The organism is Pedobacter psychroterrae (genome assembly GCF_004331695.1).
In the GTDB taxonomy this organism is placed as follows: Bacteria; Bacteroidota; Bacteroidia; order Sphingobacteriales; family Sphingobacteriaceae; genus Pedobacter; species Pedobacter psychroterrae.
In genome coordinates this window covers 1,209,492-1,267,162 of sequence record NZ_SJSL01000001.1, presented here as the reverse complement: position 1 = coordinate 1,267,162, position 57,671 = coordinate 1,209,492, and the positions used below count along the sequence as shown (strand labels likewise).

The 57,671-nt window shown below is 42.4% G+C and carries 50 protein-coding genes (1 of these 50 only partly in view); 15 read left to right on the top strand and 35 right to left on the bottom strand.

What is annotated here, in order from left to right; all coding sequences use genetic code 11:
* Positions 1 to 214: 214 nt before the first annotated feature.
* Complete coding sequence (locus EZ437_RS05570; protein ID WP_131594060.1) at positions 215 to 1,195, bottom strand: deoxyhypusine synthase family protein; 981 nt, start codon at positions 1,193 to 1,195, stop codon at positions 215 to 217.
* Positions 1,196 to 1,654: 459 nt separating this feature from the next.
* Here EZ437_RS05570 and EZ437_RS05565 point away from each other — a divergent pair, with 459 nt between their 5' ends.
* Positions 1,655 to 2,785, top strand: a complete 1,131-nt coding sequence (locus EZ437_RS05565; RefSeq protein ID WP_131594058.1) for a BamA/TamA family outer membrane protein — start codon at positions 1,655 to 1,657, stop codon at positions 2,783 to 2,785.
* 39 nt (positions 2,786 to 2,824) lie between these two features.
* Here EZ437_RS05565 and EZ437_RS05560 read toward each other — a convergent pair whose 3' ends face one another.
* From EZ437_RS05560 to EZ437_RS05545, 4 genes are all read right to left on the bottom strand, one after another.
* Positions 2,825 to 4,690: a M56 family metallopeptidase gene (locus EZ437_RS05560; RefSeq protein ID WP_131594056.1), complete on the bottom strand. Its 1,866-nt coding sequence runs from the start codon at positions 4,688 to 4,690 to the stop codon at positions 2,825 to 2,827.
* A 157-nt stretch (positions 4,691 to 4,847) separates the two neighbouring features.
* A complete protein-coding gene (locus EZ437_RS05555; RefSeq protein WP_131594054.1) occupies positions 4,848 to 6,758 on the bottom strand; it encodes a M56 family metallopeptidase in 1,911 nt (636 codons plus the stop codon).
* A 1-nt stretch (position 6,759) separates the two neighbouring features.
* Positions 6,760 to 7,125 carry a BlaI/MecI/CopY family transcriptional regulator gene (locus tag EZ437_RS05550; RefSeq protein ID WP_131594052.1) on the bottom strand — a complete coding sequence of 122 codons (366 nt, stop codon included), beginning with the start codon at positions 7,123 to 7,125 and terminating at the stop codon, positions 6,760 to 6,762.
* Between the two features lie 108 nt (positions 7,126 to 7,233).
* Positions 7,234 to 8,034: an O-methyltransferase gene (locus EZ437_RS05545; RefSeq protein ID WP_225869501.1), complete on the bottom strand. Its 801-nt coding sequence runs from the start codon at positions 8,032 to 8,034 to the stop codon at positions 7,234 to 7,236.
* A 17-nt stretch (positions 8,035 to 8,051) separates the two neighbouring features.
* Here EZ437_RS05545 and EZ437_RS05540 point away from each other — a divergent pair, with 17 nt between their 5' ends.
* Entirely contained in the window at positions 8,052 to 8,921 is an 870-nt protein-coding gene (locus EZ437_RS05540) for a transglutaminase-like domain-containing protein (protein ID WP_131594050.1), read from the top strand.
* On the opposite strand, the gene EZ437_RS05535 is transcribed toward EZ437_RS05540, so the two are convergent.
* The 5 genes from EZ437_RS05535 to EZ437_RS21820 form a co-directional block, all read right to left on the bottom strand.
* On the bottom strand, positions 8,916 to 9,830 hold the full coding sequence (locus tag EZ437_RS05535; protein WP_131594048.1) for an alpha/beta hydrolase: 915 nt from the start codon (positions 9,828 to 9,830) through the stop codon (positions 8,916 to 8,918). The two genes, EZ437_RS05540 and EZ437_RS05535, sit on opposite strands and share 6 nt — an antisense overlap.
* Positions 9,830 to 10,904 (bottom strand): peptide chain release factor 2 gene (prfB, locus tag EZ437_RS05530; RefSeq protein ID WP_131594046.1). Its coding sequence is split into 2 segments (ribosomal slippage): positions 9,830 to 10,843 and positions 10,845 to 10,904, totalling 1,074 coding nucleotides; the frame shifts between segments, so codons are not numbered across the junction. Before prfB ends, EZ437_RS05535 begins: the two co-directional genes overlap by 1 nt.
* A 70-nt stretch (positions 10,905 to 10,974) precedes the next feature.
* Positions 10,975 to 12,180 (bottom strand): NHL repeat-containing protein, encoded by a 1,206-nt coding sequence (locus EZ437_RS05525; RefSeq protein WP_131594044.1) that lies wholly within the window; start codon positions 12,178 to 12,180, stop codon positions 10,975 to 10,977.
* Between the two features lie 77 nt (positions 12,181 to 12,257).
* The gene (locus EZ437_RS21825; RefSeq protein ID WP_225869500.1) at positions 12,258 to 12,809 is read right to left on the bottom strand and encodes a M20/M25/M40 family metallo-hydrolase; all 552 of its coding nucleotides are present in this window, start codon (positions 12,807 to 12,809) and stop codon (positions 12,258 to 12,260) included.
* A complete protein-coding gene (locus EZ437_RS21820) occupies positions 12,806 to 13,561 on the bottom strand; it encodes an amidohydrolase (protein WP_225869499.1) in 756 nt (251 codons plus the stop codon). Before EZ437_RS21820 ends, EZ437_RS21825 begins: the two co-directional genes overlap by 4 nt.
* A gap of 124 nt (positions 13,562 to 13,685) precedes the next feature.
* Between EZ437_RS21820 and pgi the strand changes: the two genes are divergently transcribed.
* Complete coding sequence (gene pgi, locus EZ437_RS05515; protein ID WP_131594042.1) at positions 13,686 to 15,332, top strand: glucose-6-phosphate isomerase; 1,647 nt, start codon at positions 13,686 to 13,688, stop codon at positions 15,330 to 15,332.
* Between the two features lie 129 nt (positions 15,333 to 15,461).
* On the top strand, positions 15,462 to 15,992 hold the full coding sequence (locus tag EZ437_RS05510) for a DUF4251 domain-containing protein (RefSeq protein WP_131594040.1): 531 nt from the start codon (positions 15,462 to 15,464) through the stop codon (positions 15,990 to 15,992).
* A gap of 25 nt (positions 15,993 to 16,017) precedes the next feature.
* On the opposite strand, the gene EZ437_RS05505 is transcribed toward EZ437_RS05510, so the two are convergent.
* The 9 genes from EZ437_RS05505 to EZ437_RS05465 form a co-directional block, all read right to left on the bottom strand.
* A complete protein-coding gene (locus tag EZ437_RS05505) occupies positions 16,018 to 17,034 on the bottom strand; it encodes a glutaminyl-peptide cyclotransferase (protein ID WP_225869498.1) in 1,017 nt (338 codons plus the stop codon).
* A gap of 52 nt (positions 17,035 to 17,086) precedes the next feature.
* Positions 17,087 to 17,449 carry a YraN family protein gene (locus EZ437_RS05500; RefSeq protein ID WP_131594036.1) on the bottom strand — a complete coding sequence of 121 codons (363 nt, stop codon included), beginning with the start codon at positions 17,447 to 17,449 and terminating at the stop codon, positions 17,087 to 17,089.
* Positions 17,450 to 19,414, bottom strand: coding sequence for a DNA primase (gene dnaG / locus EZ437_RS05495; RefSeq protein ID WP_131594034.1), 1,965 nt, complete (start codon positions 19,412 to 19,414; stop codon positions 17,450 to 17,452). It abuts the gene before it with no gap.
* A 3-nt stretch (positions 19,415 to 19,417) separates the two neighbouring features.
* Positions 19,418 to 20,092, bottom strand: a complete 675-nt coding sequence (locus EZ437_RS05490) for an SGNH/GDSL hydrolase family protein (RefSeq protein WP_131594032.1) — start codon at positions 20,090 to 20,092, stop codon at positions 19,418 to 19,420.
* Between the two features lie 82 nt (positions 20,093 to 20,174).
* Positions 20,175 to 21,125: a hypothetical protein gene (locus tag EZ437_RS05485; protein ID WP_131594030.1), complete on the bottom strand. Its 951-nt coding sequence runs from the start codon at positions 21,123 to 21,125 to the stop codon at positions 20,175 to 20,177.
* Between the two features lie 162 nt (positions 21,126 to 21,287).
* Positions 21,288 to 22,475 carry a M20 metallopeptidase family protein gene (locus tag EZ437_RS05480; RefSeq protein ID WP_131594028.1) on the bottom strand — a complete coding sequence of 396 codons (1,188 nt, stop codon included), beginning with the start codon at positions 22,473 to 22,475 and terminating at the stop codon, positions 21,288 to 21,290.
* A complete protein-coding gene (locus tag EZ437_RS05475; protein WP_225869497.1) occupies positions 22,459 to 22,911 on the bottom strand; it encodes an SPOR domain-containing protein in 453 nt (150 codons plus the stop codon). Before EZ437_RS05475 ends, EZ437_RS05480 begins: the two co-directional genes overlap by 17 nt.
* A gap of 70 nt (positions 22,912 to 22,981) precedes the next feature.
* The gene (gene secA / locus EZ437_RS05470; RefSeq protein ID WP_131594024.1) at positions 22,982 to 26,293 is read right to left on the bottom strand and encodes a preprotein translocase subunit SecA; all 3,312 of its coding nucleotides are present in this window, start codon (positions 26,291 to 26,293) and stop codon (positions 22,982 to 22,984) included.
* Positions 26,294 to 26,510: 217 nt separating this feature from the next.
* Positions 26,511 to 26,813 (bottom strand): hypothetical protein, encoded by a 303-nt coding sequence (locus EZ437_RS05465; RefSeq protein WP_131594022.1) that lies wholly within the window; start codon positions 26,811 to 26,813, stop codon positions 26,511 to 26,513.
* 116 nt (positions 26,814 to 26,929) lie between these two features.
* Here EZ437_RS05465 and EZ437_RS05460 point away from each other — a divergent pair, with 116 nt between their 5' ends.
* Entirely contained in the window at positions 26,930 to 28,513 is a 1,584-nt protein-coding gene (locus tag EZ437_RS05460; protein ID WP_131594021.1) for a beta-galactosidase, read from the top strand.
* 15 nt (positions 28,514 to 28,528) lie between these two features.
* Here EZ437_RS05460 and EZ437_RS05455 read toward each other — a convergent pair whose 3' ends face one another.
* Genes EZ437_RS05455 through EZ437_RS05445 form a run of 3 tightly spaced genes read right to left on the bottom strand, consistent with a single transcriptional unit; the run spans position 28,529 to position 31,729 of the window.
* Positions 28,529 to 29,311 carry an NIPSNAP family protein gene (locus tag EZ437_RS05455; protein ID WP_131594019.1) on the bottom strand — a complete coding sequence of 261 codons (783 nt, stop codon included), beginning with the start codon at positions 29,309 to 29,311 and terminating at the stop codon, positions 28,529 to 28,531.
* 21 nt (positions 29,312 to 29,332) lie between these two features.
* Complete coding sequence (gene purD / locus EZ437_RS05450) at positions 29,333 to 30,604, bottom strand: phosphoribosylamine--glycine ligase (protein ID WP_131594016.1); 1,272 nt, start codon at positions 30,602 to 30,604, stop codon at positions 29,333 to 29,335.
* A 51-nt stretch (positions 30,605 to 30,655) separates the two neighbouring features.
* A complete protein-coding gene (locus EZ437_RS05445; RefSeq protein WP_131594014.1) occupies positions 30,656 to 31,729 on the bottom strand; it encodes a carboxypeptidase-like regulatory domain-containing protein in 1,074 nt (357 codons plus the stop codon).
* Positions 31,730 to 31,840: 111 nt separating this feature from the next.
* On the opposite strand from EZ437_RS05445, the gene rpiA reads away from it, so the two are divergent.
* On the top strand, positions 31,841 to 32,542 hold the full coding sequence (gene rpiA, locus EZ437_RS05440; protein WP_131594012.1) for a ribose 5-phosphate isomerase A: 702 nt from the start codon (positions 31,841 to 31,843) through the stop codon (positions 32,540 to 32,542).
* On the opposite strand, the gene EZ437_RS05435 is transcribed toward rpiA, so the two are convergent.
* A complete protein-coding gene (locus tag EZ437_RS05435; RefSeq protein ID WP_131594010.1) occupies positions 32,539 to 32,982 on the bottom strand; it encodes an SRPBCC family protein in 444 nt (147 codons plus the stop codon). The genes rpiA and EZ437_RS05435 overlap by 4 nt on opposite strands.
* 220 nt (positions 32,983 to 33,202) lie before the next feature.
* Here EZ437_RS05435 and EZ437_RS05430 point away from each other — a divergent pair, with 220 nt between their 5' ends.
* A complete protein-coding gene (locus EZ437_RS05430) occupies positions 33,203 to 35,056 on the top strand; it encodes a sensor histidine kinase (protein ID WP_131594008.1) in 1,854 nt (617 codons plus the stop codon).
* An 11-nt stretch (positions 35,057 to 35,067) separates the two neighbouring features.
* Entirely contained in the window at positions 35,068 to 35,763 is a 696-nt protein-coding gene (locus EZ437_RS05425; RefSeq protein WP_131594006.1) for a response regulator transcription factor, read from the top strand.
* On the opposite strand, the gene EZ437_RS05420 is transcribed toward EZ437_RS05425, so the two are convergent.
* Positions 35,760 to 36,536: a GLPGLI family protein gene (locus EZ437_RS05420; protein ID WP_131594004.1), complete on the bottom strand. Its 777-nt coding sequence runs from the start codon at positions 36,534 to 36,536 to the stop codon at positions 35,760 to 35,762. The two genes, EZ437_RS05425 and EZ437_RS05420, sit on opposite strands and share 4 nt — an antisense overlap.
* A gap of 4 nt (positions 36,537 to 36,540) precedes the next feature.
* Positions 36,541 to 39,351, bottom strand: a complete 2,811-nt coding sequence (locus tag EZ437_RS05415) for an outer membrane beta-barrel family protein (protein WP_131594002.1) — start codon at positions 39,349 to 39,351, stop codon at positions 36,541 to 36,543.
* Positions 39,352 to 39,444: 93 nt separating this feature from the next.
* Here EZ437_RS05415 and EZ437_RS05410 point away from each other — a divergent pair, with 93 nt between their 5' ends.
* Complete coding sequence (locus EZ437_RS05410; protein WP_131594000.1) at positions 39,445 to 41,736, top strand: helix-turn-helix domain-containing protein; 2,292 nt, start codon at positions 39,445 to 39,447, stop codon at positions 41,734 to 41,736.
* 3 nt (positions 41,737 to 41,739) lie between these two features.
* Here EZ437_RS05410 and dapF read toward each other — a convergent pair whose 3' ends face one another.
* The gene (dapF, locus tag EZ437_RS05405; protein ID WP_131593997.1) at positions 41,740 to 42,525 is read right to left on the bottom strand and encodes a diaminopimelate epimerase; all 786 of its coding nucleotides are present in this window, start codon (positions 42,523 to 42,525) and stop codon (positions 41,740 to 41,742) included.
* Positions 42,526 to 42,698: 173 nt separating this feature from the next.
* On the opposite strand from dapF, the gene EZ437_RS05400 reads away from it, so the two are divergent.
* Positions 42,699 to 44,222, top strand: a complete 1,524-nt coding sequence (locus tag EZ437_RS05400) for a S1C family serine protease (RefSeq protein WP_131593995.1) — start codon at positions 42,699 to 42,701, stop codon at positions 44,220 to 44,222.
* 74 nt (positions 44,223 to 44,296) lie between these two features.
* Here EZ437_RS05400 and EZ437_RS05395 read toward each other — a convergent pair whose 3' ends face one another.
* Both EZ437_RS05395 and EZ437_RS05390 read right to left on the bottom strand, forming a co-directional pair.
* Entirely contained in the window at positions 44,297 to 44,713 is a 417-nt protein-coding gene (locus EZ437_RS05395) for a VOC family protein (protein ID WP_131593993.1), read from the bottom strand.
* Between the two features lie 73 nt (positions 44,714 to 44,786).
* Positions 44,787 to 45,008, bottom strand: a complete 222-nt coding sequence (locus tag EZ437_RS05390; RefSeq protein ID WP_131593991.1) for a hypothetical protein — start codon at positions 45,006 to 45,008, stop codon at positions 44,787 to 44,789.
* A 163-nt stretch (positions 45,009 to 45,171) separates the two neighbouring features.
* Here EZ437_RS05390 and EZ437_RS05385 point away from each other — a divergent pair, with 163 nt between their 5' ends.
* From EZ437_RS05385 to EZ437_RS05375, 3 genes are read left to right on the top strand one after another with little or no spacing between them, the layout of a single operon-like run.
* Entirely contained in the window at positions 45,172 to 45,852 is a 681-nt protein-coding gene (locus EZ437_RS05385; protein ID WP_131593989.1) for a succinate dehydrogenase cytochrome b subunit, read from the top strand.
* A 24-nt stretch (positions 45,853 to 45,876) separates the two neighbouring features.
* Positions 45,877 to 47,856: a fumarate reductase/succinate dehydrogenase flavoprotein subunit gene (locus EZ437_RS05380; RefSeq protein ID WP_131593987.1), complete on the top strand. Its 1,980-nt coding sequence runs from the start codon at positions 45,877 to 45,879 to the stop codon at positions 47,854 to 47,856.
* Positions 47,857 to 47,882: 26 nt separating this feature from the next.
* Positions 47,883 to 48,653 (top strand): succinate dehydrogenase/fumarate reductase iron-sulfur subunit, encoded by a 771-nt coding sequence (locus EZ437_RS05375; protein ID WP_131593985.1) that lies wholly within the window; start codon positions 47,883 to 47,885, stop codon positions 48,651 to 48,653.
* A 75-nt stretch (positions 48,654 to 48,728) separates the two neighbouring features.
* Here EZ437_RS05375 and EZ437_RS05370 read toward each other — a convergent pair whose 3' ends face one another.
* The 3 genes from EZ437_RS05370 to EZ437_RS21520 all read right to left on the bottom strand — a co-directional run bounded on the left by EZ437_RS05370 (position 48,729) and on the right by EZ437_RS21520 (position 51,670).
* On the bottom strand, positions 48,729 to 50,864 hold the full coding sequence (locus EZ437_RS05370) for a M56 family metallopeptidase (protein WP_131593983.1): 2,136 nt from the start codon (positions 50,862 to 50,864) through the stop codon (positions 48,729 to 48,731).
* On the bottom strand, positions 50,861 to 51,238 hold the full coding sequence (locus tag EZ437_RS05365; RefSeq protein WP_131593981.1) for a BlaI/MecI/CopY family transcriptional regulator: 378 nt from the start codon (positions 51,236 to 51,238) through the stop codon (positions 50,861 to 50,863). Before EZ437_RS05365 ends, EZ437_RS05370 begins: the two co-directional genes overlap by 4 nt.
* A 258-nt stretch (positions 51,239 to 51,496) precedes the next feature.
* Positions 51,497 to 51,670 carry a hypothetical protein gene (locus EZ437_RS21520; protein WP_165500346.1) on the bottom strand — a complete coding sequence of 58 codons (174 nt, stop codon included), beginning with the start codon at positions 51,668 to 51,670 and terminating at the stop codon, positions 51,497 to 51,499.
* Positions 51,671 to 51,953: 283 nt separating this feature from the next.
* On the opposite strand from EZ437_RS21520, the gene EZ437_RS05360 reads away from it, so the two are divergent.
* Both EZ437_RS05360 and EZ437_RS05355 read left to right on the top strand, forming a co-directional pair.
* Positions 51,954 to 52,985 (top strand): sensor histidine kinase, encoded by a 1,032-nt coding sequence (locus EZ437_RS05360; protein WP_131593979.1) that lies wholly within the window; start codon positions 51,954 to 51,956, stop codon positions 52,983 to 52,985.
* On the top strand, positions 52,982 to 53,731 hold the full coding sequence (locus tag EZ437_RS05355; RefSeq protein ID WP_131593977.1) for a LytR/AlgR family response regulator transcription factor: 750 nt from the start codon (positions 52,982 to 52,984) through the stop codon (positions 53,729 to 53,731). Before EZ437_RS05360 ends, EZ437_RS05355 begins: the two co-directional genes overlap by 4 nt.
* Here the strand turns inward: EZ437_RS05355 and EZ437_RS05350 are convergent.
* The 4 genes in view from EZ437_RS05350 to EZ437_RS05335 are tightly spaced (at most 36 nt apart) and all read right to left on the bottom strand, a layout consistent with a single transcriptional unit that may run on beyond the window.
* On the bottom strand, positions 53,728 to 54,471 hold the full coding sequence (locus EZ437_RS05350; protein WP_131593975.1) for a lysophospholipid acyltransferase family protein: 744 nt from the start codon (positions 54,469 to 54,471) through the stop codon (positions 53,728 to 53,730). The genes EZ437_RS05355 and EZ437_RS05350 overlap by 4 nt on opposite strands.
* Before the next feature lie 28 nt (positions 54,472 to 54,499).
* A complete protein-coding gene (locus tag EZ437_RS05345) occupies positions 54,500 to 55,057 on the bottom strand; it encodes an NUDIX domain-containing protein (RefSeq protein WP_131593973.1) in 558 nt (185 codons plus the stop codon).
* Between the two features lie 36 nt (positions 55,058 to 55,093).
* Positions 55,094 to 57,499 (bottom strand): outer membrane beta-barrel protein, encoded by a 2,406-nt coding sequence (locus EZ437_RS05340; protein ID WP_131593971.1) that lies wholly within the window; start codon positions 57,497 to 57,499, stop codon positions 55,094 to 55,096.
* 13 nt (positions 57,500 to 57,512) lie between these two features.
* Positions 57,513 to 57,671 carry the 3' portion of an outer membrane beta-barrel family protein gene (locus tag EZ437_RS05335; protein ID WP_225869496.1) on the bottom strand. The gene runs 2,358 nt beyond the window's last position, so the window shows 159 of its 2,517 coding nt (coding positions 2,359-2,517); its start codon lies beyond the right edge, outside the window; its stop codon occupies positions 57,513 to 57,515.

Here is a 57,671-nt window from a genome sequence, read left to right as displayed (position 1 = left end):
CGCAATGGATGTTGAAAACTTAATCCTCTCCCAAAACGTCCACAAAAGTAAAATTTATTAACTTACCAATGACAAATAAATGACAGGAAATACAATTTATAATCAATCTAAATAGTTTGTTTTTGATGCTTTAAACAAGGAAAATCAGCAATTTTCAGAAAGCTGCTGATTCTCATTTGTCATTCACTTTACCGGTAAGATTTGGTATTTCAATTTACATTTTTAAGATCCATGCAAACATAAGCGGTGCTACAATTGTTGCATCAGATTCCACGATAAATTTTGGGGTATGGATGTCCAGCTTACCCCAGGTGATCTTTTCATTGGGTACTGCTCCGGAGTAAGACCCATAAGAAGTAGTTGAATCTGAGATTTGGCAGAAATAACTCCAGAACGGTATGTTCTCCATTTCCATATCCTGATAAAGCATCGGGACTACACAGATCGGAAAGTCGCCGGCTATACCGCCACCGATCTGGAAAAAGCCTATGCCTTTGCCATCGCTATTCGCAATGTACCAATTTGCCAGCCAGCCCATATACTCGATGCCGCTTTTCATCGTTGTAGCTTTTATCTCCGACTTCATCACATAAGATGCAAAAATGTTTCCCATCGTCGAATCTTCCCATCCCGGTACTACAATCGGTAGGTTCTTTTCTGCTGCTGCCAGCATCCAGGAGTTTTTAGGATCTATTTCATAGTACTGTTCAAGATCGCCGCTCAACAACATTTTGTACATATATTCATGCGGAAAGTACCGCTCACCGGCATCATCTGCATCTTTCCAGATTTTATGGATATGCTTTTGCAGTCTTCTGAACGCCTCTTCTTCCGGAATACAGGTGTCAGTAACGCGGTTGTAGTGGTTTTCCAACAGGTCCCACTCGTCCTGCGGACTCAAATCGCGGTAGTTAGGCACCCTTTTATAGTGAGAATGTGCAACAAGATTCATGATATCCTCTTCCAGGTTGGCGCCTGTGCAGGAAATGATGGCCACTTTATCCTGACGGATCATCTCGGCCAATGATATACCCAGTTCAGCTGTACTCATCGCACCAGCCAGGGTAATCATCATTTTACCTCCTTCATCCAAATGTGTTTCATATCCCTTTGCCGCATCCATCATCGCTGCTGCGTTAAAATGGAGATAATTGCGCTCCATGAACTGAGAAATTGGTCCTCTTGTTGTACTCATTTTGATCTGATTTTGTTATAGCTGCAAAAATAGGCAAATATTCGTAAGTCTGAAATCATTAGCTCAGCGCCTGCATCCCGACATCTATTTAGCATCAAACAAGCTTATAACTTTTGTCTCTTTCCTGAATCACCTTGTTCTAATTCTTATGTTAAGATATGGTCGATATATGGTTGGTATATCCTTGCCATATCATTTATCTATTAAATGTGATATAGAAACGATATACCAATGATACATTAACCATATATCAATTATATTTTAATTTAAAATTCATAACGAAATAAAACCGAGATCATACACTTGTTATTAGCTTCTCTGGACAGTACCAGTACTACCTTTCGCAAATCAGCATGTGAGCACATACCCTGCAGGCCAGCAAGTTTGTTCTCTAATAAAATGGCCTCAAAATTGTACACGTGCAATAAAATTCTTAAAACTTTATACTATTTTAGGCCAATGAAGAAATTTCCCTTATGCACCCTGCTCGTTCTGATCGTCACGAACGTACTGGGGCAGAAGAAATTTATAGAGCGTTATCTTTCCGATAAAACAGATTCTTCCAGAAAGGCTAGTTTTATGCCTGTTCCTGTATTCAGGTACACTCAGGAAATTGGGATTGAATTTGGTTTAGGCGCATTATATTCCACTTATTTGGACAAAAAAGACCTTACTAACCGCAGTTCCAATTTCTCTGGCGTGGTTTCAGTATCTACCAAGGGGCAATACAATATTTCCTTAAAAAGCGATATCTGGACTAAGGGAAACAGTCACCATTGCATTACCGAAGTACGCTTTAAACGAATGCCTTTTGATTTTTACGGGGTTGGGAATAATACTTTAGAGACCGACAAGGACAGATTGGTGCAGGGTTCGGTAAAGGTTGTTTTGGAGCCTGAAAAGATGCTCGCCCCAAACCTGTATACCGGAATTTCTCTGGGCTTTGAGACCTATCATTTTACTGATAAGGAAGCTGGTGGGATATTTTCTACTGATAAAAGCCTGGTTCATAAAATTGGCGGTTCGGTGATGTATGCGGGCTTTTCGCAGAGTTATGATACCAGAAATTCTAACAATTATACCACCAAAGGGTTTATGGGCAGGGTCACCTACCAGTATGCGCCCGACTTTTGGGGAGGAGAGAACTTTACCGGCAGCCTGATCAAGGCCAATGTACGCAACTTCTGGTCGCTCTCGCCTAAGCTTGTTTTGGGAGTACATGGTCTTTTCCACAGCATACAGGGCAAAAAAACACCCTTTTACTTGCTTCCCCAGATGGGCAATGATGAGATCATGAGGGGCTATTATACTGGGAGGTACAGAGAAAACAATCTTTTGGCGGCGCAGGCAGAGTTGCGGTACAGGTACAATAACCGCTTTGGTGTGGTGATATTTGGGGGCGGCGGACAGGTATTCGGAAACGGCGATTTTGCTGTTCAGAACTTCAAGCCTTCTTTTGGTGCAGGCGGGAGGTATTTCTTTGATCCTGAGAAAGGGCTGAGTATGCGCCTGGACTATGGGATTGGCGAGAAACGTGCCAACGAAAAACGCCAGACTGGTTTTTACGTCAGCCTGGCTGAGGCGTTTTAATTTAGTTGAATGTTAAGTTTTAGACTGACATCTACATCATTATAAATCGGGTATATGCTTTATAATTTGATACGTGCCGTCTTTTAGGTTAAATTTCATGAAGGAAGCGGTGACGGGATTATGATGAAGCTCGCTAGTAAAACTGACATTCTTCGCATAGACGATCTGTCCGGCATCTTCAGTTTTAGCCTTATCAGCAGTAATATTGAGCTTTCCGTGTGTGATCTTAACTCCTCCAAAAAGTGTTGAATTCTTTTTATCATCACTAAGCCAGATAGAGTCCTTTACCTGATAAGAGAGCTTACTACCCGCGTCAGCATTATTTAAATCTCTAAATGGCTGGGGTTCATATCCGACTATATCCCTAACCGAGAATACTTCTATCATTGAGCCGTATCCCTTACCATATTTAATTGCTATTTCTTCATCTGTACTTCTGAAAGTCATGGCTCTTTTCCTGAACTGATCAGCGGTTAGCGCTTTAAATTTCCGTTCGGAATATTGCCTGCCTTCGTATACCAGCAACAGCTTTTTGCCTTTATCAATGCTTACTCCACCGCCACCACTACCCGGCACTTTAATCTCCGCGTAGTCATAGCGGCTACCATCCTGGCTTTTTTTGCGATAGCGGGCATAAAACTTGCCTGCCATAGCTTTGTTGCGGGTTCTTACGTTCTCTTTGTCAATTTCTGTCGCGTACTCAAGTTTGTCGCCCCAAGTGGTGATCTCCAGCCTGCCGGAATCGCTGCCTTTTATTGATTTTATACCCCCCGGACTCATTTTAGTCAGGATGTTTGGGCCGTAAGATTTTCCATTGATGACCACTTCAGAATATTTGCCTAGTGAAGGATAATCGATCATCCATAAGGTGTCAGCGGGAGCATCGCTGACTTCAGGCTTTTCTGTTTTTATTACTTCCTGAGAGGTAGTAGTTTGTAAAGGAGCGGCTTCATTATCGGAAGGTGCAACAAGTGTTTGCTGTATTGCTTCATCGGGAAGGCTTGCATAGACTACCTGAACGGTAAAGGCCCAGGTTAGTGCCAGCCCTACAGGCAGTACTGCGAGATACGTTAACTTTTTCATATTTTTTGATTGATTTGTGAAAAGCATTTTGATTCTTCCTTTTAGCGGGTTACGGACAAAACTGAGCACCAAAGAAGGATTATTTTTCTTCACTGCCATGGCCAGCAGCAGATTGGCATAAGGGGTATCGCCCATGGTCAAAGAAGTTTCTTTGTCGGCTTCATATTCATGTGTTTGTTCCAAGGCACTATCGTAAAGGTAGATGATAGGACTGAACCATAACAGTGCCTTGCAGGCAGAGATGAGGAGTTTATCTACCGAGTGGTATCTGGCAACATGCACTTGCTCATGTTGCAAGATCACGTTCATCTCTTCTTCAGTTAATTCCTGCTGGTTTACAAATACGTAGTTTAAGAAAGAGCAGTTGGTAAAGCCATCTGGTTTAAAAATAACCTTTAACCGGCCGATTTTCAGATTCACCTTTCTGGCATGTTTGAGTAATTTCAATCCCTGGAAGGCAGATACGCAAAGTATAACTGCCGCAATGAGCCAATAACAGCTGAAAAGTATCAGCTGCCAATTTAACTCATTTGTGACTTCCGTTGCTTGAGGATGGTTCTTTGAATCGGGCAACGTCTGATCACGGACATCCGCAAAAGTACGTAAAGGAAACAGGACATCTTCTTTTACCTGTGCAAGGTTTATGGCTGCTCGTTCTACCTCAAACTGAACTGCGGGGATAGCAAAACTTATCAGCAAGGTAGCTACTAAGTAGATTCTGTTGGCGGCAAAAAATGTAAGGTTTCGCAAACAGAAATGATAGAACGCATAGAACAAGGCCGTGCAGGCAGTTACTTTGAGCAGGTAGGTGAGCCATTCCATATATTTGTTTTGTTAATTTAACTTTCACCCGTTATTGGGGTCACTTATTATTTATACCATTGCCGTTCTTTACTCCCGCTGCAAAGCAGTTTACAAAGGGAGAAAAATGCCAGACTAGCCAACAAACCAGTCTGGCTGAGAGAGCGATTGAAATATGCTATTCCGGTGAAATACCGGGGATATCTCCTAATATTTCAAAAGTGCCTTTATAGAGGTCAAAGCGGGCATAGGGAGCTTTACCGGTCTTCCCGTTGACTTTGTAACTTACGTTTTCTGCCAGAGCGATGCGCGACGGCTTATCTAAGCTGATCTTTTCGGCAGTCAGATCTACCTTCGAATTCTGTATTTTGGCTTCTCCGTAAAGTGTCAAAACGCCTTGGTTGTGGTTTACTATGGTTGAATCTTTTGCTGAATAGAAAAATCTGCCTACGGCATCTTCCCCAAAAGAGGATGCCTGATTTCTGGTAACTACAATCTCCTTGTCAGGAGCTACCTTAATTCTTGAAATGTCGAAGAGCACATCACATTTATCTCCATATTTCGCCTTAACTTCCGGATCATCATCCGCGTAGCGGCATTTTAAACCCGTTATGTTAAATGCGGTAATGCCAGGCAAATTTTTGGCCTCCTCCTCAGTATAAACTTTGCCTTCAATGCACAGCATTACCCTATAGTCTTTTGGATAATTAACCTGGAGTGAAGAGGCGTCCGTCCTGATCAATATTTCATCGTAAGTCTTTCCACCCATCGTAACCTTGTACCGGTTGTAAAATTTACCGTTGGCCTTCATCTTCAACCTGATTTTCGCAGTAGCGATGTCTGCTTTGGTGGCAAATTCAATACGGCCGTCTTTGGTGGTGATTTCCGCTTTGTCCCGAGAAAATCTAGAAGATTTCACACATGCAGGGCTGATCCTTGTCAGGATCTCTGCGGTATATTTCTTTCCGTCTATGATCACGAGCGGGTCCTCGCCAAGTACAGCGTAGTCAACGAGTCGCAATGGTGGTTCCTTGTCCGTTACTTGAACGGGCGCTGTGGCCGATGGTTTCGCTGCCTGCGGCTTGGTGTCCGACAGCGCTGCAGATATCAGCAAGGGAGCATTTTTTGAATCCCCCTTTATAGTAATTACTTGGGCTTTAGAAAGGGTACCGCCCTGGGCATACACCTCTTTTACACTAAATAGCCATACGAGTGCCATACCCGCAGGTATAAGGCTGAGATACGTTAATTTATTCATATTTTTTGATTGATTAGTAAACAACATACTGATCCGCGCCTTTATTGGGTTCTTTACAAAAGAATGAACCAGAGGTTCCCGGCGATTGCTGACTGCCATCGTCAGCAAAAGGTTGGCATATACTGCGTTTCCCATTAGAATGGATGTTTCTTTGTCCGCTTCGTATTCATGAACTTCTTCCAGGGCCTTTGCGTAGAAGTAAATTGGCGGACTGAACCACAAAAGGATTTTACATACATTCAACAGAATTTTATCAATGGAATGATACCTGGTGGCATGTATACTTTCGTGATTGACCACTGCTGCCATCGCATCTTCAGCGAGGCTACGGTCGACAAAAACATAATGAAGAAACGAGCAGTTGGTGAATCCCGAACTTTTATAGACCACTTTTAGCCGGCCAAAACTATCAGAGACCTTCCTGCTGTGTGAAATAAGTTGTGCCGCCTGCCAAAGCATTGTGATGAATATTACCATAGCTATTGCCCAATACAGGAACGTTACAAAAGATTCCCAGGACAACTGGTCAATGAATGAAGGCTGAACTGTGTGATGGGTGATTTGTGGCTCACTGCCGGAGATTGTAGTCATTCCCTCCACCAGGCTCATCCTAACTTCCGGCTGGACTACTGCAACTGGTTCCTTGTCGGCTGCCTGACTTATCCTTACCTGTATCTCGAGCAATGGCACTGCGAAACTTAACAGCAGCGTACTCAGCAAGTACCATCTGTTTAAACTAAAAAAAGTGAGTTTCTTTAGTAGCAGGTGATAAACCAGGTAAAATAAGCCCATGCATACACTTACTTTGAGCAGGTAGGTAAGCCATTCCATATTATTTTTTGTTTTTGTTGATGAGCGACTGCAATTCTTCTATATCTGACGCACTAAGCGTCTGTTCCTTTACCATAAAGGAAAGCAGACTGGCCGGAGAGTTGTCGAAATAACCGGAAAACAGCTTGGAAAAAGTAGTGCGGGTATAGTCTTCCTTGCTGATGGCAGGGTAGTATTCGTAGGTTTTACCGTAAGATTTATAATTGAGGTAGCCCTTCTTTTCCAAAAGCCTGACGATGGATGAGATGGTGTTGTATGGTGGCTTTGGTTCCTCCTCCATATCTTCGATGATGTCCTTTACAAATCCCTTCTCCAATTTCCATATGATCTGCATGATGCGCTCTTCTGCTTTAGTTAATTCTTCCATAACGTAAAGCTATAACTTACAATTCAGTTTTACAACTGTTTTTTCAGTTATATGACTGTTTTACCAGTTGTAAAGAGTAACCAGCTGACTAACAGAAAAATAATTTACTTAAAATTTAATCTTGAAATGTTCTTTGACCTGTCCTTTTCGGAAATAAACCAGTCCTATCCAGAAGAGGTCTATGGTAACCGTAACCTGAGGATGTTGTTTTACTTCCTGCCAGGCTTCTTTCATGCCCTTGCTCCAGTAGATATCATCAAAGATCAGTAAAGAGCCTTCATGTACTTTGGGCAGGCACCAGTTGAAGTAGTTTAGGGTAGCATCTTTACGGTGATTGCCGTCTATGTATACGAAGTCGAGTTTTTCCGTCTCGTCAATCACTGCAGGAAGAAGCGTGTCGAAGTTGCCTACTCTGAGTTCTACATTATCGAGTTCCAGTTCCCTAAAGTTCTGGTATGCCTTCTTTGCAGTTTCAGGGCATCCTTCAATGGTGATGATGTCTGCCTCCGGACTAGCTTTGGAAAGGTAAGCAGTAGTTATGCCCAGGCAGGTGCCCAGTTCGATGATATCGGCTGGCTGGTTATTTTTGGCAAGCCGGTAAATAAGCTGGGCCAGTCGCGGGCTCTTGAGCGCATTCTTTGCGATCTGACTGATGCGCTTGGTCTTGTTCTTGTTCAGATGTGAACCTGCGCCCAGGTCTGTAACTGTGATGACAGAATGGTCATTAAAAAGTTTTTTTCGCTGTTCCTCTATGATTTTATAATCATTTGTGGACTGAAAATCGTAAATTACCTCATCCGTTAGTTGATAAACAAATGGTGAATGGGTACCATGCCGGGTTTTTGAGGTAAGGCGATGCTTTAGATAATCACGAATAAAGTTAAAGATCATGCCCGCAAAAATAGGCATTCAGATTTGCATGTTTAATGGAAAACACTAAAGAAATCAATGCATTGGTAAAACTGCTTGATGATCCCGATCAGGAGATCTATCAGCATGTGGAAGCGCGCCTTTTACTGTACGGGAATGAGGTGATCGACTTCCTGGAAAATGTATGGGAGCATTCACTTGATGCCTTACTACAGGAGCGGATAGAAAATATAGTACACAAAATACAGTTTAGCAACGTAAAAGAAGACCTGAACCTTTGGTATCAGAGCGGGGCTTTTGACCTGCTGAAAGGGGCCCTGGTGATCAACAGATACCAGTATCCGGATCTGGACGAGGATAAAGTAATCCTGCAGATAGAAGAGATTAAAAGGGAGATCTGGCTGGGCCTGCAGTATGAGATGAGTTCGATAGAGAAGATCAAGCTCATTAACCACATTTTTTACAATGTATATGGGTTTGGCGGCAACACAAAGAATCACCATGATCCGCAAAATTCGTATATCAACCAGGTGATAGAAAGCAAAAAGGGCAATCAGATCTCGCTGGCCATTATCTATGCTACGCTGGCACAAAAACTGGACATTCCGGTGTATGGAGTCAATTTACCACAGCACTTTATTCTTGGATATATTGACGAAAGTAAACGTGATGAGCAGGAATTTGGCGTATTGTTTTATATCAATGCCTTTAATAAAGGGGCGATATTTGGCAAGCATGATGTAGATCAGTTCCTCAGGCAACTGAATTTGGAACCATTGCCCGGGTTTTATGCCCCATGCAGCAATGTAGAGATCATCAGACGTGTGATCCGCAACCTGATCTCTGCCTATGAGAACCTGGGCTCTGCAGAAAAAGTGGAAGAGTTAAAGCAGTTGCAGGATATCCTGGTCAATTCTGACCTATAGCCATTTATTGGCTTCCATCCAGTTTTTCAGCCTTTCAAACCAGTCGTCTTTGGTAGTCTTGTTGTTCAGTCCGAAGCCATGGCCGCCACCCTGGTACAGGTGCATTTCTGCCTTTACTTTATTTTTGACAAGGGTCTGGTTAAACAAGATACTATTTTCAACCGGAACACCTCCGTCATCGTTGGCATGAACAAGGAAGGTAGGCGGCGTATTGGCGTTCACATGTTTCTCATTAGAGAAGTATTCTTTTTGGGCTGCTGTGCCTTCTTTGCCGATCAGGTTTATTGCTGATCCCTGATGGGCAAAGGCGCCAAAGGAAACCACAGGATAGACCAGTATGGAGAAATCAGGACGTAGACTGAGCTTTTCTTTATTTGCGATCTTTACATCATCATAATGAACCGTAAGCGTGGAGGCAAGATGGCCACCTGCGGAAAAGCCCATGATGCCTATTTTATCCGGACTGATGTTGTATTTGGCAGCATTTTTCCTAACCAGATAAATGGCTTGTTGTGCATCCATGAGCGGGCCAAAGGATTTTTCGGCCATGATGGCGTCGCTTGGCAAACGGTATTTAAGCACAAAACCCGCTACACCGATTTCATTAAATCTTTTGGCTACATTAAACCCTTCGTGGTCTATCGCAAGAATCCCGTATCCGCCGCCCGGACATATAATCACTGCTGCACCGGTAGCTTTTTCCTTGGCAGGAAGGTAAACAATAATGGAAGGATCTGTGACTTTGGCCGTCCTCGTGATCCCGTCATTGCCAGTTGGAGATACCTCTGAGTAATCTGCCGGTGCTGGTTTAGACCCGGGGATTTTACCCTCGTAGAGTTTTACGATTTCCTGTGCGTTCAGGCTGCCTGCTGCTAAAACCATCATTGCTGCGATAAAGTAGTGTTTCATTAGAATTCCATTAAATATGCTTTCAAAAATTCATTGATATCCCCGTCCAGCACTGCCTGCGGATTGGAGGTCTGGTAATTGGTACGGTGATCTTTGACCCTTCTGTCGTCGAGCACATAACTTCTGATCTGCGAGCCCCATTCTATCTTTTTCTTATTGCCTTCTACCAAAGCAGTAGCCTCCATACGCTTACGCATTTCGGCTTCGTACAACTGCGACTTCAATAAGCGGATCGCATTTTCTTTGTTCTGCAATTGAGAGCGTGATTCCTGGTTCTTGATGATGATGCCTGAAGGCTTGTGGTACAAACGTACCGCAGTCTCGACTTTGTTTACGTTCTGACCTCCTGCACCGCCTGCCCTAAAGGTCTCAAACTCGATATCGGCAGGGTTAACGTCGATGTGGATCGTATCATCAACCAAGGGGTATACATAGACCGATGCAAAAGAAGTATGGCGGCGGTTGTTGCTGTCAAAGGGCGAAATGCGTACCAAACGATGCACTCCGTTTTCTCCTTTGAGGTAGCCATAGGCAAATTCACCTACAATTTCTATCGTTACCGATTTGATACCTGCAACCTCGCCCTCGGCATAATCCTGTTCAGTAACCTTGTATCCGTTTTTTTCGGCCCACATCAGGTACATGCGCAAAAGCATGCTGGCCCAGTCGCAGCTTTCGGTACCTCCTGCTCCAGCAGTAATCTGCATTACGGCAGGCAATTGGTCTTCCTTGCTGTTGAGCATGTTTTTCAGCTCCAGCACTTCTACCTCCTGTAGGGCAATTAGGTATTGCTCATCCATTTCTTCTTCAGTAGCATCACCGCTTTGCAGGAAATCATAAAGCACAGCCGTATCTTCTACAACCGCATTCGCTTTTGTAAACCCTTCTGTCCACTTCTTCTTGGTGCTGATTTCGGCCAAAATACCTTCGGCCTTTTGCGGATTGTCCCAAAAGTCGGGGGCCAATGTTCTTTTTTCTTCTTCGCTTATTTGATATAAAAGTTCATCAACGTCAAAGATACCTCCTCAGAGATGTTATTCTATCTCTTAAATCCTGTAACTGGTCTTTTGTCATATAGGCAAATATATGCATTCAAGATAAATTAAAATCATGAAACACCACAATAAGCAAAGATCTCTTCGGTCTAGCCTTTCCTAAAGATGATTATCTTCCTAGCATATACATCACAGGCTATAATTTCGTCCTCCGGGCCAATTGCTATGCCCACAAGTGACTGGAACTGCCCCTGTCCGATTTTCTCCTGCACGTCTCCATTTTCATCGGTTTTGATAATATAACCAGAAGTTGCAACGTACAGATAATCTCCTTTTGCCTTAATGGCATAATAACTATTTTTTGTATCCCAAGTCTTTAAATATTTGCCTGTTTTATCGAAAACCTCAATTCTGCTATTTCTTGTATCACTCACATAGATTTTATTCTTGAAATAGCATATTCCAAAAGGTGCATCAAAATCTCCGTCGGCAGTACCACGTTTACCAAATTTTAGCAATAAATTGCCATTTTGGTCATATTTCTTTATCCTATGGTTTATACCATCTACGATCCAGATATTCTGATCATCATCAATGGTTAATTCTTCTACGTTGCCAAAATTACTATCTCCCGATCCATAACTGCCCCATTCATTTATCAATTGTTTGCTGCTATTAAATAGCTGGACGTAGCTGAACTGTGTCTGAGTAGCAATATAATTGCCATTACTGAAAAACGCTATTGCCCTAGCACCGTAGCCGGAATAAAACTTCTCCAAAAACTTGCCTGTTTTATCAAACTTAAGTACGCGATTGGCATTTTCGTCGCTCACATAAATATTTCCTTGACCATCTACCTCGACGTGCATCGGAAAGCTAAATTGAGAAGCACCGGAACCTTCAGAGCCAAAAGATAAATCTTTATAGTAATTCAATCCCGAGGTATATCCAAAATCGGCATCACTAAACCTGCTGTAAGAACCAGGGTTATTATAAGTCCTGACTTTATAAAACACTTTAGTTAACGAGTTATCTATCGTGAAGTCATCAAATGCTGTGTCAACTAGTTCTTTTAGTAGGACATATTTGCTGCTTGCGTCGTTAAACTTATATAGCTCATACTTTTGAGCAAGTGGCATGGGTGTCCATGACACTGAAATCTTAGTGCCGTATATTCCTTTACTGGCTTTTAGATTAATTGGCCTATCGATATCTAGCGTATCAGTAACTTTTACGGTATCACGTATAATTTTTGGTTCTGGTTCGTTACCTGTTTCTTTTTCGCACGAAGAAAACAGGCAAAAACCAAGCGAGAGAATCGCCATGTTTAATATAGCATAAGTTTTTCTGGGCATGATTTTAATTTTGCAACAAACATAAATAATTATATCAAGTGCACGTTTTATAAAGTCTTTCTTTTCAGTAAATCAAATCATTTCTTCAGTATCATATAATCGAGGGCAAGGTTGCACAGGGCATTGACCCCGAGTATAAACCCGCTTTCATCAATAAAGAAATCTGGCGTATGGTGCGATGGCGCGTTCAGCCGATCCTGCCCTTTGGGCATGCCCCCGAGAAAGAAAAACAGGCCGGACACCTTTTCCTGATAAAAAGAAAAGTCCTCCGCACCGGTAACAGGAGGCACGAGCTTTACGTGATCTGCTCCTGCAGCCGCCTTTAAGCTTGGCAGCATTTTTTCTGTTAGGCCGATGTCATTAAATGTAACCGGATAATGCGCACTATAGGGAATTTTCACTACTGCAGTTGCCCCGCCAGCCTCAGCGGTTTTGGTAGCGATGGTCTTGATCCTTTCAATAAACATGGCTTCGTCTTCTTTGCTAAAATTGCGGACAGTACCCAGCATCTCCACTTTTTCAGGAATGATATTGGTACGTACTCCACCATGGATGGCGCCAATGGTTACTACACCGGGATTCTCTGTTACGTTGAGGTTACGGCTTACGATGGTCTGCAGGTTATTCACAATCTGTGAGAAATCACAATGGGATCTATACTGCTCCAAGGATTGGCGCCATGCGCCTGTCGACCGTTCACCACGATCTGCATATCATTTACCGCAGCCATGATACCCCCGGGCCGATAAGTAATCTCACCAACAGGAGTCTGTGAGTTAATGTGCAGGCCAAAGATGGCCTCCACTTTAGGATTTTCCAGCACCCCTTCTTTTACCATCAATTGGGCACCCCCCTCTTCGCCGGGAGGAGGCCCTTCTTCAGCAGGCTGAAATATGAACTTTATTGTACCCGGGATATCTTTCTTCATCGCGGAAAGCACTTCTGCTACACCCATCAGTATTGCTACGTGGCTGTCATGACCGCAGGCGTGCATTACGCCCACTTCCTGTCCGTTGTAAGTAGCCTTTACTTTGGAGGCAAAAGGTAGATCTACACGCTCCGTGACAGGCAATCCGTCCATGTCTGCCCTGAGGGCGACAACAGGCCCTGGTTTTCCTCCTTTAAGTATCCCTACCACACCGGTCTTTGCCACACCGGTTTTTACCTCTATCCCAAGGGCTGTTAAATGTTTGGCGATGATTTCTGCAGTCCTGTGTTCATTATTGCTCAGTTCGGGATGTTCATGCAAGTCCCTGCGCCATGCGATCACCTTCTTTTCGATGCTCAGTGCTTTTTTTGACACCTCTGCCCTTAAAGTGTTTTTCTGGGCAAAGGCCGCAGCGGGCAATGACAGCAACAGGACAAAGTAAAATCTCTTCATAAATTCCTCTTTTTATGTTAAATATATGATTATCAGCCGATATTTATTTGTATGTTATCATTATTCAGAAATGGATTTTAGGAAATAAAATAAACTACTACATTTACAGAAACACTAATATATTATGCTACCTACAGTAAACTTTACAGAAACAGCCGCCTATAAGTACCTTGCTGATCATTTTATCAGCATCAATGAAAAAAACCTGAAACAGCTTTTCGCAGAAGACGATGGCCGTTTTGAGAAATTCTCTTTATTATTTGAAGACATCCTGGTAGATTATTCCAAAAACAGGATTGATGATACGACCATCGCATTGCTGATCCAACTGGCCAGGGAATGCAAGCTGGATGACGCGATCAAAGCCATGTTTGAGGGAGATAAGATCAACCAGACTGAAGGCAGAGAGGTACTGCATGTTGCTTTACGTGCGCCTGCCGGTGCAGAGATACTGGTAAATGGCAAAAACGTAGTCGAAGATGTGCATGCGGTACTGGCCAAAATGGAGAAATTCAGTAACGCTATCATTTCAGGTGAATGGAAAGGCTATACCGGAAAGGCAATCACAGATGTGGTAAACATCGGTATCGGAGGCTCTGACCTGGGGCCGGTGATGGTGACAGAATCATTAAAAGCATACAAAAATCACCTGAAGATGCATTTCGTATCTAACATAGACGGTACGCACATTGCAGAAACGCTGAAACTGGTAGATCCTGAAACGACTTTGTTCCTGATTGCTTCTAAAACCTTTACCACGCAGGAAACGATGACCAATGCCAACAGCGCAAGAACCTGGTTTTTGGACAAGGGCGCCGCACAGGAAGACATCGCCAAGCACTTTGCTGCCTTGTCTACCAATTCAAAAGATGTAGCTGCTTTTGGAATTGATACCGCCAACATGTTTGAATTTTGGGACTGGGTAGGTGGACGCTACTCCCTGTGGAGTGCTATCGGGCTGCCAATTTCCCTGAGCATCGGCTTTGATAATTTCAAAGAATTGCTGGCAGGGGCACATGCTGCAGACGAACATTTTGAAACCGCAGAATTTGAGATCAATATCCCCGTGATACTGGGTCTGATAGGGGTCTGGTACATCAACTTCTTTGATGCAGAAACCCAGGCGATTTTGCCATATGATCAATATATGCACCGTTTTGCAGCATACTTCCAGCAGGGAGATATGGAAAGCAATGGCAAACATGTGGACCGCAACGGAAAGGAAATAAGCTACGAGACCGGCCCTGTCATTTGGGGTGAGCCCGGCACCAACGGACAGCACGCTTTTTATCAGCTGATCCATCAGGGTACACGCCTGATCCCTTGTGATTTTATTGCGCCTGCACAGAGCCTGAACCCACTGGGTGATCACCACCCAATCCTGCTGTCGAACTTCTTTGCGCAGACAGAAGCGCTGATGAACGGCAAGACAAAAGAACAGGTAGTAGCTGAACTGCATAAGGATGGTAAGTCGACCGCTGAAATTGAAGAGCTTGCTCCGTTTAAGGTATTTGAAGGAAACAGGCCTACCAATTCTATTTTGCTTAAGAAAGTCACTCCTTTTAGTCTGGGAAGCCTGATCGCTTTCTATGAACATAAGATTTTTGTACAGGGCATTATATGGAACATATTCAGTTTTGACCAGTGGGGAGTGGAACTTGGAAAGCAACTGGCAAAAAGCATTTTGCCTGAACTTGGGGATGATAAAGCAGTTTCTACACATGACGGATCAACTAATGGATTGATCAATCAGTACAAGGCCTGGAGATAGTATCAAATATTTGACATAAAATTAGCCCCGGTAAATTAAACTTTATCGGGGCTAATTTGTTCTTATACAATAAAATGAGTATATTTATTATACACTTCATTAATTGTTAAACAGATAAACAAAACATATATGAAAACGCTTAAAAGTATTTTGATGATCGCAGTGCTGCTTACAGGTATTCAGGCATCTGCTCAAACCGACAAAGCAACTACCACTAAACTGGTAAATGCCCAAAATTTTGTATTCAATGCGACCACCGCATTGCCTTTGGCCAATGCTGAGATCAATGCAATCCTAAGCCAGATGCCAGGCGGACAAGCAGGGGGCATCATCCATCTGGGTGGCTCAAGATATCAGTTACTTGTTGAAAAGGATAGCTTATCGGCTTATCTGCCTTATTTTGGCAGGGCTTATGCACCTACCATGAACAGCAATGATTCAGGCATTAAATTCAACTCAACAGAGTTCACCTACGAAACTAAAAGAAAGAAAAAAGGAAACTGGATCATTACCATCAAACCTAAAAACGCACAGGATGCTCAGACTTTGACCTTGAATGTGAGTGAAAATGGCTATGCATCTTTAAATGTAAACAGCTATAACAAGCAGTCAATTTCCTTTAACGGGTATATCAGTGAGCCGAAACAAGATAAAAATTAATAATATCCTTTTAACGTTAGTTGCCCTATTGGGGAACTAACGTTATCTCAAAAAGTTTAGGCCATCTTTTGCCGGTCACAAACAAGCGTTTTCCTTGCTTATCCCAGGCTATTCCATTTAAGACATCGATATTGGCATCTCTTGGGACCTTCTTATACCCTTTGTCCAGCAATCCACTCAGGTCTATGTGCTTTTCTACAATGCCTGATTTGGGGTCGATTACCACGATGATGTCGCTGGTATAGATATTTGCATAAATCTTACCGTTGATAAATTCCAGCTCATTGATGGAATCCACCGGCCCCTTATTGTCGTAAACGTCAATAGCACTTTCTTCCTTAAAGCTTTCTTTATTTAAAAAATATAGGCGGTTTGTTCCGTCAGATTTGATCAGCTGACTACCATCATAGCATAATCCCCATCCTTCCCGGCTGTTCTGGTAAGGAAAGGTACTGAGTTGGTCAAGCGTTTTAGCGTCATAGACAAAACCCATGTTGCCTTTCCAGGTGAGCATTACTACCTTATCACCGACTAAAGTTGCCCCTTCACCAAAATATTGTTTGTCCAGGTCCATGCGCTGCAGCGTTTTGCCTGATGCCGGCTCCACCCATCTTAAGGTAGACTGACCTTCCAGTCCGGTACTTTCGAGAAACCTGCCATTGTGGTATTCCAGACCCTGGGTATACGATGAGGTATCATGAGGGAGAACATTGACCACCTTATAGCTTAGTTGCAGGGGCTTCATGCCTGAGTTCAACACAATATTAATGGTGGCCGTATCTTTTTTACTGCCGTTGTCGGTGATGGCTGTAATGATCTTATAGCCTACCGCCAGTCCGGCCGTTTTAAGAATCAGCGGTTCGGCATTATTTTTTGTTTCAATGGTCTTTCCATCGAGTAAATAAGTGGCCGAAGTGATCACTTCCCCTTTCGGAAGGTCCAGCTCGACCTTTACATCGTCGCCAAGACCAAAGGTCTGTCCCTGTTCGGGATACTTAAAACTCACTGCTGAAGTCACTACTGTTTCATTGCAGGAAGTCATGGTTAGAATGCCTATTACAAGGCATAAAAGGGAGGCGGATTTCAGGATATTTTTAACTGGGCCAGAATGCATCTTCAATATGATTAATTTTATAAAGGTCTTTATTTTCGAAAACAATTGCAATTATGTCAAAACGGATCTCTCCCTGATGGTTGTTCAGTTCTATATAGCCGGAGGATGCATATTCAAGTTGTCTTTCCTGTTTGGGGCTCACAAATTCTTCAGGCATGCCATAGTCTATGGAGGTCCGGGTTTTTACCTCCACAAAAATGATGGTTCCCTGCTGATTGGCAATGATGTCTACTTCTGCCCTGCCGTATTTCCAGTTGATCTTTAAGATGCGGTAACCCAGATTTTCTAAGTATTCTTTAGCGATAAGCTCTCCGCGTCTTCCCAGATCATTGTGACTTGCCATCTATTTTAATATAACTGAGCCTAAAAATTTGGAAATCTCTTTTTCTACCCCCTTAATAAATGAATACCGCTGCATGAGGATTTCCTGGTTTACCGGATCTATCTCGACTTTTATCTCCTGCAAAATATTGAGGAGCATGCGGTCTACCTTGCGCTTCTTCAAATGAAAAATACCACCAAGTATGGTTGCCTTTAGGTTCACCGTTTCATCACGCACATAGATCTGGTGTTTATTGTACCAGTTTTCACTTAAAGAATAAGGGGAGGTAGAGAGTGTGATCGCGAGATCAGCAATCTGCCGGTCTTCGTTCTTGATAAACTGATTGGCTACCGGCAGGTGTCCGTTTTCAATTTCATCCCTGTAAGTTTCAATCACGCGTTTGCATATCGCATCTTCAAAAGTAACATCCGAAAGATTTTGCATGATGAAAGACCCTATATACATGTTGTCTATCTTATCCCAGTTGACCAGTTCATGACCAAAAGCAAGCAGCAGGCGCACAATCTCCTGTTCCTGCAGGGTATCATTATCCGGAGAAGTATCAGCAGCTAAAGTTCCTGGCTCATCCGTGGGATTTTCAAAAAGATTATCAGGAGGACCGTCCTGAGAGGCATTTTGATAAGATGTATAGGTATTATTGTTCCCGCTGGATTTTTTAAACCTGGCAGCACGCATCTTATTGAGTTCGGAAAGTAATATCCTTTCTTCTACCTGCAACAAGCTGCTGCATTCCCTGACAAACAGCGCCGCCTTAATGTCATCCGGAATCCTGGAGATACTCTCTACTATGTCCCTGATAATACCTGCCCTCTTTATCGGATCCGTACCTGCTTCTTTTAATAAAATATCTGCTTTGTACAGAATAAAGTCCTTACGGGTGTTTTCTATATACTTCTTAAACTCCCCTGAACCTACGTGGTGCATGTATGAATCGGGGTCATGTCCGTCCGGAAAAAGAACCACCTTCACATTTAGCCCTTCTTCGAGGATCATATCCAGGCCCCTTAAAGATGCCTTTATACCCGCAGCATCACCATCGTACAAGATCGTCACATTTTCGGTAAACCTGCCGATCAGCCTGATCTGCTCTGTAGTCAATGACGTACCGGAAGAGGCCACTACATTTTCAATACCTGCCTGGTGTACCGCCAGCACATCGGCATAGCCTTCTACCAGGTAGCAATTGTCAAATTCCCTGATGGCTTTTTTGGCATGAAATAGCCCATAGAGGACATTCGACTTATGGTAAATATCACTCTCAGGAGAGTTTACATACTTGGGAACATTCTTGTCAGTCTTCAGTGTCCTGCCGCCAAAGCCGATGATCCGCCCTGTAAAATTATGGATCGGAAACATGACTCTGCCCCTGAAGCGATCATAGAGCTTGCCTTTATCATTCCTGATAGCCAGGCCTGTTTTCTCCAGGTAATCTTCTTTGTGACCGGCTGCAACGGCACTCTGTATCAACGCGTCCCAGATATCGGGAGAATATCCCAGCTGGAACTTTTTAAGGATATCTTCTCTAAAGCCTCTTTCTTTGAAATAGCTAAGGCCTATGGCACGACCATCTTCGCCGGTCCATAGCTCATTGGCAAAGTAATCGGCTGCGTATTCCGACACGATATACAGGCTCTCGCGTGCATTTTGTGCCTCAATATTTTGTGGGGATTGTACTGTTTCCTCGACCTCAATATGGTACTTATTGGCCAGAAACTTCAGTGCTTCAGGATAGGAATATTTTTCATGGTCCATGACAAAGTGGACGGCATCGCCCCCTTTGCCACAACCAAAGCACTTATAGATACCTTTAGCTACCGAAACATGGAAAGAAGGGGTCTTTTCATTGTGAAAAGGACAATTCCCTATTAAACTTGCACCGCGTTTCTTTAAAGCTACAAAATCACCGACTACCTCCTCAATGCGGGCAGTATCCATGATCTTGTTTATGGTATCCTGATCTATCATTTATTAGAATAACTTTTTGATAATCGCCAGCAGATTTGCCGCAACGGTCTGATTTCCTTCTGGATTCAGGTGTACCCCATCAGTAGTTAAAATCCCTTTTTCTTTGTCGTCAGCGTTTTTAGCGATGTTGTAATCGGTAAAGATCTTACGAAGGTCACAAAGCGGCAGGTTGTTCTTTGCAGCGATCTCCCTGATAGCGCCTGAGTACTTATCAAGTTCAGCGTCCATCTCATTGGCACCATTCTTTTTCTCTCCTATCACAGCAGGGGTAACTAAAATAACTTTTGCACCATTGTCCTGGATCTTCTTGATCAGTGCATTGTAAAAGCCGATAAATTTATCATAGTCCGTACCCGTTCTGCTGGATAGTTTATGCCATACATCGTTCACGCCAACGTAGATTACTACTGCATCAGGCTTTTTGTTGAGCACGTCATTTTCCATACGCAAGTAAAGGTCGTATACTTTATTACCGCCAATACCGGCACCGATTACTTCATAATTCTCCGTTCCCAGTCCCTTTTTTATGAGGTCTACATACCCGCCCGGCTGCACGCCTGCCTGTGTAATAGAATCTCCGAAGAAGATGATTTTTTTAGGTTTTAGTTTCATGGCAGAAAAAAACAGTACCATTAGGAAAGCGGACATAAATGCCATTGGTTTAAGATAGGTTTTCATTTGTTTTTTTAGTTGTAAGCTTATGTAAGCCCGGTTCAATTCTTTATACTTTATATACCATTAGGTATACGAAGTTAAAAAATTACTTCCCTTTTCCAAGTTGATAATCTTTATGAACAATTAAAAAACTCGCCCGCTCTTCGTTTTTAAAAGGATAGTCCCAGTTTCCCTGATAGGTAATTTTTGTTGGCAGTTTTTCCTCACCAAAGTAGCTCATTTCTATATTCATCTGCACATCAAAATCAAATACCATGTTGCTGTATTTCATATCTACATAGCGACCAAGGATGGCAAAATTACGTTTGTCGAATATCGTAACCAGGTTCTTGATCATGAGATCATCCTTTGTGCCGCTTCTGAGGTCCTTTTTTACGGCCACCTTAAACCTGTAAACGGGAATAGAGTCGAGGTAAATACCGCTATCGTACGAATAATCATAGTATTGGCGCATATTGGCCGTAAATATGGAGGTTTTATTGCCTATAAAAGGCAATCCTTTAATTGGCTTGCCCGGCGAAAAGATCAGCGTCTTTAACTTGTCTTTATACCCCTCATTTGCACCCTGACCTTTAGCCCCTGTGGTCATAGGCCCCTCTTTAAGAAGGTCAGAATTCTGAGGGTTCATAAAGATATAATCAAACATCTCCATGGTGTATAACTGGTATTTCCCATTTCTTTTATACAACTTACCAGTATCCTGTTTGGCCAGGATTACCATTTTGTATGGGCCGTCGTTATCGTGTTTAATCTTCCTGTAAATACGGCCATCAACCTTATTGCTTTTATTGTAGCTATACACCCGGTTTTCGGCAATGAAGCTATATTTCTTCATGTTTCTGAAGGCCTGATAAAAGGTATCGTCAGTAATAATGGCATTGATAAAAGTTTCAATACCAAACTTCTGAGCGGTTACCGTTACCGTAGAGTCCAGCTGTATGGTTTTGATCGTATCGGGATTAAAGCGATTGATCTCCTGGCCAGAAGCTTTCACCAAAACCGCCATCAAAACCACCAGTAAGAGTATTTTTTTCATCTAATCTAATTTTGTAGTCGGTCGTCATCCTGAATTTATTTTGCTTCGCAGCTTCTTCGAGGTCAGGATCCCGGCCATGTTATTTAATACCTGCTCAAACGAGATGCTGAAATAAATTCAAGATGACGTGTGTATTATTTCATGGTAAAATTAATGGCAAGATCAATTCCCCAACTGCTTCAGCGTGATGTAGGCCATTAATCCTGGTGAGATTTTTAAAGCATCTTCATCAATGTCGAATTTTGGCGTGTGTACAGAATGCATCGTATCCTTCTCTTTATTTCCGGTACCCAACCTGTAAAAGCAGGCATTGGTGACCTGCGAATAATAAGCAAAGTCTTCTGCAGCCATCCATATGTCCAGGTCAATCACATTTTCTTTACCCAGGTAGTCCTCAGCAAAAGCACGCGCATTTGCCGTCAGCTTTTCTTCATTGATCAGATAAGGATAACCATCCATGATCCTGAAATCACAAGTTCCGCCCATGCTCTCTGCCATACCCTCAGCCATCTTCTTCATCAGGCGTTTGGCTTCTTTACGCCATTCTTCGTTCAGGGTCCTGAAGGTACCTTCTATTTTTACCTCATTGGGAATGATATTGGTGGCACCATTGGCCTGTACTTTTCCAAAAGAAAGTACCGAAGGCAGGCGTGGGTCGGCATTTCTGCTCACAATCTGTTGCAGTGCAATGATGATGTGTGAGGCAATCAGCACAGGATCTATATTTTGATGCGGTTGCGCCCCATGGCCGCCTTTACCATGAACGGTGACATACAGTTCATCTGTTGAAGCCATATAAATACCGGATCTGAAGCCAACTTTACCAGTTTCGATCATTGGCATTACATGCTGCCCTAATATCGCCTGAGGCTTAGGATTCTCCAATACACCTTCCTTGATCATGATGCTCGCACCACCTGGTAATAATTCTTCAGCAGGCTGGAAGATGAGTTTTACAGTACCTCCAAATTCAGCCCTCAGGCTACTTAATATATAGGCTGTACCTAGTAGCGAAGAGCTGTGCACATCATGTCCACATGCATGCATTACCCCGGCATTCTTTGAAATATACGGTTTTTCATTCGCTTCCAGTATGGGCAAAGCATCCATGTCTGCACGCAGGGCTATGATATTTTCAGAAGGAAGACCACCTTTGATAATGCCCACAATACCGGTGTTGGCCATTTCTGAAAAAGGGATGCCCCAATCCTTCAGGTGATCTTTAATATATGCAGAAGTCTGAAACTCTTTAAACGAAAGTTCAGGATTGGCATGAATGTGCTGACGATAGCCTACTACCTTTTCAAATATCTCAGTGGAAAGACTTTGGATCTTATCTTTGTTGATCATTATCGTATTCTAAGTTTGGTGCATTGATTTTCTCTCTGAAAATAAAAAGCGTTGGAAATATAGGCCTTAACTCATTCAAAAAATGCTGAGCTTCCAGTCTTGTCCTAAAATCGCCCACCCGCAAATAATAGTTAGGCTCCTTATAGGTGACATAAGTATTATGTTCAGGGAAAAGGGAATTAAACTTGGCCTGCTGATTAAACACCTCGCGCCTGTCAGATCCATAAAATACCTGCACCCGGTATCCCATAGATGAAACTACTGGTGCTGGCTTTGTTACAGCAACCCCAGACGCGGGCTTTGCTGTATTTAGCTGAATGCGCCTGGCAATGAGACTATCTATCAAAGGGTCTTTGACTACGGTGACTACGCCCCTTGTCTGAGCGCATACGCCAATAGCAAAACAACACGATATACAGGTAAATAATAATTTCATCAAAAGGGTCTTAAAAAAAGAATGCCGAATTCTGTTTACAAAAATCGGCATTCTATATGGGTATTACAAATTACAATCCTGCACCGTGACAGTTTTTGAATTTTTTGCCGCTTCCGCAGGGGCAGGGCTCATTTCTGCCGACCGTAACTTCCTTCCGGATTGGCTGCTGAGGTACATGCTCACGGGTATCGTCCATCTCTGGCATTCCTGTATGACTGGACTGGGCAAATTCAGGTTTAGACATCTTCAACCTGTTAGGGGCTTGTCTTGGCGCCTGTGCTTCCCTAACATCACCAGGCTCAGTTTGACCAGGGATCCCTCCTTTATATAAGAAACTAACCACTTCTTTATTTACCGCATTCAGCATGTTTTTGAACAAATTAAATGCTTCCATTTTATAAATGATCAGCGGGTCCTTTTGTTCATAAACAGCATTTTGTACGGATTGCTTTAATTCGTCCATTTCACGCAAATGCTCTTTCCATGACTCATCTATCAAAGCCAGAACTATCGTTTTCTCAAATGACCTGGTAACCTCGCGGCCGCCGTTTTCAATGGCCTTTTTTAGTCCCACAGTAACCTGTATGCTACGCAGTCCGTCTGTAAACGGAACAACGATCTGTTCTACCTGATCGCCACGCTCATCATACACCTGCAATAATACCGGCATGGCCTGTGCAATGATGGCATCAGACTTCCTGGTATAAAAGGCAGTTACCTCTTCAAACAGCTTATCTGTTAAGTGATGAATGCTTTTTGAAGCAAACTCGGCCTGATCGATGGTAGTATCAGCCGAGAAGTTCTTAATCACTTCCAATTTAAACCCTTCGTAATTTCCCGCTTCTTTGTATTCAGATACGATATCCTCGGCCACATCAAACACCATATTGCTCATGTCTAAGTCCAGACGTTCGCCAAACAATGCATTTTTGCGTTTTGAATAGATCACTGAACGCTGAGAATTCATTACATCATCATATTCAAGTAAACGCTTACGTATCCCGAAGTTATTCTCTTCTACTTTCTTTTGCGCACGCTCTATAGATTTGGTGATCATTGAGTGCTGGATCACCTCACCATCTTCAATTCCCATTCTTACCATGATGTTAGAGATCCTTTCTGATCCAAATAACCTCATCAGGTTGTCTTCAAGAGAAACGAAGAACTGGGATGAGCCCGGATCTCCCTGGCGACCGGCACGACCACGCAACTGCCTGTCTACACGGCGCGACTCGTGGCGTTCTGTACCTACAATGGCCAAACCACCGGCATCTTTAACACCAGGGCCTAATTTAATATCCGTACCACGACCAGCCATGTTGGTGGCAATGGTTACCTGTCCTGGCTGTCCGGCTTCAGCTACAATATCTGCCTCCTTCTGGTGCATTTTGGCATTCAGTACGTTGTGTTTAATACCTCTCAGCTTTAGCATACGGCTTAATAACTCTGAAATCTCTACTGAGGTAGTACCTACCAGCACTGGTCGGCCAGCTTGAGTCAGTTTGCCAATTTCTTCTGCCACTGCATTGTATTTCTCCCGGATGGTACGATAAACGTAATCCTGCTCATCTTTTCTTGAAATTACCCTGTTGGTAGGGATCTCTACCACATCCAATTTATAAATAGACCAAAACTCGCCTGCCTCAGTAGTGGCTGTACCCGTCATACCGCAAAGCTTATGGTACATCCTGAAAAAGTTCTGCAGGGTAACGGTGGCATAAGTCTGTGAAGCATCCTCCACCTTTACATTTTCCTTTGCTTCAATAGCCTGGTGCAGTCCGTCAGAATAACGACGTCCGTCCATGATACGGCCAGTCTGCTCATCTACAATCTTGATCTTGCCTTCATCGATGATATATTCCACATCGATCTCAAACAAAGTATAGGCTTTCAGCAATTGGTTTACCGAGTGGATGCGTTCTGCTTTTATAGAATAATCACGCATCAGGGCATCCTTCTGTGCTATTTTCTCTTCATTGCTCAGCGATGATTTTTCAATCTCTGCTATCTCAGTACCTACATCAGGCAAGATAAAGAAATTTGTATCCTCCCCTGATTTAGTAATAAGCTCGATACCTTTTTCAGTAAGCTCTACCTGGTTGTTTTTCTCATCAATGTAGAAGAACAGTTCTGAATCTACCTTAGGCATATTTTTAGACTGATCAGCCATATAATGGTTTTCCGTTTTCAATAAAGTCTGCTTATTGCTTCCTTCACTTAAAAACTTGATCAATGCCTTATTTTTAGGCAAACCACGATGCGCACGTAAAAGGGCCAAACCACCTTCTCCTTCTTCCGTGCCGGCTTTGCCATCATTAATTAATTTTTTAGCCTCATTCAGTGCCTTCTGAATGTATTCTTTCTGTGCAGTGACCAAACGCTCGATGCGTGGTTTCAATTCATGAAACTCATGCTGATCGCCAAATGGCACAGGACCTGAAATGATTAACGGAGTCCGGGCATCATCAATTAACACTGAATCGACCTCATCGACCATGGCAAAATGCAGCTTGCGCTGTACCAGCTGATCTGGCGTTTGCGACATATTATCACGCAGGTAGTCAAATCCAAATTCGTTATTGGTACCATAAGTAATGTCAGCCAGATAGGCATCTCTCCGTTCCTGTGAGTTTGGTTCATGCTTATCGATACAGTCTACCTTCAGGCCATGAAACTCAAACAAGGGGCCGTTCCATTCAGAGTCACGACGGGCCAGGTAGTCATTCACCGTTACGATGTGAACACCTTGTCCGGCCAGGGCATTGAGGTATGCAGGCAGAGTACTTACTAAGGTTTTACCCTCTCCAGTAGCCATCTCTGCAATTTTACCATTGTGCAGTACCATACCCCCGATCAACTGAACATCATAGTGTACCATGTTCCACAGCACTTCCGTTCCAGCAGCATCCCATTTATTCGCCCAAAGTGCTTTATCACCCTGTATGATTACATTCTTTCTGCGTGCAGCATAATCCCTGTCAAACTGCGTAGCAGTAACTTCCAGAAATTCATTTTCTGTAAAACGTCTTGATGTTTCTTTAACTACTGCAAATGCAGCAGGCAGGATATCAGATAACACTACTTCCAGTTCTTTATCGCGGTCTTTGATCAATGCATCAACCTGATCATATAGCGCTGTTTTCTCTAACAAAGAAAGCTCCTGACTTTCAGCATCAGTTTTTAGTCCGCTTATCTTTTCATCGATGCCTGCCAACGATTGAACAATAACCTCTTTAAAATGGGTTGTTTTATTACGTAGTTCATCATTACTTAAAGCAGACAGCTTTGCATATTCTTCATTTATTTGGGTAACTATAGGCTGCAATATCTTGATATCTCTTTCTGATTTGCTTCCAAATATCTTGGCTAAAAATCCTAACATGTTTTATGATTGTGTTTTATGATTATTAATTAATTGTGTGATTTGTTCAACTGACCCTTTGATCTACATCATATTGTGTGCCACGTCATCCTGAATTTATTTAGCTTCGCAGCTTCTTCGAGGTCAGGATGACCTTTAGTTCAGGTCTAATAGCATATCCGGGATCCTGAAATAAATTCAGGATGACGTGTAGCTTAGGATGACTTATAGGATTAGATTAAGGGCTGTTGTTCTTAGGTTTTTCCCGTATGGTAAGGTCAGCAATAACTTGATTACGTGTTCTGAACTTGGCAATGCGAAACTCAGGAAGTACGCCTATACAGGTTAAATCACTGTAAGACAGAAAAAAAGGATAGTGATGGTCGTCAGCTTGGTTTGAATCAATATTGATCAGTTCGGTACCATTCTGCTGCTTATTGCAGTATTTTTCAGTAATGAGCCTTAACCCCTCCACCCGCTCAGCTTTCGCGAGATGGGTGAGACTAAAAAATACAAGGGATAAAGTAACAATGTGTCTCATGTTACAGGCAAATCTACTTTTAATCTTTTATATATAGAAATTTGTGCCTATAGAATCTTACCCGGCAGGGGTATAAAATCGATTAAATTGCTTAATTTCAACCGCCAGCCTTTCATATGTTAAAATTGAATTTACTAAAAACACTTCTTTCCGCTGCTTGTATATGGATTCCCTGCATTTCAATAAATGGACAATCCATCACCTCAAAAATGCATCCCACTGAAAAAATACCACTCAAACATGCTTTTGGAGTTAATGCTTTTGAATGGGACTTTGAAAATGAGAAAGATCCCTCAAAGATAGACCAGGACCGGCTAAATGGCATGAAATCTTTTACCGCCATCCGTCATTACATGGACTGGGAAAAGCTGGAACAGGAGGAAGGCAGGTATTCTTTCAATCCTACACTCAGCGGGGGCTGGAATTATGACGCCTTGTATGAGGCCTGCAAAAGCAACGGCATCGACGTGCTGGCCTGTCTCAAAACCATTCCAAAATGGATGGTTAGCACTTATCCGGCTGATTCCGGGGCTGATCAGGACAATGTGCCCGTAAAGTCCGGAAAAGACTTCTCCGATCCGAATTCCTATATTGAGCAGGCTAAGGTGGCTTTTCAGTACACAGCCAGGTATGGGAGTAACACGAATATCGACATAGTACTTCTGAGCGTCGACAACAGACCCAGATGGGCAAACGATCAGGTGAATACTGTAAAGAAAGGTTTGGGGCTAATCCGCTACATTGAATGTGACAACGAACGCGACAAATGGTGGAAGGGCGCAAAAGCCTACCAGAGCGGAAGTCATTACGCCGCAAATATGTCGGCCTTCTATGACGGACATAAAAATACAATGGGGCCTGGCGCAGGAGTGAAAAATGCAGACCCTTCTATGATCGTAGTCATGGGCGGGCTGGCCAAACCTGATACCGCCTATGTAATTGAAATGGTAAAATGGTGTCAAGAAAACAGGGGTTATAGGGCAGATGGATCGGTCAACCTTTGCTGGGACGTGATCAATTATCATCTTTATTCTGATGATGATGAATCAACCCAGGGCGTCAAAGCTACCAGGGGCATGGCACCTGAAAAGTCTGCTGCAGACTCTATAGCGAATAATTTCATGAAAATGGCAAGGGAACATGCAGGTGGCATACCTGTTTGGATGACCGAAACCGGCTATGACGTCGACCAAAGGAGCCCCTTAAGGGCCATCCCAATCGGCAATAAAACTGCACTGGAAACACAAGCAGACTGGATTTTGAGATCATCGCTCCTTTATTTGCGCCATGGTGTGAGCAGGGTATTCCTTTATCAGACATATGACGAAAACATGGAAAGCGGCGGACGGTTTTCCTCTTCAGGCTTGCTTAATAAAGATCGTAGTCGCAAACCCGCAGCCGATTATATCTTTCAGGCCAACAAACTAATGGGCAATTACACTTACAAATCTGCATTGTCTAAAGCCCCGCTTGTGGATATTTACGAGCTCGAGGGCAAACTGGCATATGTACTGGTCAAACCTTCTGAAGATGGCAGTTCAGTTAAATACACATTGGAGCTTAAAAATGTCAGGCAAGCAAAAGTCTATCATCCGGAAATTGGAAAGGATGAAATGAGCATGAAAGTACTGAAAGTAGTCAACGGAAAATTACCGTTAACCGTAACCGAAACGCCCCTGTTCGTACTTCCTGTAAACTAAATACCGGGTATGGTCTTAAATATCAGAGTAATCTGCCGGGTATAAGAACAGCGAAACATTTTTGGATACGTTGTTTTTATATTCCGGTTTGGCAGACAGCACTTTCCAGTAAGCATCTTTTCCAAATGCATCCCAGTGCTGGTCACGGTCGGCTTTATTTGCAAAAGTTGTTAAATACATCAAATTAGGCATGCGGGGGCCTGATATTACTTCCCCATAAAAAACAGCGTTAAAGCCCAGGCGCTTAAAGAGTCCTATTTCATCCCCTTTATTAAACATCTCAATTTTATTTTTAGAGATCGCCTCAGTATGCCCCTCATAACTTCTGAGCTCATAAATGCGTTCTGCTTTTGGTGTGCTTACAGCCGAAAGATTAAAATTCGGACTACCTTCAAAAGCATTTAACAAGATACTTTCGATCCTGTCGTAAGGAACTGCCGAATATAAAGCATTGAGATAAGCTGCTCCGTCAAGGTGATAGGCTTTATCTTTTTCCAGCTTCTGAGGCAATTTCTGAAAATCGGCCATAGATTTAAAAGGGATAAACACATAGATCAACAGTTCACCTGACTCTGTTCCCGCGATCTTCACTGGCTTAAATACACCGGCTTTAGGTATTCCGGCCCTATGCAACGCTGGTAAATAAGCATTCTTTAAGAAATCATCTACTTTTTGTTCCTGTTCTGCATTCTTTAAATGATAGATTTTGATCTGGTAGAACGCTTTTGAAGCGGCAAATGTCTGTGACATCACAGCAGTAAAAGATAAGACCAATAAAAGCGCAATTGTTTTTTTCATGTCTGGTTATTGTGTGTTGGTTTATACTAAATCAAATCCGATGTCTTCTCTAAAGTATTTACCGTCGAAGTAAATACGGGCTGCATCGGCAGTGGCCGACTGCAGGGCATCAAACTGGCTGTCCTGTAAGCTGGTGATTGCGATCACCCGTCCTCCGTTAGTCTTTACTACGCCACCTTCCAATACCGTTCCGGCATGAAAAGCAGTTGACTGACGAATGTTATCAATTCCTGTGATGGCCTTTCCTTTTTCATAATCACCTGGATAACCACCTGCAACTACCATAACCGTAGCGGCATTTTTTGGACTGATCTTCAATTGATAGCCACCTAGTTCTTTTCCTGCAACGGCAAGAAACAGGTCTACAAGATCATTTTCAATACGCGGGATGACGCTTTCCGTTTCAGGATCGCCCATGCGGCAATTGTACTCTATGATCATTGGTTTATCGCCTACTTTAAATAGTCCGAAGAAAATAAAGCCGGTATAATCTATATTGTCTTTCTTAAGACCGTTAATCGTTGGAATAATGATGCTTTGCTCTACTTCTTTTAAAAATTTCTCATCAGCAAAAAGAACGGGAGAAACTGAACCCATGCCGCCGGTATTGAGTCCGCTATCACCTTGCCCTATTTTTTTATAGTCTTTTGCTTCCGGAAGGATCACATAATTATCTCCATCTGTCAGTACAAATACAGAAAGTTCGATTCCGGTAAGGTATTCTTCTATTACCACCAGCGAGCCGGCATTACCAAACTTACCGCCCAGCATTAGTTGCAGTTCTTCTTTTGCCTCATCAACTGTCTGACAGATCAGCACTCCTTTACCAGCTGCCAATCCATCAGCTTTAAGCACGATTGGCAGACTATGGTTCTCCAGATAGGCCAATCCTTCAGCGAGTGTATCATTGGTAAAAGATTGCGAACCCGGTGTCGGAATTCCGTGGCGGGCCATAAACTGCTTGGAAAAGTCTTTGCTTCCTTCCAGTATGGCGCCTTCTTTTTTAGGTCCTATAACGGGAATACCCGCCAGATCAGCGTCGTTTAAAAAGAAATCATGAATACCGTTTACCAAAGGTTCCTCAGGGCCCACTACCACCAACTTGACCTGCTCTTTAAGCACCAATGCTTTTACAGCTTCGAAATTATTTGGATTGATATTGACATTCTTACCATAAGCTCCGGTACCGCCATTTCCAGGGGCGATAAATAGCTGACTGCAAAGCGTTGACTGACGGATTTTCCAGGCAAATGCACTCTCTCTTCCGCCGGAACCTAATATTAAGATATTCATAAGGGCAAACTTAGATAAATTGTCAGTATAAAACAATCCCAATACCGATGTTCAATGAGGCACATACTCAAACGGAAGCTGGTCGCCAATACGTTTGGTCCCCCATAAACCTTTAATCAGAAAGCTGCGGTAATCAACAATGCTTCCTTTAGCGTCAATAGTTGCTTTATCAAGATAAAGCTCCATAAATGATCCTCTTTTCTCATTTATGGATTTTACTATTCTTTCCTCATCTGCATTGGGGATTTCTGTGGTCACTTTTGCCGTGTCATAAACCAGATACAATGGCTCTAGAAATTTCATCGTGAGGAATGTACTATCGCTGGATGCTAGAAGGTGTTGTCTGCCGGTCTTTTGGGTATCAATTCGTGGGTTTTCCTTTTTTGCATCTTTTACAAAATAAGCGTAAAAACCCTCCTCATCAGTGGATCCGCTGTATAAGGACCGCATATAATGCATTAAGGAACCGTAGTAAGCAAGTTTGCGGTTGTTTTCCCATTCCTGCATTTGCTCTTCAGAGCCCTTCATACCTTCAAATATGCACTCACCCGTATAGCTCGCTATCTGACTGTAACGGTTGATTCTGAAATCCCGGATCAAATACTTAATCCTATAACCCAGATTTCTATTTTCTATTTCAAGAAAATCTTTTGTTTTGGCTGTCACGGAGGGACCCTGCTCCGAAAATTTCAGTATTTTAGGGTTAAGTATCATGCATGAACGGCCATTCTCGGTATCTCCAAGAAAGTTTTGACGAAACATCTGCAGGTATTTACTTGCGGTCGCGGTGTTGGTAATGACTACTTCTTTGAGCGTCTTTTCAGAAGTTTCCATTTTCACATCTACAACTGCTGATTTATCACGGATCTGCACATTCTGTTTCCAAGTTTTGTATCCTATAAAATGCACCGTAAGTTGATAAGTTCCCGGGGATAAGCCGCCCAACCTAAATTCTCCTTTATCATTGGTAGAGGTTTTCTTTTCCGAGCCATCCAGAAATATGGTTGCTGAAGGTAAGGTCTCACCTGACGACTCTTTCACAACTCCCCTAATGGAATAAAAAATCTGTCCTTCTGAAGATAAGAAAGAAACTATCAGCGAAATAATTAGAGCGATTTTTTTCATGCTAATGTTAAATTGATAAAGCGTTTAAAAACAAAAATAACTTTTAACTGGTAAAGTAAAGCCTCGGCAACAACTATTTACCTAATTTTATACCGCATATAATAAACCCCTATGGAAATCTTACCTGATTATAAAAAGCAGGCTGCTGCTGAAGCACTCAAATTAATATCTGAAAGGCAGGTCATTGGTCTGGGTGCCGGGTCATCTGTCTCGCATCTGGCAGATATGATTGCTGAAGATAAAAAGCTGGCTTCATCAGTGATCTGTACTTCTTCCTCTTTTACAACAATCAATAGATTAAAGAAAAATGCGTTAAATGTCCAGCCACCGGACTACTTTAAAAGCCTTGATATATATTTTGATGGCTGTGACCAGTTCGACAGCGAACTGAACGCACTGAAAAGCGGCGGGGGTATCCATACCACCGAGAAGATACTGGCATCTATGGCTAAAGAGTTTGTTCTGATAGGCGATTCAGCAAAAATGGTGGATAAACTTGACGCAAAATATCCGCTGGTTGTTGAGATTCTACCTCCGGCTTTAATGTCAGTTATGGGAAAACTGACAAAACAGTTTCCCGGAGCTATATTAAACCTGCGCAATAGCAGCCAAAAGGATGGGGCGATCATCTCTGATTATGGAAATTACCTGCTGGACGTTAAATTCGATACACTACCAGAGCTGAAAGACTTAAACACGGTCAAGATGATCCCGGGAGTAGTCGATCATTCGCTTTTTTATAAATTGGCTACCAGTGCAATTATTGCCGGGCCTAATGGGATAAACATCATTAAACCCGGCCATAAAAATTAACCGGCTTTCTCAGCCATTTCTTTTACTTTTTGCTGTGCCTGAATCCATGCTTTAGTCATGTATTCCTCCCATTCCTGATTTACGTCAATTTCAACCAGCCATTCGGTCTTTCCATCGACTGGTGTAAGGGTATAGTCTTCATGTGCACCAGCCCAGTCTTTTACTTTGTCGCTTGTTGTATCTTCCACCCCATCGTTCAGCATCCCAACATGTTTAATAGACAAAAACTTATTAGGCTCATGTTCCTCAATATATGCAATCATTCCCGAGCCTGAGCCATCCCCAAATATTGCTTTGCTCCCTTTTTTCCAGTCCGTCTCTACGGAAGAACCCTCGGCAAATACTGATGTCCAAGCCGGATAGGTTTCTTTACCAATAATAATGTTCCAGATTTTTTCGGGAGTAGCGTCGATGGTAATGCTGAATGCTAACTTTTTCATATTTGATTATTTTAATTGTTACCTGATAGATCAAATATAATCATAAACTAAAATCCTGCCCAAGGTTTCATGCGACAATATAACGGGGGATTTGCGACAAAGTCTAGTTAACTACACGTTACGTAGTCTATACATAAGCCAAATAGTATACCTCATTTGGTTAAAATATGTTAAAATCAACCAATTCTGTAAATCCTTCGTTATTTTTGAGTAAATACCTATGAAGAAGAAGAGTCTTTGGTTGATAACCACCCTGATGACCATAGCCTTGCTTGGCGTGTTTGTAATGCAGCTGTATTACATAAGGGAAGCCTATAACCTTAAGTCGCAGCTTTTTGAACAAAATGTAAATCAGGCATTAAATGATGTGGTCAGTAAAGTACAGAAACGCTATGCTGCCAACCACCTAACCAAAAAAGATTTTGAAATCAGGATGAAACGCGAACGCGATTTCAGATTGAGGACCCAGCAGATCGTAGATTTCAAAGAGCAGTATAAAGAAGAAGAAGAAAAGCGCAAGCTTGATCAGCAAAAACGCATCATTGAAGACCTAAATACGCGCGACAGTCTGGTTAGAGTTAACTTCCCGGCGCCGCAGGTAATTAGTGAAGAGATATTTCAGGAGATCACCAATTTCGAACTCAATAAAGGAGTGGCTGCTTTACAAATACAGGTAGACTTGGGGGTTGATAACTTTGGCAAGATGAGAGGAACGATCAACCAGACCATCACCCCAAAAAAATCATCGACATTCTCCATGCTCCCTGGAAGATTGCCAGACAGCATCAGATACTTAGCGTATAATCCTAGAAACCTTACCCCAATAACCATCACCCTCGAGCAGGTAACCACACAGGCTGCAGTGAAATTCAAAGCTGAGGACAAAATCGCCGAAAGAAAATATCAGGAAGCCTTAAAAAGACTGATGAATGATACTGCAGCGACAGAAAATGAGACCGTTTTTGAAGTAAACGGCTTAAAATATCTGGAAGATGTCAGGAATGAAATGCGCCAAGTAAATGTGCCCATTGAAAAGCGGGTACCTAAAGATGACCTGGATACGCTGATCAAAAAGGAATTGCTCACCCGAAATATCAGCCTGAATTATGATTTCTGGCTTAAGCTGGCCAACAAAGATTCCCTGCTTTACAGTCCCGCTGCCCATATCACAGGGGCTGAAAGTAACAACGGCAATATTTATAAAATACCCTTATTTGGCAACGACATATTTCGTGATCCTGGAATGCTGTATTTAATGTTCCCTGACAAAAATTCCCTGATCCTGAGCAATATGTGGGCGACTATGGCCTCTTCAGCCGGCTTACTGTTGGTATTGATCTTTATCTTTTCCTATACGCTGTATGCCATATTAAGGCAAAAGAAGATCTCTGAGATGAAAACAGATTTCATCAACAACATGACCCATGAGTTTAAAACTCCCGTAGCTACCATCATGATTGCAAGCGAAGCCCTTAAAGATCCTGAAATAGCCGATGATAAAAGCCGGATCAGCAGACTGGCCGGAATTATTTATGATGAAAATGTAAGGCTTGGCAATCATATAGAACGGGTACTCAGCATTGCCCGGATAGAAAAGAATCAATTGAAACTGGAACATGAAGAAGTGAATGTCAATGATCTTGTGCTGGCAGTGATCGACAGTATGGACCTGCAACTGAAAAAGAAAAATGCAATAGTCAGCATACAGAACGAGGCAGCACAACCCGTGATTGTCGGTGATGAACTCCACCTATCCAGCGTACTTTATAACTTAGTAGATAACGCGAATAAATACAGCAAAGACATTCCAAAAATAACTGTCCGGACCAGAAACACGGCAAGAGCATTGGTCATCGAGGTAGAGGATGAGGGGATAGGTATGACCAAAGAACATACAAAACGGATATTTGACCAGTTTTACAGAGTGCCTACCGGAAACCTGCACGATGTAAAAGGGTTTGGACTGGGCTTAAATTATGTTCAGGACATTGTGGCCCAAATGGGGGGGACCATAAAAGTACATAGTGAAAGAGACAAAGGAACCAAATTTGAAATAAGCTTACCACTAAACTAAATTAACAGCAAATGAAACGAATCTTATTGGTAGAAGACGATCCAAATCTTGGACTGCTTTTGCAGGATTACCTGCAGCTTAAAGGCAAGTTTGAAGTGGTATTATGTGTGGATGGCGATGAAGGCCTCCGCGCTTTTACAAAGCAGGAATTTAACCTGTGTATCTTTGATGTAATGATGCCAAAGAAAGACGGTTTTACGCTAGGTAAAGAAATCAGAAAGATCAACCAGGAAGTACCTATCATATTTGCTACAGCCAAAGCGATGATGGAGGATAAAGCCTCTGCATATAACCTGGGAGGTGACGATTACATCACCAAACCCTTTAGAATAGAGGAGTTGCTGCTGAGGATAAATGCACTTTTGAAGCGTGTGGCAGTTAAGGAAACTGCTGACAATACACCTGCGCAGACGCTGTTCCAGATAGGTGAATATACCTTTGACTATACCACCCAGATGATTCAGTATAAAGGCCAGCAACAGAAACTGTCGACCAAGGAAGCCGAGCTGTTGCAGCTCCTGTGCCTTAAAAAAAATACCGTGCTTACCAGAGAGGAAGCATTGCTAAGTATCTGGCATGACGACAATTATTTCAACGGCCGCAGCATGGATGTGTTTTTGAGCAAACTCAGAAAATACCTGAGGGAAGACCCCAAAGTAGAGATCCTCAATGTTCATGGAAAAGGCTATAAACTGCTGGTGAATTAAAGCAGGAATGCCTTTAATGCTGACTGCGCATAATCTCCCCAATCTTTTAAAGCGGCATTAATTGTTTCTCTCAAGGTTTTATTGTTTACCGGCTTGCCTTTAGCAGGTATTTTTAAGTCATTTGCACCAAGGGATTTATCGACAACTGTTTTGGCAAACCAGGTGATGTTCTCGTGAGGAAGCGCTACTCCCAATATCATTCCTGGTAAACCGGTAAATGATTCCGGACCTCCTGAAACAGCGATTTTATCTGTATAAAAGGCCACTACGTAAATTGAGTCGAGGATAATGGCATTTGCCCTGCGGCATTCGTAACCAGCTATCGTACGCATCTCACTGGTTATTTTCCAGTTTATCTTTCTTACGGAGTCTTTTACCAGGAATGTTTCTTCATAAACCTTTTTCTGCGTAGTAAACAGCCCCAAAGCGAGGTCTGTATAGGTGGTGTTGCTTTGCTCGGTAGAAGGATCATTAAAGAAAAAACCCCTGGAACTGTTTTCTTCTGCTATCGGCGTATATAAAGTTTTGTCTTTAGAGAATGCCAGCGTGCTCTTTAATACCCTAAACTGGGGCTGGTTCTTGACATAAGCATCATAAGCCTGCTGCATAAAACTGCTGGAATTTTTTTCCATTTGCCTTTTCATGATCGCAAACATATTGGAGCTTTTCTCGAATTCTATGATTCCGTCGGTGGTAAATCTCACATTTTGTGCAAACAGGCTGCTGATGCTGAACAACAGGCAGGCGCTGACCATAATTAGTGTGTGTTTCATCTTCTTATTTTTTTGCTACTGACCCGCCCATCTTGCTGAAGTCCCAGCTTAAGGTGCACATAAAATATCGTTGTATGGTTGTGTAACTGTTTTGGGTAACCATGTTGCCGCTGGCGTATCTGCTGAAGCCGACATTCTGGTTCAGTAAGTCCCTTCCTGAAAGGGAAAGCATCAGATTTTCCTGCTTAAAGAATTTTTTAGAGATCGAGGCATTCCAAATAAAACGTTCCAGGTCCTGATCGAAAGTTTGGGTTTTCCCAGTGTATTGATAGTATCCATCAGTACTGAGTTCAATTTTTCCAGGCAGATAAACATTAAAACTTCCATTTCCCTGAATCCCCCAGCCCTTGTTATCAACCCTGGTTTGTAGCGAGGAACTTATAATATTGTACGAGGGTCCGCCTGAAACCCGGAAGCTGTACTTTTTATCTTTGTATTTTGAAAAATTTAATCCTCCGGAATAATTAGACGATTTAGTGGTATTTAATTCTGTTTTAATTTTATTGCTGACCATGGTATAATTCACATTTCCGTTAGCATCAAGATCAATTCCCACACTGATATCCGGCCCTTTTATTTTCCTGCTGAAAGCACTACTGAAATAAAAATTATAGGGATTTTTGCTGCCTAAATTAATGGATTCATAGGTATTTTTGCCGGCCTGATCTGTAGTAGTAAGGTTGATGATTGGATTTGTAGTAAATGAATAACCGCCATTCATATAAATATACTGATCACTAAGGATCTTGTAGGAATTATATCCCACACTCAAATTGCTTCTGAAGGATGGTCTAAGATCCGGATTACCTAAGGTGATATTTAGCGGGTCTGTGTTCACACGGACCGGTTGAATCTGATCAATACCTGGCTGTGTGGTATTACCATAATAACTGAACCGCATGGATTTTTGCTGAGAAAACCTATACTGAAACGATGCCTGCGGATTCCAGTTTATAAAATTCCTTTTAAAAGTCTTGTCAGTATAGGCGTCGAACTGCTGAAATCTCACCCCACTTATTTTTGTTCCGAAATTTATTGTCGATTTGCTCATTTTCAGGTTAAAAGTTGCACCACCTTGGTTCGAGAGCTGATCGAGTTCAAAATCGTTGCTAAACTCTTTATCGAGGATATCATATTCACCAGATACACTTTGATTAAAGGACTTACGGTCGGAACTGCTGTTGTTAACTCCAAGGCCATAATTCAATATCAGAGACATCATTTTAGATAGGGGCTCCGTATAAGTCATATTGGTATTAAATACAGCACTACTAGTATAGTTTGTTTTATATTGATTAATGACTTGTGTGCTATCCAGATTGTTCTGCTCATTAAAGAACTTATTGGTTGAATTTAAGAAGCCTTTTGTGTCATTGTCATTTATTGCCTGTTTGACATTTACGGATAATGTTCTTCCTTTTTTCTTTAATTTTTTTGTCCAAAGCGCATTTGCATTAAATAATTGCTGATCAGCATCATTAGTTAACGTCCTGATCCCGGAGTTTAAAAACGAATTGTCTCCTCTTAAACTAGCGGAAATAAAATCGTCGCTTGTTTTACTGTTTTTGATCGTTCCATCTATGGAAACTTTTAATGTTGATGTAGTGTCAAGCTTTATGGTGTAGGTCACATCCCCCTTTTGTCTGAACATCATGTTGTCAAACTTTTGATTGGAACTGCTGTTAATAAGTCCCCCTGGGAGATTATTTTGGGTAAGGTTGTCTCTTGCAGCCTCAATACTAATGGAACCTGCTTTATAATTGGAATTAATGCCATGCTTGTCACTATCCCATTTGTTTTCATAATGCAATCCACCACTGTTAGCTGAGGGGATACCCTCGCCATTATACTGGCCATCAAAAGAGTCAAAATCGTCGCCGCCGCCTGAGAAAAACATAATCCCCCCGTCATCAGAAAATTCCATACTGTTGCCGGAACCGCCATATTTATCTCTGTCTTGCCAGCCAAGACCAGTTTGCCCGGTATTACCAAATATACCAAAGGCAGAGAATTTTTGCTTTCCTTTAAAGGCATTAAACATCGCCTGATTATTATAGAATTTATCTGTACCCACACCGCCTTCTAATTTGCCGAAGTATCCGTTTTTCTTATCCTCCTTGAGCTTGATATTGATGGTCTTTGACTTTTCCCCGTCATCAATACCCGTAAAAGTGGCCTGATCACTCTTCTTATCATACAACTGCACCTTATCCACCATATCGCCACGGATATTTTTTGTGACCAGTGTAGGATCGTCACCAAAGAACTCTTCCCCGTCTACCAACACTTTATTGACTGTTTCACCCTGGGCAGTTATTTTCCCATCTTTGTCTACCTGTATGCCGGGTAATTGTTTTAACAGGTCCTCTACCTTTGAATTGGGGGCGATGCTATAACTTCCCGCATTGTATTCTGTAGTGTCACCCTTGATCTTGATGGAGGCCACTTTACCCTGTATGATGACATCCTGGAGCAGGGTTGCTTTTAGAATAAGATTGATGCTGCCAAAATCCTTTGTTGTATTCACAGAATCCAGTATGAAATTCTCCACATAATCGGCGTAGCCCGGATAAGTAACCAATAAAATAAACTTCCCGGATTTCGGACTGTTAAGTATAAAATTACCCTCAGCATCTGCACGGGTATATTTCAGGAGGATAGAATCCTTTTCATTCAACACGGATATACTGGTTTTAACCATCTTGTAAGTGGCCATACTGTCAGTAACAGTCCCTTTAATAAGGTATTGTTTTTGGGCAAATAAAGAGCCCACGCAGATCAATAGTAGGAAATTGAGGAGAGCGAATACTTTCATACAGGAAATTCAGGTTGACCAAATGTATAACTAAAACTTTAGTATTAAAATAAGATGGGTGTTAAAGTGTGTTAATTCTTGTTAACTTTGCTCATGCCGAATTCCGAAACCGCTAATCCTGCTGAGCTTGCTGCCAGATTTGTAAACTATACTTCAAGACATATTTTTCTTACAGGAAAGGCTGGCACTGGTAAAACAACTTTTTTAAGGAATTTAATCGGCCTGACGCATAAAAAGGCGGTGGTAGCAGCCCCAACAGGTATTGCGGCCATCAATGCTCAAGGTGTAACCATACATTCCCTGTTTCAGCTTCCATTTGGAACTTACCTGCCTAAACCACCTGCCGCAGATGGTGACCACTACAACCAACAATACAATACGCCAAGGTCTATAGTAAGGACCCTGAACATGAATGCGGCTAAAAGAAAAGTGCTTACAGACATGGAACTGCTGATCATTGATGAAGTGAGTATGCTGCGTGCAGATCTGCTGGATGCGATAGACATGATGCTGCGCTATGTCAGGAAGAACAATGCTGGTTTTGGTGGCGTACAGCTTTTATTCATTGGCGACCTGCATCAGTTACCTCCAGTGGTAAAATCCAATGAATGGAACTTATTGGGGCAGTTTTATAAAAGCGCCTACTTTTTTGATGCGGTAGCACTGCAACAGGAACCCCCGGTATATATTGAACTGGAAAAAATCTACAGGCAGGCAGACAGCGAATTCATTAACCTGCTGAACAATCTGAGAAATAATCAGGTGACAGCAGCTGATATCGCATTGCTGGAAAAACATTATCAACCTGATTTCATACTCCGCCCGGAAGACAAATTCATCACCCTCACCACACACAATAATAAGGCTGACACACTAAACAAGCAAAGCCTGGATAGCCTAAAGGGAACATCCTATTTATACACCGCAAAAATAGAAGATGAATTCAGCGAATTCTCTTATCCTGCCGAACAGATCATGGAACTTAAGGTAGGCGCACAGGTCATGTTCATTAAAAATGACCCTACAGGTGAGCAGCGTTTTTTTAACGGAAAGATTGCTACGGTTACCGATCTTAGTGCAGACGTAATTGAAGTGCAGGCAGATGGCGCACGCGAGAAAATAGTGCTGGAAAAATACAAGTGGGAAAACTTTAGGTATACCACTGATAAAGTCAGCGGAGAAATAAAAGAAGAGCTGATCGGTACTTTCACCCAATATCCTTTGAAGCTCGCCTGGGCCATCACGGTGCATAAAAGCCAGGGCCTGACTTTTGATAAAGCAATCATTGACATAGGCAGTGCCTTTGCACCGGGCCAGATTTACGTTGCGCTTTCGAGGCTGCGGTCGCTGGACGGGCTGGTGCTTACTTCAAAAATCCCGGGAACAGGCATCAGACAGGACCATAGCGTGTCCGCCTATTCAAAGAACAAGCAGTCGGCCGGCGAGCTGGAATCAAGAATACTGAGTGACAGTGAACACTTCTTAAGGTCATACCTGCTGCAAAGCTTTGACCTGAACCCCCTCGACAATTACTTGTATGAGCATGTACATTCCTACACCAAAGACATTAACAAATCGGCCAAGCAGAAACATGTAAAATGGGCAGCTCAGCTGCTTAAAGACCATAGCGAGTTAAAAGTGCATTCGGGCAAATTTCTGGTACAGATCCAAAGGTTATACCAGGTTAAATCAGCAGAAGGGCTTACTGCTTTGCTGGAAAGGGCCACAGCTGCCGAAAGGTATTTTAATCCTCAGTTGTCTGACTTCTCCAAAAGAATTTTTGAGCGGATGGAACTGGTAAAACAGGATAAACAGGTGGTGGCCTATCTGACAGAGCTACTCGAGATAGAAGCCATGTTTTATGAACAGGTAAAAAAGATCAGCAAAGCCACCGCCTTACTAAGGGCAATGATCAATGGCGAGGAGTTTACAAAAAAAGATGTTACTACGCTTATAAACCAGGCCCAGCGCGCTGCAGAGATGGAAAAAGTATACGCTATGCCCGGCAAGCTTGACTTTACAGATAAGAAAACCAAAGGAAAATCGGCTTCGGCTAAAAACAAAGCTCCTAAAGACAAAGATGAAAAAGTGGATACTAAAGAGCTCTCGCTGGAACTTTTTCAGGAAGGCAAGTCCATTGCGGAAATTGCTGCTGCACGAAAAATGGCTGTAGGCACCATAGAGGGTCATCTGGCTCACTATGTAGCCAAACAGGAAATTGATGCCATCGATATATTGGGAAATAAGAAACTTGACAAAATCCTGCAGGCCATCAAAGTATTGCAAACAGTCAATATGACACCGATACGGTCACATCTGGGAAATAAATTTAGCTTCGGAGAGATTAAGATCGGTATAGCAGCCCACCTAGCCGAGCTGGACTAATCATTAAATCGAGATTTTTCCTTCAAATACCTTTTCCGCAGGCCCACATAAAAACACCTGTGTAAACCGGCTGCCATCATAATCAAATTTGATGTTCAGGTTACCTCCCAGTACCTTAACCGGAGTTTCTACATGACCAGTCTGTCCTTTTCGGTAAGCCATTGACAGTGCTACAGCAGTAACGCCGGTACCGCAAGCATAGGTTTCATCTTCAACACCACGTTCAAAAGTGCGCACAAAAAGATGATCGCCCTGATCCTCTACAAAATTAACATTGATGCCTTCGCTACGGTAAGTCTCATTATTCCTGATCTCTTTGCCATTATGATAAACATCATAAGACTCCAGACCCTGCATTTGAGCTACATAATGTGGTGATCCTGTATTTAGTACATACGCTTCCCCATCTTTGGAAATTGTATCAATATCAATCATCTGAAGGTCAACCCAGTTACCTTCATCTGAAATTTTGGCATAATGAGGACCATCCACTGCCAAAAAATTAGTTTCACTGTCAATAATTCCCAGATGCTTTGCAAAGGCCACGATGCAGCGTCCACCGTTGCCGCACATGCTGCCGGGATTGCCGTCAGCATTAAAGTAACGCATTTCAAAATCAAAGTCCGGATGGTTCTGCAAGAGCATAAATCCGTCTCCACCGATGCCAAAACGCCTGTCGCACAGCTTATGGACAATTTTATTATCCGTATCTTTAAAAGACAGACCGCGATTGTCGATTAAAATAAAATCGTTTCCGGCGCCCTGGTATTTGAAAAATTGAATGCTCATTTTATGGGTAATGTGCTGGTTTAACATTTTTTAACAGTATTCATGACCTTATACAGATGCAAATATCGTTGATATGGTATTAAATTTGAATAAATCAATTGAAAGAAATAATTGTTTAGGTGAATATGAGACTCAGATGAGTTTTCATAAAGAAAAAATAAACTAATATATAAATGAAAAGAATAGGATTAATAGTGTTGGCTGCATTTATAGGTGGTGCAGCTGCAATTGGCGGCTATAAATTATTAGAGCCAAAAAATGAACAATTGTCATTTGCTGAACAACAAAATGTGCTTTTTGCAAGCAATCCAAAGATTTCCTCAGCTGGAGCTGTGGATTTTGTAGGGGCAGCGGCGGCGGTTTCGCCGGCGGTAGTGCATATCAAAACTTCTTATGGAAGTAGCAGCTCAGGAAATGAAAGAGGCGGTTCGCCGATGGATATGTTTGAAGAATTTTTTGGCGGCGGCGGAAGAAGAATGCAGCGTGCGCCACAAGCAGCCTCCGGCTCAGGAGTGATATTAACTCCTGATGGTTATATCGTTACGAATAACCACGTGGTAGACAATGCAGACAAGATTGAAGTGGTATTGTCAGACAGACGTAAAGTAAGCGCGACAGTAATAGGAAAAGACCCTAACACTGACCTTGCCCTGATCAAGGTAGACGCGACAAACCTACCTGTTGTAAAAATGGGTAATTCAGACAATGTACAGATCGGTGAGTGGGTATTGGCAGTGGGCTTTCCGCTGGATCTGCAAACTACTGTTACTGCAGGAATTGTAAGCGCTAAAGCACGTAGTATTGGCATATTGGCCAGAAGTCAGCAGCCTACCGAAGAAGAGTATGAAGAATACCAGAGAACAGGCAAAAGGCCGGCTCCCACAAGCATTGAATCATTTATTCAAACCGATGCAGCCATTAACCCTGGAAACAGCGGAGGTGCATTGGTAAATGCCAATGGTGAATTGATCGGCATCAATGCCGCTATCGCATCCAGAACAGGTACAAATGAAGGCTATGGTTTTGCCATCCCGGTTAATTTGGCTAAAAAGATCCTGGATGACTTTAGAAAATATGGTTCTGTAAAACGCGGATATATTGGGGTTACTTTTGCCGCATTGGATGCTGACAGAGCTGAAGAATTAAAAGTGAATGACATTACTGGTCTATATGTAACTGATGTACTTCCAAATAGCGGTGCAGCATCAGCAGGGTTGAAAAAGGGTGATATTCTCAAAAAGGTAGAAGGTGCTACTATCTTTGATTCACCAGACCTTCAGGAAAAAATCGGGCGCCTGAGTCCGGGCGATAAAGTCCAGCTGACTTACTTAAGAGATGGACAATTGAAAAATGTCAACGTGACACTCAAAGGCGAGAACAGCATAAAAGATGATAATACCGCTGTTGCCAGCAACAGCGGCGGAGCACGGATCGAAAAACTGGGTGCTACATTTGCACCTGCACCCGCTGCACTAAAAGCAAAGTATGGTGTTAAAAATGGCGTGGTAATCACCAATGTAGAACAAGGTAAAACATTTGATTCTTTCAGAGATCCTAAAGGGCTACTGATCACCAGTGTAAATGGTAAAGCCGTTAATAACGCATCCGATGTGAAAGCAGCACTACCGGCATCTCAAAACGGCACAACGACCATTGCGGGTGTAACTGCACAAGGTACATTCAGCTATACATTCTAAAATAAATTCCGTTATAAATAGTAAGGGAGGCAATTTAATTGCTTCCCTTTTTTGCGTCAGATCAATTTCGGTTTCTATTGTTGGTTCAAAATTTCCAGGTAATGAACATTTGTCATGATACCAAGAATATTGCCAAAAGGATCGGTTACAGATGCAGTAACAAATGTCCCTTTCCCCTGACTATGGTCTGTAACAGGCTGATATGCTGTTGCACCCATCTCGATAAGTCTGTCGAGTGTGGCTTTTAAATCGTCCACATGCCAATGTGCAATCGCACCTGATGGTTTTGCCGAATAGCCTTCCGGTGCATAGCTTGCATCAATGATTCCCAGCTCATGCTGATAATCGCCAATGCGAAATTCTGTATAGCCCGGAACATTAAAATAAGGCTCAATACCCAAAAATTCGCTATACCATTTTTTTGCTGCATCATGGTCAGTTGCATAAAAATTGACTGTTGCTAAACCTCTTAATACGTGTGATTTTTCCATGTTTCCTATTTTTAATTATTTATAGAACAAACATAAAAGGGAATAGTGACAGCTATATGTCAGGAGTCAAAAACTATTTTGAAGTTCTTTGAAAAACAAAGATGAAAACATCTATAAGCAGTGTGTCTGCTACTGATCTGCGTTCTGACTGGTACCCTTTCAGCTTCGGCTGACCTTCGGGCCAGCTTCGGCTCAGGTTCGGGCCACGTTCGGAAAAACCCGACTGTGAGCCGTAGCTGGCCCGTTCCTCGTCGGTCGCCCATCCGCAGCTGACAAGCACACAGATAAAAGACAAATAGGGAACAGAAGGTTGTCTTACACTGAATTATAATCGACTTTTTGCCAGGAAATCTTAGAACGTTTCTAAATAGCTTATTTATCCGTATTTTATGTTTGTGATTAACAAATTAATTCTTTTATTAAATACTTTTGCATGACAAAACTAAAATAAACAATAAATGGCTGGTTTCGGAAACGCTTTTTCCTCGTCTATAGGAAAAAAATTGATAATGGGCATTACAGGCCTTTTTCTTATTTCATTTTTAGTAGTGCACTGCTTTCTTAATTCACTGATCTTCTTGAATGACGGCGGGCTCACTTTCAACATCGGTGCACACTTTATGGCTACCAACTGGTTGATCCGGTCAATGGAGATCGTATTGTTTGCAGGACTCCTTGCACATATTGTACAAGGCTTCAGGTTATGGGCACAAAATAACGCTGCAAGGCCGGTAAAATATGCGGTAAACAATGGTGCGGCAAATAGCAAATGGTATTCGCGCTCTATGGGCCTATTGGGAACTTTATTGTTAATATTCCTGATTGTCCATATCTCTAAATTCTGGGTGACATCACGTTTTACAGGCATTCCTACAGTAGATGCCAACGGGCACGAAGATTTATTTGCCGTAATGGTAGAGACATTTAAAAACCCATGGCTGGTAGCATTGTATGTGTTTTCAATGGGATCACTTGCCTATCACTTGCTGCACGGCTTTGCTTCTGCATTTCAGACACTGGGCTGGAACCATAAAAAATATACTCCGATCATTAAAGGTTTAGGGTTTTGGTATTCTATCATCATCTCCGTACTTTTTGCGGCAATGCCGCTCGCAATGCATTTTGGTCTCATTAAATAATTTTTGATCTTAAGTTTAAATATCATGGCAGAATTAAATGCTCATATACCAGAAGGAGAGTTAACTGAAAAGTGGACCAAACTACGTTCGTCTATGCCATTGGTTAATCCGGCCAATAAGAGAAGCATAGAAATCGTTGTTGTAGGTTCTGGTCTGGCTGGTGCTTCTGCAGCGGCTACCCTTGCAGAAATGGGATATAAAGTTAAGTGTTTTTGTTTCCAGGATTCACCAAGAAGAGCGCACTCTATTGCCGCTCAGGGTGGTATCAATGCTGCAAAGAATTATCAGAACGATGGCGATAGTACTTATCGTTTATTTTATGATACCATTAAAGGTGGTGATTACCGCGCACGGGAAGCCAACGTACACCGTTTGGCCGAAGTGAGTGCAAACATTATAGACCAGTGCGTGGCACAGGGTGTACCTTTGGCAAGAGAGTACGGCGGCTTGCTTGACAACCGCTCTTTCGGAGGTACACAGGTGCAGAGGACTTTTTATGCTGCCGGACAAACTGGCCAGCAATTATTATTAGGTGCCTACAGTGCCTTGGAGCGTCAGATAGGAATGGGTAAAGTAGAAATGTTTACCCGCCATGAAATGCTTGAAGTAGTGGTAGTGGACGGAAAAGCGCGCGGGATCATAGCCCGTAACCTGATCACCGGTGAACTGGAGCGTCATTCAGGCCATGCGGTATTGTTGTGCAGCGGAGGCTACGGAAACGTATTTTACCTGTCTACAAACGCTATGGGCAGTAACGTGACCGCAGCCTGGAAAGCGCATAAAAAAGGTGCTTTCTTTGGCAATCCTTGTTACACTCAGATCCACCCTACTTGTATTCCGGTATCAGGTGATCACCAGAGTAAACTGACCCTAATGTCAGAATCCTTGCGTAATGACGGCAGGATCTGGGTACCTAAAAAGAAAGACGACAACCGTAAAGCTTCAGAAATTCCTGAAGATGAAAGAGATTATTACCTGGAACGCAGGTATCCTGCTTTTGGTAACCTGGTACCACGTGATGTAGCCTCAAGGGCGGCCAAAGAGCGTTGTGATGCAGGATATGGTGTAGGTAATTCGAAACTTGCTGTGTATCTGGATTTCAAGGCAAATACTGAACGTTACGGCCGTATAGAAGCCAATAAACATAACATTCACAATCCTGACAAGGAAACTTGTATGAAACTGGGCCGTGAGGTGATCAAAGAGAAATATGGCAACTTGTTTGACATGTACGCACAGATCACAGGAGAAGACCCCTATGAATTGCCGATGCGTATTTATCCTGCGGTTCACTATACCATGGGCGGCCTTTGGGTAGATTATAACCTGATGACCACCGTTCCGGGATTGTATGCTTTAGGGGAAGCCAACTTCTCAGATCATGGTGCGAACCGCCTTGGAGCTTCTGCCTTAATGCAGGGACTGGCAGACGGTTATTTCGTGATCCCTTATACAATTGGTGCTTATCTTTCTAAAGAGCTTTCAACCAAACCAATCCCTCAGGATCACCCTGCTTTTGTTGAAGCTGAGGCCAACGCTAAAGCCATCATTGACAAATTCTTTGCAATAAAAGGAACTAAGTCTGTAGATCATTTCCACAAAAAATTGGGAAAGATCATGTGGGATAAATGTGGTATGGCCCGAAATGCACAGGGGCTGACAGAAGCCATCGCTGCAATACAGCAGCTACGTAAGGATTTTTGGTCTGACGTTCGTGTACCGGGTTCAGCTGATGAGTTCAATCCTGAACTGGAAAAAGCCGGACGCGTGGCTGACTTTATAGAGCTGGGCGAACTGATGTGCAGAGATGCGCTGAACAGAAATGAATCTTGCGGCGGGCACTTTAGAGAAGAGTACCAGACCGAAGAGGGCGAAGCGTTGCGTGATGATGAAAACTATGCTTATGTATCTGCATGGGAATATAAAGAAGGTGTAAACTTCGAACTGCACAAGGAAGAACTGAAGTTTGAGAATATCAAAGTTGCACAAAGAAGTTATAAATAATTGCTAAGTACTAAAATCTCAATATCATGAGTACAGGAAATATGAATTTAACGCTGAAGATCTGGCGTCAGAAGAATAACAAAACCAAAGGTAATTTGGTGGACTACAAGGTATCAGAAATTTCTCCTGATATGTCTTTCTTAGAAATGTTTGACGTGCTGAACGAAGATTTAATTTCTAAGGGTGATGAGCCGATTGTGTTCGACCATGACTGCAGGGAAGGAATCTGCGGGGCGTGTTCTATGTTTATCAACGGAAGACCTCACGGACCTAAAGAAGGAATTACTACCTGTCAGCTGCACATGCGTTCCTTCAAGGATGGCGATACAATTGTGGTAGAACCCTGGAGAGCAAGTGCATTCCCTGTGATCAAGGATTTGACGGTTGACCGTACAGCGTTTGACAGGATCATTGCCTCAGGAGGGTTTATTTCTGTGAATACAGGAAATGCCCAGGATGCAAATGCATTGCCGATTCCTAAAGTCCAGGCCGACTCGGCTTTTGAAGCTGCTGCCTGTATCGGTTGCGGAGCCTGTGTAGCTACCTGTAAGAATGCATCAGCCATGCTTTTTGTCTCTGCTAAGGTTTCTCAATTGGCACAACTACCTCAGGGCCAGCCAGAGCGTTATCGCAGGGTTCAGAGCATGGTAGCCCAGATGGATGCAGAAGGTTTCGGTAACTGTACCAATACCGGCGCCTGTGAAGCGGAATGCCCTAAAGGGATCTCGCTGGAGAACATTGCACGCATGAACAGAGATTTTTATTCTGCAAAATTTGTATCTGAGGAAGATATTTAATAGTTTTATACAACGAGACAAGGGTATTACACACAAAACCCCGGCTAATTTAGCCGGGGTTTTGTGTGTAATGTACTATTGGGTGAGAGAGAATGATATAGGAATATTGAATTTGACCCTGACTGCTTTACCGTCTTGTACACCAGGAATCCATCTTGGAGACTCTTCAATAACCCGTACCGCCTCTTCGTCAAGTCCGGACCCTAGCTTACGGTCTACTTTAATGTCGGTAAGGCTACCATCCTTTTCTACCACAAATGACAGGAATACTTTACCGCTGACTTTATTCTTCTGGGCCTCCGCTGGATATCTCACTGTTTTTTTAAGGTATTCAAAAAACTTTGCCATACCACCTACAAATTCAGGCTGCTTCTGCAGAGACACGAAATCATATACCTTATTAGGATCTTGATTTACCATAGTAGAGTACGTCACCGTGCCTTCGCTTTTAGTAGCCCCCTGTCCTGGCGCACCTGGCTGCGAAGGAGCTCCTTTAGTGAAACTGATAGGTATATTAAACTTAACTCTTACCTGCTTGCCATCTTTCATACCAGGCACCCATTTAGGGCTTGTGGCCATTACTCTAACGGCTTCCTCATCGGTACCTGAACCCAATCTGCGATCAACACGGATGTCGCGTAAATCGCCATCCACTTCTACTATAAATGATAAAAAAACTTTCCCCTGGGTATTGTTAGCAAATGCTTCCGCAGGATATCTTAAAGAGGTTTTGAGGTATTCGTAAAATTTATCCATCCCCCCAGGAAATGTTGGTGCCTGATCTAAAGAGACAAAATCATAAACCTTACTTTCAGAATTGCTTGTGTTCTCATCTTTGCGGACAACTATTTCGTTTAAGGACACAGCAGTGACCTTAGCGGATGATCCATCTGCCTTTTTATAGCCCCGTATAACCACCTCACTGGCTAGGGGAGTATATCCATCTACAGGCTTCAACCCTTTGTTCTTCAAATCATTTTGGTTTACATCAGATCCGGACAGGGTAAATGCGACAATGAGTGAATATTTCCCATCAGGAATGGCCCCGTAGTTGGCATAAGACTTGATGCATCGCTTAACTTCTTCATCTGCTCCGGAACCCAGCTTCGGGTCTGCAGAAACCACCTCTTCGACTTTCCCGTCTTTAACGGTAAATAAAGTCTGTGTGTAACCTTGTACATTATTCTCTTGTGCAAGTGGGGCGTACCTGATTGATTTTTTTAGATGCGTATAAAAATCACCCCAGTCGACATCTATTGTTAAAGTTGGAGTTACGGTCTTAGTTGCCTGGGCTAGGGGTTTCACTGCCTCAGTCACTACTTCTTTAACCATGGTTAATGGTTCCGAAATTGGTAGCTCCTGTGCTACTTCCCGGATTTTTTCGCTATTGCGGATGGTGGCCGAAGACATGATTAATGTAATGGCAAATAAAGGTAAGAACAGCCCATATTTCAGGATAGCTGTTCTTTTCGAGCGTTGTTTGTGTAGCATATAAATTCTTTTTTTAATAAGTGATTTGTTAAAAAAACTATTGGTCAGCTTGTTTGGTGCAACACCAAACGCACTGCTTAATAACAATAAAGCGTATTCCTTTTTATCACCCTGATAGTTCGCAGCCGCTTCATCGGCCAGAAACTCATGAATGTTCTTTACAGTACGCTTGTAGAAATAAATGATGGGATTGAACCAGGTAATGATTCCGATGGCTTCAAAGAACAACACATCCAGGGTATGTAGCTGCTTGATATGGATCTCTTCATGCTTATCTATTACTTTAACCTGTGGCAATTTGCCATCTACCACCTTACTACTGAAGAATGAAAAGGCCGAACCAGCACCTTCTTTTCTAAGCAGCGCGCGCACAGAAAGCAATTGATAAATAAGCCTGAAAATGAAGAAAAGCACGCCGCAAAAATAGACCACTACTATCAAGTTACTTGCTGTTAAGCGGTCGGGCTCCTGCTGTACTACACCTGCCTGTACTATAAACTGGTTAAACTGGTCTACGCCTACGTATACCGGTTGTACGGCTTCCTGCCTGGTAAACCATTCAAACCGGAGAAATGGTATCGCTAATGAGAACAAACCGGCACTGACAAGATAGATCCTGTTGAGAACGAAATAAGTTTCTTTTTCTAACAGCAACTTATAAAAGCCATAGAATACCACCAGGTATATATTGACTTGGATGATGTAGTGTGCCCAGCTCATTTTCTTTTGTCTTTAAATTTGTTGATCATTTTAAGTATCTCATCTACATCCCCCACATCCAGCTTTTCCTCCCTTACAAAGAAAGAAAACATACTCTCCACAGAGTTTTCAAAGTAACCACCCAGCAGCTTTTCAGTTGCATGGCGCTTGTAATCTTCCTTGCTGACAATGGGATAGTACTTATGGGCTTTACCAAAAGTCTCGTGGGCAATAAAGCCCTTCACCTCCAGTATCCTGATAATGGTAGAGACCGTATTATAGGCCGGCTTAGGTTCGGGCAATAAATCCATCACATCCTTAACGAAGCCCTTTTCTATCTGCCATACTACCTGCATAATCTGCTCCTCTGCTTTTGTCAAATCTTTTATTTCCATGAGTTTTTGCTATAACGGTCTTAGTGGTTGAGATACTGCGCAATACCCTATAACTAAAACCTTAGTACTAACTTATAACTAATTTTTTAGTTATCAAAATAAATGTGAAAATATTTTTTTTACAAAAAGAAAATGGCGGTATAAACCGCCATCTCTTACTATTAACTAAAAACTAAATCTACTATTTTATTTGTGGCCGACCATGTAAGCAGGTACATGAATGATAAGGAGCCATTAACAGCACCATGACCGGTCTAATTATTTTGTAAGTGGGCTAACCACTTTTGTCAATACATCTTTTGCAGGTGCAGATTTTAAAGCAACTTCCTCATTCTGATTGTTTACATTACCTGTAGTGAATGTCAATAACATCATGATAAAAACAGGAACCAGTAAAAGTAAAAATGGAGATACGTTTGTTAACCTTTTCATATTCGTTTTGTTTTTTCGAGTGTTTATTTCTATTTTTTTGTTCTCAAGAGCTCGCTTGCTCTGTTTGATGAAACAAATAGAATAATTTAAAAATTCCTGTTAAAATGTTTTAGACCAAGTACATATTATTCTAGATAAACGCCTTAAATGTATAGTTTTGCAATTCATTGGGTTATTTAGGAATTTGGTAGAAAAAAAATGCCTGTTCGTCGAAAGAACATCCTTAAAAGCCCTCAGAATACCTAATTTGGACGTATGAATTTTTTTGCAATAAGTAGTTTTAATGAAAAGTAGAGGCCCTTTTATAGCGCACCTTCTTTTCTGGCTATTAATAGGATTGGTCCTGTTTCTGGAGATCATGAATTTTAAAGGCGAGCGGACAATTTTTAATCTTGCCGTAAACTATGGCTATTCTGCACTGGCAAACATTTCTATCTTTTATATCAACTACACCCTGCTGATCCCCTTACTGGTAAAAGAAAAGAAGAAGTACGGCCTGTATGTCGTAGCAATCATCATTGTGATCGTACTGATGAGCCTCATCAAGATGGCACTCGCCAGTCTTCATACTACTACTCTGTTTTCCTATATTGCTGATGCAGGCGAGGGATCGTACCTAAACATCTTTAAATATGTAGTTAGTACCATATTCGTATCAGGTTTCTTTATCGTAGCGAGTTCATTACTGAAATTTGCAGTGGACTGGTTCGGCAATGAAAGCGTACAGCGCAACCTGGTAATGGAAAAAAAAGAAATGGAGCTGCAGTTTTTAAAGTCGCAGCTTAATCCGCATTTCCTGTTTAATTCTTTAAACAACATCTACTCGCTGGCTTATCAGAAATCTGATAAGACGGCCGATGCCATATTGAAATTATCAGAGATCATGCGCTACATGATCTACGAAAGCAATGACAGCTGGGTTTCTTTAAATAAAGAAATTGAATATGTTCAGAGCTTTATAGAGCTGCAAAAATTGAGATTTAAGGATGGGGCAAATGTAGAATTTACCTTAAATGGGGAAATTGATGATCAACAGATCGTTCCGTTGATATTGATATCATTTGTTGAAAATGCCTTTAAACATGGTGTTGCAAATGATCCAAAAAATCCGATTAAGATCAATATCATTGCTAATCAAAAGATATTACACTTTAGTGTGACTAATAAAAAGAATAAATATAATAAGGATGAAATGGGTGGGGTTGGGCTAAACAATGTTGAACGCAGGTTACAACTGTTGTATCCCGACAGGTATAAATTAAATATCGTAAATTCGGCTACCCATTATACCACAGAATTAATGCTTGATATATGATGAAGTTAAAATGTATTGCGGTGGACGATGAGCCGCTGGCGTTGGATATTATTGAAGATTATGTATCCAAAGTACCCTTTTTGGAACTGGTAAAGCGTACAGAAAATGCAATAGAGGCTTTACAATTGGTACAGGCAGGTGGAATTGATCTTGTGTTCTTAGATATTCAGATGCCGGAATTAACGGGGATACAATTCCTGAAAATTGCCAGTGGCAAAGCTAATTATATCCTCACGACGGCCTATTCACAATACGCATTAGAAAGCTATGACCTGAATGTATCCGACTATCTTTTGAAGCCGATCGCTTTTGACCGATTTTATAAAGCAGTGGAAAAAGTGCACAACCGTATGAAAACCCCAGAGCCTGTTCCTGCCCCGCAGCCGGTTGTAACTTCGGCTCCATTTTCGACAACCAGCCATTCTGTTCAGGATTTTATATTCGTCAAAACAGAACATAAGATCCAAAAGATCCAGCTCGACGAAATCCTTTATATTGAAGGCTTAAAAGATTATATCTCTATTTATACCAAAGCAGAACGGATCATTACTTTGCAGAACATGAAGAAAATGGAAGAAACCCTTCCTTCCGGTCAGTTTATCAGGGTCCATAAATCTTATATTATCTCGCTCGACAAGATTGAAAGTATAGAACGCAGCCGGATCTCTATATGCGGAAAGATCATTCCGATAGGAGATACTTACCGGGATGAGTTTTTTAAACACATAGACAACAAGAATATTTAGGCAGGCAGCTGTTTTAGTTTTATCCTGATCTGGTTTTCGGCTTCAGCCACTACATCTTCAGGCTTTTTATCAGCCGGCTCTATTGGAGACAAAACTGTCCAGCGCAGCTGCGCTCCTGCACTCAATGGATAAGCGCCATATTGGACTATCTTCCATGAGTTTTCAATGGCTACAGGTACGATCAGCGCAGTGGGCACTACCTTCAACAGCGTAGCGATACCACCTATCTGAAAGGGTTTTAACCTGCCGTCTTTGGAGCGCGTACCCTCAGGGAATATCATGGCCGACCAGGTGTGCTCTTTCATTCTGCGGCCCAGCTTGATGATCTCTGAAACTGCCTGTTTGCTATCTTTTCTATCTATATTGGCTCCACCTCCATACTTCAGGTTGAACGAAATGGAAGGAATCCCTTTGGTAAGCTCAATCTTTGAGATAAACTTTACATGGTATTTTCTTAAAAACCAGATGAGGCCGGGTATGTCATACATGCTTTGATGATTGGCAACAAAGATAATTGGCCGGTCTAATGGCAACTGCTGCTGGTTTACAAACTTAACGGAAGCGCCCAGGAAGAAATCGCAATAAGTAAGAAAGAAATTGAGAAAATCTACAGAAACCTTATGGGCTTTATATCCAAAAAAACGGTAACATACCCATTGTATTGGCTGAAAGACCACTAAAGTCAGAAAAAAGAAAAAGTAAAATATGATACTGAGCAGGTATCCTAAAAGTTTATTCATAGCCTGTGAAAATCTGCCACAATTATAATTATTTTAAATGGCCTTCCTGTATAAGAATCTTTGTTTTTAAAATTACCGCTACACTGATGCTGTCGGTAATTTCGCCCGACATGACCATTTTATAAACCTCTTCAAAGGGGATTTTACGTACGGTAAGCTGCTCGGTCTCTTCCGGCTCTGCCTGGCCCTGGATCAGCCCTCTGGCAATATAGGTGATCGAAAGCTCATCGCTTACCGAATTGGAAAGGTGCATTCTTTGGATTTCCATCCAGTTTGAAGCGATCAATCCTGTCTCTTCCAGGAGTTCCCTTTTGGCGCTTTCCAGTGGGTCTATGTCAAGCGGCCCTCCGCCTTCTACAATTTCCCAGCTGTAAGCATTGAGCGGAAACCGGTACTGCCCTACTATCCAGGTATTCAATTCGTCATCCAGCGGCAGGATGCCAATGGCCAGGTTTTTGAAATGCACCACGCCATAGATCCCTTTGCCTCCTGAAGGATTAATTACTTCGTGTTCGGTAAGGCCGATCCAATTATTCTGATAAACTCCACGCTGTGTTACACTAACCCATGGGTTGATTTCTTCCATAGCCGCAATATACTAATTCTGCTTTTTTAAATAAAACTAGGGCTTGGCTTTAGGTGCTGTTTCTGAAGGAGGAGGTATTTTGACCTTGCTGATCCGGGTAAAGCGGTAGTTGAGGCTGAGCGTCACATTGCTGGTGTTGCTGGTATAATAGTTCTGGGACCTGAAGTTTACACCCTCGCTATAAGAAGAATTGCTGCTCCTACCAAACGGATCACTGATGCTGATCCTAGCATTGAGCTTATTCTTCAAAAAAACCTTTCTGGCACCCATCCAGGTAGTGATGGATCCCTTATTTCTGCCCTGCGCGGAGATGTTGTTGTAATAATTCACATTGCCTTCAAAGGCAGTTTTAAATGGCAGTTCCATAGACAGGCCAACATTTCCCCTCAGGTTTTTTCCAGTCCTGTTGAGCGAGCTGTTTATATCCGATTTATAAGAGGCCTGACTAAAGCTGAAATTGGCGTTAGTAGAGATTTTTCTATGCGGACGGTAATTACCGATCAAGAAAAGGCTGTATTCCGTATTTGCGCCTACATTGTCATAAGTTGTTTCAGATACGCCTGTTTGGTCGACCGACCTGTACCGTTCAATAACTGCCCTTCGGTTTGAATAGGCAAGTTTAGGAACAAAAGACCAGCGCTCCCCGTAAACATTGAAACTCACGTCCATCTGATGGGTCAGTTCCGGCAACAGTTCGGGATTTCCATAATTGATATTCAGGGGATCATTGTTATTGACCTGCGGGTTCAGTGAATTTTCTCTCGGTCTGTTGATCCTTACGCTGTAAGATGCGCCAATGTTGTACCGCTTTCTAAAGTTCCTGTTGAGGGAAAAGCTGGGAAATAAGCTTAGGTATGGATCGATATCATAACTCTCTCCAGAAGAAAGGTCGAAATGAACTGTGGTCAACTCCCCTCTTAAACCGGCTTTTGCACCCCAGTTTTTACCCCGTAGATTGTACGACGCATATCCTGCCACTATGTCTTCCTGATATAAAAACTGGTTGCTTACCTTTTCGTTGACAACATATTGCTGGGCATCAAAGTCAAAATTCTGAACACGCTGGTCATTATTATTGTTGCGGAATGTATACATCAGGCCCACTTCAATATGGTCTCTTTTTTTGAATATTGGCCTGTCATAATCGGCCTTGAAGGTCAGTCCGTTATTCGTTACCCCATTGCTGTTTTCCTGAAGCTGCGGATTTCGGTTGGCTGGTACAAACGTTCTGTTTTGGAACCGCTCGTTCAGGTCATTGTTATCATTGTAGGTCAGCCCCACCGACAGCTTCCCTCCGGTGGTATCCATGTTCAGCTCATAATCGGCATCAAAAACAAATGTATGCCGTTTGATATCTCCTGTGGTTAGCTGATTTCTAAGATTGCGCTCTATGCGCTCTTCATCCAGATAATGGTTATAAGCTCCGCTATTACTTCTGCTGATGTTATTTTCAAAGCTGGACGATATCCTAAGGTTCTGATTTTTATTGACATTCCAGTCAAAATTTACCCTATAGTTTCCACCATCGCCGGTATTCCTGTTGCTGTTCAGGTTATTAAAATAGAAGGCGGTATCAGTAAAGAAGTTCTCACGGAAGTTTTCATTGGTATTCTTGCGGATATTATACCGGTAAGCGCCGCCACCATTAATGGAATAAGTCTTGCTTTTGTAAGACGCATTGGCATTCATATTGGTATTGCCCTGAAGCCCTACTGTTGATCCAGCATTACCCCCAAGCCCGATCTTAAAGTTCTTTTTCATCACAATATTGATGATGCCTTCCCCATCGCCAGAGTATTTGGCCGGAGGATTTGTGATTACTTCAATCTTTTCGATCGCATCTGAGGGCAAAATACTAAGCAGATCTGCAATGTTGGAAGTCATGTAGTCTGAGGGCTTCCCGTCGATAAATATCCTGGTGTTTCTTTTGCCCGATATCGTTGCATTGCCATCAAGATCTACCTCCACCATCGGTACGGTTTTTAAAATATCGCTTGCGGTACTTCCTTCTGCGAGTACCGATTTTTCCACATTATAAGTCAGCATATCAGGTGCAAACTGTATCAGCGGTTTTTCTGCTTCGATGGTTACCTCGTCCAGATTTGTTTCGTCAGCAAGCAGTTTTAAAGTACCCAGTCTTTTTTCAGGCTCCTTGCCAGACAGCACTACGTCATTGATCACCACCGGTACAAAACCCATGTACTGTACCTTTACTGTATAACTGCCATACTTAAGGGAACCGATCTTGAACAGGCCATCTTCGTCTGTAGGCGATGTAATGAGCGGTTGTTCAGTCCCGGTTACATATATCGCTACCACCGCTGATGGAATAGGCATTCCACCTACCTGCTCCACAACCTTACCCGAAATCACGCCCCTGTCTGCCGCAAATGTGCAGAATGTAAGCAAGAGTAAGGAGAGATTAAGGAGACAGGCTTTCATTTTCTTTTATAGTCTAAAATGACTCTTCATCCGAACGCATTTCCTGCTGATCAGATTTCTTACTCTTTTTGAAACTAAAGTCGTTCTTTCCAAAACGGTAGGAGTAAGTCAGGCTGGCCATTGTACCCTGCATTCTACGTTTGAAGTCGATGATGGTATTGTTGGCTTCTGT

Excerpts from the sequence above, each read along its gene's own strand:
- EZ437_RS05445 (WP_131594014.1), bottom strand. The coding sequence starts at position 31,729 with ATGAAAAAAATCGCTCTAATTATTTCGCTGATAGTTTCTTTCTTATCT.
- pgi (WP_131594042.1), top strand. The coding sequence starts at position 13,686 with ATGCTACCTACAGTAAACTTTACAGAAACAGCCGCCTATAAGTACCTT.
- EZ437_RS05480 (WP_131594028.1), bottom strand. The coding sequence starts at position 22,475 with ATGATCAACAAAGATAAGATCCAAAGTCTTTCCACTGAGATATTTGAA.
- secA (WP_131594024.1), bottom strand. The coding sequence starts at position 26,293 with ATGTTAGGATTTTTAGCCAAGATATTTGGAAGCAAATCAGAAAGAGAT.
- EZ437_RS05395 (WP_131593993.1), bottom strand. The coding sequence starts at position 44,713 with ATGGAAAAATCACACGTATTAAGAGGTTTAGCAACAGTCAATTTTTAT.
- EZ437_RS05535 (WP_131594048.1), bottom strand. The coding sequence starts at position 9,830 with ATGAAACACTACTTTATCGCAGCAATGATGGTTTTAGCAGCAGGCAGC.
- EZ437_RS05545 (WP_225869501.1), bottom strand. The coding sequence starts at position 8,034 with ATGCCTATTTTTGCGGGCATGATCTTTAACTTTATTCGTGATTATCTA.
- EZ437_RS05525 (WP_131594044.1), bottom strand. The coding sequence starts at position 12,180 with ATGCCCAGAAAAACTTATGCTATATTAAACATGGCGATTCTCTCGCTT.
- EZ437_RS05345 (WP_131593973.1), bottom strand. The coding sequence starts at position 55,057 with ATGGAAGAAATCAACCCATGGGTTAGTGTAACACAGCGTGGAGTTTAT.
- EZ437_RS05565 (WP_131594058.1), top strand. The coding sequence starts at position 1,655 with ATGAAGAAATTTCCCTTATGCACCCTGCTCGTTCTGATCGTCACGAAC.
- EZ437_RS21820 (WP_225869499.1), bottom strand. The coding sequence starts at position 13,561 with ATGAAGAGATTTTACTTTGTCCTGTTGCTGTCATTGCCCGCTGCGGCC.
- EZ437_RS05420 (WP_131594004.1), bottom strand. The coding sequence starts at position 36,536 with ATGAAACACACACTAATTATGGTCAGCGCCTGCCTGTTGTTCAGCATC.
- dnaG (WP_131594034.1), bottom strand. The coding sequence starts at position 19,414 with ATGATAGATCAGGATACCATAAACAAGATCATGGATACTGCCCGCATT.
- EZ437_RS05540 (WP_131594050.1), top strand. The coding sequence starts at position 8,052 with ATGGAAAACACTAAAGAAATCAATGCATTGGTAAAACTGCTTGATGAT.
- EZ437_RS05380 (WP_131593987.1), top strand. The coding sequence starts at position 45,877 with ATGGCAGAATTAAATGCTCATATACCAGAAGGAGAGTTAACTGAAAAG.
- rpiA (WP_131594012.1), top strand. The coding sequence starts at position 31,841 with ATGGAAATCTTACCTGATTATAAAAAGCAGGCTGCTGCTGAAGCACTC.
- EZ437_RS05410 (WP_131594000.1), top strand. The coding sequence starts at position 39,445 with ATGCCGAATTCCGAAACCGCTAATCCTGCTGAGCTTGCTGCCAGATTT.
- EZ437_RS05370 (WP_131593983.1), bottom strand. The coding sequence starts at position 50,864 with ATGAGCTGGGCACACTACATCATCCAAGTCAATATATACCTGGTGGTA.
- EZ437_RS05485 (WP_131594030.1), bottom strand. The coding sequence starts at position 21,125 with ATGAAAAAAATACTCTTACTGGTGGTTTTGATGGCGGTTTTGGTGAAA.
- dapF (WP_131593997.1), bottom strand. The coding sequence starts at position 42,525 with ATGAGCATTCAATTTTTCAAATACCAGGGCGCCGGAAACGATTTTATT.
- EZ437_RS05560 (WP_131594056.1), bottom strand. The coding sequence starts at position 4,690 with ATGGAATGGCTCACCTACCTGCTCAAAGTAACTGCCTGCACGGCCTTG.
- EZ437_RS05475 (WP_225869497.1), bottom strand. The coding sequence starts at position 22,911 with ATGAAATTATTATTTACCTGTATATCGTGTTGTTTTGCTATTGGCGTA.
- EZ437_RS05505 (WP_225869498.1), bottom strand. The coding sequence starts at position 17,034 with ATGACTTCCTGCAATGAAACAGTAGTGACTTCAGCAGTGAGTTTTAAG.
- EZ437_RS05460 (WP_131594021.1), top strand. The coding sequence starts at position 26,930 with ATGTTAAAATTGAATTTACTAAAAACACTTCTTTCCGCTGCTTGTATA.
- EZ437_RS05385 (WP_131593989.1), top strand. The coding sequence starts at position 45,172 with ATGGCTGGTTTCGGAAACGCTTTTTCCTCGTCTATAGGAAAAAAATTG.
- EZ437_RS05355 (WP_131593977.1), top strand. The coding sequence starts at position 52,982 with ATGATGAAGTTAAAATGTATTGCGGTGGACGATGAGCCGCTGGCGTTG.
- EZ437_RS05430 (WP_131594008.1), top strand. The coding sequence starts at position 33,203 with ATGAAGAAGAAGAGTCTTTGGTTGATAACCACCCTGATGACCATAGCC.
- EZ437_RS05365 (WP_131593981.1), bottom strand. The coding sequence starts at position 51,238 with ATGGAAATAAAAGATTTGACAAAAGCAGAGGAGCAGATTATGCAGGTA.
- EZ437_RS05425 (WP_131594006.1), top strand. The coding sequence starts at position 35,068 with ATGAAACGAATCTTATTGGTAGAAGACGATCCAAATCTTGGACTGCTT.
- EZ437_RS05465 (WP_131594022.1), bottom strand. The coding sequence starts at position 26,813 with ATGAGACACATTGTTACTTTATCCCTTGTATTTTTTAGTCTCACCCAT.
- EZ437_RS05490 (WP_131594032.1), bottom strand. The coding sequence starts at position 20,092 with ATGAAAACCTATCTTAAACCAATGGCATTTATGTCCGCTTTCCTAATG.
- EZ437_RS05455 (WP_131594019.1), bottom strand. The coding sequence starts at position 29,311 with ATGAAAAAAACAATTGCGCTTTTATTGGTCTTATCTTTTACTGCTGTG.
- EZ437_RS05510 (WP_131594040.1), top strand. The coding sequence starts at position 15,462 with ATGAAAACGCTTAAAAGTATTTTGATGATCGCAGTGCTGCTTACAGGT.
- EZ437_RS05555 (WP_131594054.1), bottom strand. The coding sequence starts at position 6,758 with ATGGAATGGCTTACCTACCTGCTCAAAGTAAGTGTATGCATGGGCTTA.
- purD (WP_131594016.1), bottom strand. The coding sequence starts at position 30,604 with ATGAATATCTTAATATTAGGTTCCGGCGGAAGAGAGAGTGCATTTGCC.
- EZ437_RS21520 (WP_165500346.1), bottom strand. The coding sequence starts at position 51,670 with ATGAAAAGGTTAACAAACGTATCTCCATTTTTACTTTTACTGGTTCCT.
- EZ437_RS05550 (WP_131594052.1), bottom strand. The coding sequence starts at position 7,125 with ATGGAAGAATTAACTAAAGCAGAAGAGCGCATCATGCAGATCATATGG.
- EZ437_RS05570 (WP_131594060.1), bottom strand. The coding sequence starts at position 1,195 with ATGAGTACAACAAGAGGACCAATTTCTCAGTTCATGGAGCGCAATTAT.
- EZ437_RS05500 (WP_131594036.1), bottom strand. The coding sequence starts at position 17,449 with ATGGCAAGTCACAATGATCTGGGAAGACGCGGAGAGCTTATCGCTAAA.
- EZ437_RS05360 (WP_131593979.1), top strand. The coding sequence starts at position 51,954 with ATGAAAAGTAGAGGCCCTTTTATAGCGCACCTTCTTTTCTGGCTATTA.
- EZ437_RS05375 (WP_131593985.1), top strand. The coding sequence starts at position 47,883 with ATGAGTACAGGAAATATGAATTTAACGCTGAAGATCTGGCGTCAGAAG.
- EZ437_RS05415 (WP_131594002.1), bottom strand. The coding sequence starts at position 39,351 with ATGAAAGTATTCGCTCTCCTCAATTTCCTACTATTGATCTGCGTGGGC.
- EZ437_RS05435 (WP_131594010.1), bottom strand. The coding sequence starts at position 32,982 with ATGAAAAAGTTAGCATTCAGCATTACCATCGACGCTACTCCCGAAAAA.
- EZ437_RS05350 (WP_131593975.1), bottom strand. The coding sequence starts at position 54,471 with ATGAATAAACTTTTAGGATACCTGCTCAGTATCATATTTTACTTTTTC.
- EZ437_RS05400 (WP_131593995.1), top strand. The coding sequence starts at position 42,699 with ATGAAAAGAATAGGATTAATAGTGTTGGCTGCATTTATAGGTGGTGCA.
- EZ437_RS05340 (WP_131593971.1), bottom strand. The coding sequence starts at position 57,499 with ATGAAAGCCTGTCTCCTTAATCTCTCCTTACTCTTGCTTACATTCTGC.